The sequence below is a fragment of the Longimicrobium sp. genome, assembly GCA_036389795.1.
Classification (GTDB): Bacteria; Gemmatimonadota; Gemmatimonadetes; order Longimicrobiales; family Longimicrobiaceae; genus Longimicrobium.
On record DASVWD010000274.1, the window covers coordinates 1 to 53,768 of the forward strand.

Genomic DNA, 53,768 nt, shown 5'->3' on the forward strand with positions numbered 1-53,768 from the left:
AGCGGCCGACCGGTATGGCGGCAACGGGGGGCCACAGGGCAGAATTGGGCAGTCTGCCCCCGGGGATGATTTGCCCGGATCGCCCGGAGCTTGACAACGGTGGCCTCATAGAAGGGATGCGCGCCCGACAGGGCCGGGACGGCGCCGCCACACGGAGTTCGTGGCGGCGGCGGCCCGGCGCGGTCGGGCACGGTCGTAGCGTGCCCTACCGCGCGCGCAGCCCGGCCCCCGGCACGGGGGACACGCCCGGAGACGGGGTGAAGTTCCGCCGTTGCGTGCCTGCCGGGCGGCTCGCGGTGGGAAAGGACCGCGGCGGCGGCGCAATTTGTCCGCTCCGTACCAATTTTCTTGACGCGAGCCGGCGGAAACAGAAGATTCCCCGAGATCCCTGCGACCGTTCCTCCGTCGCCCCGCTTTCCCCGCCCGTTCCCCTCACCACCCAGAGGACCATGAGACAACGGACCATTCCGCGGCCGGTGCGCGCGGTGCTGCTGGCGTCGGCGCTGGCGCTCCCCGCGGCGCTCCCGGCGCAGCAGCAGCGCGGCGGCGCCCAGAGCACGGCCGGCATCGACATCCCCTTCCAGAAGTTCGTGCTCCCCAACGGGCTCACGCTCATCGTGCACGAGGACCACAAGGCCCCGATCGCGGCGGTGAACGTGTGGTACCACGTGGGCTCGAAGAACGAGCGCCCGGGACGCACCGGGTTCGCGCACCTGTTCGAGCACCTGATGTTCAACGGGAGCGAGAACTTCAACAACGACTACTTCCAGGCGGTGGAGCCGATCGGGGCCACCGACCTGAACGGCACCACCAACAGCGACCGCACCAACTACTTCCAGAACGTGCCGGTGTCGGCGCTGGACCGCATCCTGTGGCTGGAGTCGGACCGCATGGGGCACCTGCTGGGCGCCATCGACCAGCCCAAGCTGGACGAGCAGCGCGGCGTGGTGCAGAACGAGAAGCGGCAGGGCGAGAACGAGCCGTACGGGCGGGTGGGCGAGCTGATCGCGCGCAGCACCTTCCCGGCGAACCACCCGTACTCGTGGACCGTGATCGGGTCGATGGAGGACCTGAACGCGGCCAAGCTGGAGGACGTGCACGAGTGGTTCCGCAACTACTACGGGGCCGCCAACGCGGTGATCGTGGTGGCGGGCGACGTGAACCCGGCCGAGGTCAAGCGCAAGGTGGAGCAGTACTTCGGCGACATCCCGGCGGGGCCGCCGGTGACGGTGCCGGGGCGCTGGGTGGCCAAGCGCACGGGGGTGCAGCGGGCCCGCATGCAGGACCGGGTGCCGCAGGCGCGCGTCTACCAGGTGTGGAACGTCCCCGAGTGGGGCTCGCTGGAGGGGACGCAGCTGCAGCTGGTGGGGAGCATCCTGGGCGGCGGCAAGACCAGCCGGCTGTACAAGCGGCTGGTGTACGACGAGCAGATCGCCACCAACGTTTCGGCGGGGGCGGGACTGCGCGAGATCGCGGGGCAGTTCACCGTGACCGCCACCGTGAAGCCGGGGGTGGACCCGGCGCGGGTGGAGCGCGCCATCACCGAGGAGGTGCAGAAGTTCCTGGCCGAGGGGCCCACCGCCGCTGAAGTTGCGCGGGTGAAGACGGAGTTCCGCGCCGGCTTCATCCGCGGCATCGAGCGCATCGGCGGCTTCGGCGGCAAGAGCGACGTGCTGGCCAACAACATGGTGTACGGCGGCCGGCCGGACTTCTACCGCACCACGCTGGACCGCGTGGCCGCGGCCGCGCCGGGCGACCTGCAGCGGGCGGCGCGCGACTGGCTCTCCGACGGGGTGTACATCCTGACGGTGGAGCCGTTCCCGCAGTACACGGCGGCGCAGCAGGGGGCGGACCGCTCCCGCCTCCCCGAGGTGGCGGCGCCGCCGGCGCCGCGCTTCCCGGCGGCCCGGACGGCCACGCTCTCCAACGGGCTCAGGGTGATGGTGGTCGAGCGCGACGCGGTGCCCGTCGTCAACTTCAACCTGCTGGTGAACGCGGGCTACGCGGCCGACCAGGGCGGCCAGCCGGGGACGGCGCGGCTCACCAGCGACATGATGGACGAGGGGACGCGCACCCGGGGGTCGCTCGAGCTCAGCGAGGAGCTGGCGCGGCTGGGGGCGGCGCTCTTCACGGGGGCCAACCTGGACCAGTCGACCGTCAGCCTCTCGGCGCTCAGGGAGAACCTGGACGCGTCGCTGGAGCTGTTCGCCGACGTGGTGCTGAACCCGTCGTTCCCGGAGGCCGACTTCCAGCGGCTGAAGGCGCTGCAGCTGGCGGCGATCCAGCAGGAGCGGGTGTCGCCGTTCGCGATGGCGCAGCGGGTGATGCCCGCGATCCTCTACGGGCAGGGCCACGCCTACGGCAACCCCTTCTCGGGGTCGGGGAACGAGCGCTCGCTGGCGGCGATCACGCGCAACGACCTGGCGCGCTTCCACCAGACCTGGTTCCGGCCCAACAACGCCACGCTGGTGGTGGTGGGCGCCACCACGCTGGAGGAGATCACGCCCAAGCTGGAGCGGCTCTTCCGCGGCTGGGCGCGCGGCGACGTGCCGCGCAAGAACATCCCCGACGTCACCCCGCCCGAGCGGCCCACGGTGTACCTGATCGACCGGCCGGGCTCGCAGCAGTCGCTGATCATGGCCGCGCACGTGGCGCCGCCGAAGAACAACCCGCAGGAGGTGGCGTACGGGGTGGTGGCCGACGTGCTGGGCGGCAGCTTCATCTCGCGCATCAACATGAACCTGCGCGAGGACAAGCACTGGTCGTACGGCTCGGGCGCCTTCTTCATGGACGCGGCGGGGCAGCGCCCGTTCGTGGCGTACGCGCCGGTGCAGACGGACAAGACCAAGGAGTCGCTCCAGGAGGTGATGAAGGAGCTGCGCGAGATCACCAGCCGGCGCCCGATCACGGCCGAGGAGCTGGCCAAGTCGCAGAACACGCTGATCCTGAGCCTGCCGGGGCAGTGGGAGACGAGCGGGGCGGTGGCGGGCTCGCTGGGGCAGATTGTGCGCTTCGGGCTGCCGGAGGACTACTTCCTCAAGTATCCCGACGCGGTGCGCGCGCTGAACCTGGACATGGTGCACACGGCCACCGGGGTGGTCCGCCCCGGTAACCTGGTGTGGATCGTGGTGGGCGACCGCTCCAAGATCGAGGCCGGGATCCGCCAGCTGAACGTGGGCGAGGTCCGCGTGATCGACGCGGACGGCAACCCGGTGAGCTGATCCGGGAACGGCGGTCTCACGCAGAGTCAGCAGAGTCAGCAGAGTCAGTAGAGAACGACTTCGCCGGCTCTGCGTGAGAGAAGTTTGATCGGAAGGACCGCCCGTCCGGAGGATCGTGACGGGCGGTCCGCTTTCCTCGTCAGGCTGCCGATGCTGGAATGATCACACGGAGTCAACGGAGTCAACGGAGAAACCCCTCGTCGCTGTTCTCCGTTGACTCCGTTAACTCCGTGTGAGACAAGCCGGTTCGGAGCCTGGCTCCGAACGACGGGGTGTCCCACGGCGCGCACTACGGACGTTCTCTGGCGGCTTCCATGCCGATGGACCTTCGAAAACCGCCTTTCATCCTCACCCGAAGTCTTCCCTTGAACGCGAGATTCGCTCTTCCGGCCCTGCTGGCGCTCTGCGCCTGCGCGCCGGTGGTCACCCACGGGCCGCGCGTGCACCCGGGACCCGACCTGCACCTCACCGCGGGGACGCTGCGGCTGCTGTGCGACACGCCGTGCGGCGACGGGGGCATCCTCCCGCGCACGGGCGTCGGGATGCGCTACGGCTGGACCTCGCGCGACTCGGCGAGCGTGGGGATCCTGGCGGGGCTCTCGATGCCGGTGTTCGACGTGCTGAACCCGGAGCTGGACCTGTACGTGCAGGCGCCCGCCGGGCCCACCGCGCCGGTAATGGGGATCGGGGTGGCGAGCGCCGTGAAGTACACCATGCCGTACGTGCAGCTCGGGTGGGACCCGCCCGCCGGGGTGGGCGCGTACGCGACCGTGGGGTACACGTGGTACTGGAGCAACCCGGAGTGGAACATCGACGGCGTGCCCGATGACTCGCTCTACCGCGCGCCGCGCTACTTCTCGCCCATGCTCTCGCTGCGCCTCCCCGGCGAGGCGGCGGCGATGACGATCTACCTCTCCGGCGCCTTCGGCTCGTTCAGCGAGCAGCGGATGGAGTTCGTCGAAGGCCAGCCGGAGCCTTTGATCACGCAGGAGCGCCGCCCCTTGCGCCTGCTGATGACGGGCGTGGTGCTCAACACGCCGCTGGAGGGGATGTTCTTCCCCGCGCGGCGCCCCCGGCCGATCCCGCCGCCGGTCGGCGCGCGCGTGCCGGCTCCGGTGCAGTGAGTGCGTTAGTGCGTTAGTGCGTTAGTGCGTTAGTGCGTTGGTGGGCGCCGCTCCGCTCGGCGCGGTCCGTGGGCCCGGCGCCGGAGGGAGATTGCGCGATCCGTCCGCGCAGGCCAGACTCCTCCCGGCCCGCGGTCACGCACTTCCGCACTCACGCACTCACGCACTTCGGTTTTCATGCAGCTCGTCATCGAAAACCTCTCCAAGACCTACCCCAACGGCACCGTCGCCCTGCGCGACGTCTCGCTCACGATCCCGCCGGGGATGTTCGGGCTCCTGGGGCCCAACGGGGCGGGGAAGAGCACGCTCATGCGCATCCTGGCCACGCTCCAGGACCCCGACGCGGGAGGGAGCGCGCGGCTCGGCGGCACCGACGTGCTGCGCGACCACGAGGCGGTGCGCCGCACGCTGGGCTACCTGCCGCAGGAGTTCGGGCTCTATCCCAAGGCCGGCGCGCAGGAGATGCTCGACCACTTCGCGCTGCTCAAGGGGATCGTGGACCGGCGCGAGCGGAAGGCGGTGGTGGAGGCGCTGCTCCGGCAGACCAACCTGTGGGAGGCGCGCTACCTCAGGCTGGGGAGCTTCTCGGGGGGGATGCGGCAGCGCTTCGGGATCGCCGTGGCGCTGATCGGCAACCCGCGGCTCATCATCGTCGACGAGCCCACGGCGGGGCTGGACCCGGCCGAGCGCGCCCGCTTCCTGAACCTGCTGGCCGAGCTGGGCGAGAACGCGGTGGTCATCCTCTCCACCCACATCGTGGAGGACGTGAGCGACCTCTGCCGGCGCATGGCGGTGATCGTGGGCGGGCGCATCCTGCTGGAGGCCGAGCCGGCGCACGCGGTGGAGTCGATCCGCGGCAGGGTCTGGCAGCGGCAGGTGGAGCGCGAGGAGCTGCCGGCGCTGGAAGAGCGGCACGCGGTGATCTCCACCATGCTCTCCGGCGGCCGCACCCTGGTGCACGTCTACGCGGACGAGCGGCCGGACCCCTCGTTCGAGCCGGTGGAGCCGGACCTCAAGGACGTCTACTTCACCGTCATCCGCGGCATCCCGATCCCCCTCGCGGCGGGAGCGTCCGGCCCCGCGGCGCCGGAGGCCGGCGACGCGCTGGTGATCGAGTCGCGCGTGGTGCTGGGCGGAGGGCGGCCGGCGGAGGCGCCCCGGGCGTCCGGCGAAGCGGGGGCGCCGTGAGGGCGGTGCCGCGGCTGGCCGCGTTCGAGGCGCGCTACCAGCTCCGGCGCGTCTCGCCCTGGGTGTTCCTGCTGGTGCTGGCCGGGATCTCGTTCCTGACCACCAGCATGGCGGGCGGCGCGTGGTCGGCGTTCGACTTCAACCGCGTGCTGTGGATCAACTCGCCGGCGTTCGTGGCGGCCGCGCTGCTGCGGGCGTCGATCCTGGCCGTGCCGATCGTGGCGGGGATCGCGGGGACCGCCGTGCAGCGCGACTTCCAGACGGTCGCGCACCCGCTCTTCTTCACCACCCCGGTCCGCCCGCGCGACTACCTGCTGGGGCGCTGGCTGGGCGCGGTGGGGGCGACCCTGGTGGTTCTCACCGGCATCCCGCTGGGGGTGCTGGCCGCCTGCGCCTGGCCGTCCGTGAACCCGGACCTCGTCGGCCCCTTCCGCCCGGGCGCGTTCCTGGCGCCCTTCGCCTTCCTGGTCGTCCCCAACGTCCTCTTCACGGCGGCGCTCTTCGTGGCGCTGGCGCTCTCCACGCGGCGGATGCTGCCGGTGTACGTGGGCGGCCTGGCGCTCCTGGTGGCGTGGTCGATCGCCCGGCTCAGCCTGATGGCGGTGGACGCCGGGCCGGCGGGGGCGCTGCTGGACCCGTTCGGGAACACGGCGCTGGCCCGAGCCACGCGCTACTGGACGGTGGCGGAGCGGAACACCCGCGACGTCCCCTGGCTGGGGCTGCTCGCGGCGAACCGGCTTCTCTGGCTGGGGGTGGGCGCGGCGGTGCTGGGCGCGTGCGCGCTGCACTTCCGCTTCCGCCACGCGGCGGAGGGGCGCGCCAGGGCCGCCTGGGACCCGGCCGCCGGGGCGCCGCCGCCGCCCGTGCTGCGCGTCCCCGCGGCGCGGCGCCGCTTCGACGCCGGCGCCCGGCTCCTGCAGCTCGCGGGCGAGACGCGGCGGGCGCTCTCGCAGGTGGTGGCGAACGTGTGGTTCCCGGTGCTGGTGGCGCTGGGGGTGCTGCTGGCGCTCACCATCGGCCGCTCGACCGACGCCGTCTACGGCACCCCCACCTACCCGGTGACCTACCGGGTGCTGGAGGCGGTGCAGGGGAGCCTCACCCTCTTCGTGATCGTCATCATCGCCGTCTACGCGGGCGAGCTGGTGTGGAACGAGCGCGAGCTGCGCGCGGCGGGGATCCACGACGCGCTCCCGGTGCCCACCTGGCTCTCGCTGGCGGCGCGCTTCCTGGCGCTCCTGGCCGTGGTCGCCGCGCTGCAGGGCGTGGCGATGCTCTGCGGCGTCCTGCTGCAGGTGTCGCGGGGGTGGTACCGCTTCGAGCCGGGGCTGTACCTGTCCGAGCTGTTCGTGTACGGGCTGGCGGGGTGGGTGCCGGTCGTGGGGCTGGCGCTCTTCATCCAGGCGCTGGTCAACCACAAGTACGTGGGGCACTTCCTCTTCCTGCTGTGGGTGGTGGGCTCGCTGGTGCTGTACGGGCTGCTGGGGGTGGAGCACAACCTGGCCCTCTTCGGCTCGGCACCCAGCCTCACCTACTCGGACTTGAACGGCTACGGGCACGCGCTGGTGTCGTGGCGCTGGTTCACGCTCTACTGGGGGCTGTGGACGCTGCTGCTGGCCGCGGCCACGCACCTGCTCTGGGTGCGCGGGCAGGACGCGGGCGGGCGCTGGCGCCTGCGCGAGGCCCGGCGGCGGATGACGCGGCCCCTGCTGGCGGGGACGGCGCTGGCCGCCCTGCTGGTGCTGGCCACCGGCGGGTTCATCTACTACAACACCGCCGTCCTCAACCACTTCGAGACCGACGACGAGGGCGAGCGGGTCCAGGCCGGGTACGAGAAGGACTACAAGCGCTGGGAGTGGGTCCCCCAGCCGCGGATCGCGGGGGCGCGGCTCGAGGTGGACATCTTCGCCGGGCGGCGCGACCTGCGGCTCCGCGGGACGTACCGGCTGGTGAACCGCTCGGGCGCGCGGATCGACTCGGTGCACGTCGACCTGCTCAACTCGCTGCAGGTGCGCGAGCTGCGGCTGGACCGGCCGGCCGCGCGCGTGGTCTCCGACAGCGCCAGGGGCTACTACGTCTTCCGGCTGGCGCGCCCGCTCCTCCCGGGCGACTCGGCGCAGCTCGTCTTCCACCTGGAGCACGACAGCCGCGGCTTCGAGAACGAGCCGTCGTATCAGCCGGTGGTGGGCAACGGCACCTTCTTCGACAGCCGGTGGCTGCCGGGGATCGGCTACAACCCCGACGGCGAGCTGGACGACCCCGGGGCGCGCGAGGAGCACCACCTCCCGCCCCGCCCCCGCGCGGCCCGGATCGACGACCCGCGGGCGCGGACGCGCAACTTCGTGGCGCGCGACGCCGATTGGATGGACTTCGAGGTGACGCTGAGCACCGACGCCGGGCAGACGGCCGTTGCGCCCGGCTACCTGCAGCGCGCGTGGACGGCGGGCGGGCGGCGCTTCTTCCACTACCGGATGGACGCGCCGATCCTGAACTTCTACGCCTTCCTCTCCGCCCGCTACCGGGTGCGGCGCGACCGCTGGGACGGGGTCTCCATCGAGGTCTACCACCACCCGGGGCACGAATGGAACGTGGAGCGGATGGTCCGCTCGGTGCAGGCGTCGCTCGGCTACTACACGCGCGAGTTCGGGCCCTACCAGCACCGGCAGGTGCGCATCCTGGAGTTCCCGCGCTACGGCGAGTTCGCGCAGAGCTTCGACAACACCATCCCCTACTCCGAGGCCATCGGCTTCATCGCCGACGTGCGCGAGGGCGACATCGACTACCCGTTCTTCGTGACGGCGCACGAGGTGGCGCACCAGTGGTGGGGGCACCAGGTGGCGCCGGCCGACGTGCAGGGCGCGGCGATGCTCTCGGAGACGCTGGCCGAGTACGGCGCGCTGATGGTGATGGAGCGGGAGTACGGCCGGGAGCAGATCGGGCGCTTCCTGCGCTACGAGATGGACCAGTACCTGGAGGGGCGCGGCGCCGAGAGCCGCGGCGAGCTGCCGCTGATGCTGGTGGAGAACCAGCAGTACATCCACTACAACAAGGGCGCGCTGGCGATGTACGCGCTGCGCGACTGGATCGGGGAGGAGCGGGTGAACGGCGCGCTGCGGGCGTTCCTGCGCGAGTGGCGCTTCCGCGGCCCGCCGTACCCCACCGCGCGCGACCTGGTGGCGCACCTGCGGGCGGCCACGCCGGACTCGCTGAAGCACGTCGTATCCGACCTCTTCGAGCACGTGACGCTCTACGAGAACCGGGCGGTGTCGGCGACGGCGCGGGAGCTGGGCGGGGGACGGTGGGAGGTGTCGCTCACCGTGCAGGCGGCCAAGCTGCGCGCCGACAGCCTGGGAGAAGAGACGCCGCAGCCGCTGGGCGACTGGATCGACGTGGGCGTCTACGCGGCGGGCGACCCCGAGCCTCTCTACCTGCGCAAGCACCGCGTCACGCGGGCCACGCAGACGATCCGCGTCGTCGTCGAGGGGCGCCCCGCGCGCGCCGGCATCGACCCGCTGCACAAGCTGATCGACCGGCGGATCGACGACAACGTGGTGGGGGTGACGGTGGGAAGATAGCCCGCGAGGGTGGGAGAGAGGGGTTATCCGAGCACGCGTACCTGATTGTAGGTAAAAAGCAGAGAGCGCATGAACCGGGTAGCTTCTGTCCGTAGCAGGGCCGTTTCAGAGTGCGTCTTTGCAACCAGGACCTGCTCACGCATGTCGCGGGCGCGCTCAAGGTTGTCGCGGACATTGCGCGAGAGACCGTCTTCCCCGTCGAAGAAGGCCGAGAGCTGGTGACCCTGCGTCTCCCACTCGGCTTCGTCGAACCGCGAGTGCGACGGCTGATCCCAGAGTTCGCAGACAATGTCTTCCATGAGCAGTAGCGCACGAAGGTACATGTCCCGCGCTCGCTCGTCGTCGAGCAGTCGCCTGAGATCCTGCGGCTCCAGGAGAGCGAAGCCGCCCAATCGCTCCTTCCTGGGAGCCCTAGACAGGACTTCGGTAGGCATGTGACCTCAGTATCTCCATGGCTGTGACCGGGTCGCCTGGCTCCAGCTCGTAGACCAGGTTCAAATCCAGGCGATCCTCATCTACGTGCTCGTCGTAAAATAGCAGGTCGAACTCGTCTCCACCAAGATCCCTGATCAGGTACTCATCCGATTCGAGCAGTCCTGATCCAGCCTTGTGGAGCCTCCAATCCCCGACCGCCTCGATATCCACCCGATAAATGATCGGGTACAGGAATTTAACACTTACATGATCGCAGATGTTCAGCAACCGCTGAGCTGTGTCTCCATCGACGACCCCTTCGCTCTCCTTTGCAACGATACCCTTCTTCAACTTGATGCGATGGATGGTGATGAAATTGTCGAACTCATCGCGGTCCGCCCAAGGCTGGTACAGGTCTTTGTAGATTTCCAGCGGGTTCGACGACTTGGGATTTGGAAGACGGTACGGGTAAAAGGGCGCCACGTAGACGTAATGGACATCGTCGTAAAAGTGGCGGTTGAGACACCACGCTAGGAACGACTGGGTCGAATAGTAGAAGCGCATTCGCGTGCAGAACCGACGGACAGGGCAGGGGACCAAAATGCCATAACGTAACAACTAATGCTGCTCGCTGATGAATGCAAGCGGGTCTATGCTCGGGAGACGCTTGGAGCCACCTTACAAGTTCACACAAGGTCCCGAACAAACTGCGTAAGTGCCCCCGCGCCATACGTTTGGTTGACGCGCCGCGGCGAACAGCCTACCATACGTGCCCAGGCGGGCGATCCCACGGACAACGCGCGGTGGCAGTCCGGCTGAAGCCGTAAAAGCGTGCGGGCCCACCGCACAACCGCGTCCGGATACCCAAGCGCCCCGCGCGCCGCGGGCGCCCGCCCTCAGACGGTTCGACGGCCGGGTCTGCTGACCCGGCCGTCTTCCATTCCCCCCAAAGTTCGACGCGGCGTCCCGTCACCGCCCCGGCGCACTCCCGTCCGCCGCGCCCACCTCCAGTCCCATCGCCTCCGCCAGCAGCTCGTAGGAGCGCAGGCGGGCGGCGAAGTCGTGCGTCACGGTCACCACCAGCACCTCGTCGGCGCCGTAGCGGGCCGCGACGCGCAGCAGCTCGGCGCGCACCTCGCCCGGGTCGCCAGCGATCATCCGCGCGCCGTCGGTGCCCACGGGCGGCGGACGCCAGTCGGGGCCCAGCTCGGCCAGCGCCTCGTCGGGCGAGGGGATGCCGCGGTCGTAGCCGCGCACGATGCGGCGCCGCCACAGCTCGACGCCTGACGCCAGCCGCCGCGCTTCTTCGCTCGTTTCGGCGCAGATCACCCCCAGCGCCACGCTGATGCGCGGCTTCGCGAGGCGCCCGCCCGGGCGGAAGCGCTCGCGGTAGGCCTCGGCCAGCGCCGCGCCGTCCTCGCCGGAGATGAACTGCGCGAACGAGTAGCCGGTGCCCAGCTCGGCCGCCACCAGCGCGCTGCCGCCGCCCGAGCCCAGCAGCCACAGCTCGGGGACGGTGTCGCCGCGCGGCATGGCGCGCACGCGGCCCCAGGGGTGGCTTTTGGGATACGTGTTGCCGAGCCAGCCGGCCAGGTCTTCCACCTGCTGCGGGAAGTACTCGATCGGCAGCGCGGCGCGCCCGTACTGGAGCGCCTGCACGGTGCGCGCGTCGCCCCCCGGCGCGCGGCCGACGCCCAGGTCGATGCGCCCGGGGAAGAGCGTCTCCAGCATGCGGAACTGCTCAGCCACCTTGAACGGCGAGTAGTGCGTGAGCAGCACCCCGCCCGCGCCGACGCGGATGGTGCGCGTGGCGGCGGCGACCGCCGGGATCAGCACCTCGGGGGCCGAGCCGGCGAAGGAGTTGGTGCTGTGGTGCTCGGCCAGCCAGTAGCGCGCGTACCCCAGCCGCTCGCACGCGCGCGCCAGCTCCACCGTCTCGCGCACCGCGTCCGCGCCCGTGCCGCCCGTGCGCACCGGCGACTGGTCCACCACACCGAGCTTCAACGACAAGGAGCTTCAGGGAACAGGGAACAGGGGACAGCCTGCGAGCGGGAAGGTGCGCGGCGGGGGCGGCGGGCGCAACGGGGGATCGCCCGACGAGGGGTGTGGGGCGGGAGCCGAAGGCGCCGCGACGATGCCCCGGGTCGGGGAGCTCCGGGGCATCGTCGGTTCACGTCGTCTCGCCTGCTCTCCTCACCGCGCGTCCGCGGATGGAGGCGGCGGAGGCGGTCCCGGCGCCGGCGGAGGAGGGGGCGGCGGCCCCTGGTACGGGCCGGTGTACGGGGGCGGCGGGCGCCGGCCGCGGTCGAAGAGCTTCAGCTTGCGGACCGCCCACACGATGGCGGCGATGATCAGGGCCAGCGGCACCAGGAACCCCAGCGAGGCGATCAGCGCGGCGATGAACCCGACGAAGATCCGCCACGCCTTTCCGAACGCCTCCAGGATCGGGTTCTGCCCCGGGTAGTCGCCCACCACCGCTTGCGGCTCGTGGAGCGTGACCGTGAGCGTGCTGACCGCCACGCGGGTGCGCAGGTAGCGCAGGCGGCCCTCGTAGCGCTCGATCTCCTCGCGCACGCGCGCCAGCTCGCGCTCCACCGTGAGCACGTCTTCCAGGCGCCCCGTGCGCGTGGCCAGCAGGCTCACCAGGCGCTCCTCCAGGCGGCGCGCGTTCGCCATCCGCGCGCTCACGTCCACGAACTCCTCGCCCACGTCCTGCGCGGTGACCTGCACGCTCTCCACCTCGCCCACGGGGCGGATCCCGGCGAGCGCCTGGTCGAAGCGCGCCGAAGGGATCTTCAGCTCCAGGTCGGCCCTGCGCGACTCCCGGTCGCCCGCGGTGATGGTGGTGTTGCCCACGTAGCCGCCCAGCTGCTGCGCCAGCCGCCGCACCTGCTCGATGGCCGGCTCCAGCGAGTCGACCTCCACCACCGCCGTGCCGGTGCGGATGATCATCGACGGCGCGGCCTGCTGCGCGTTCGGCTGCGCCGCGCCCGAGGCGGTGTCGGCGGTGGCGGCTGTTCCCTGGTCCGTACCCTGGGCATACCCCTCGGCCGACCTCGCCGCGGGGGACTCCCTCGAGGCCGCTGCGGGAGCCTGCACCGGGGCCGTCTCCAGGGCGACGGACGGAGCGGCGGAGCCCGCATCCTCCTCCGTCATGCGGGCCGAATCGCCGCCGCTGCAGGCGAGGGCGAGGAGCGGCAGGAGCGCGGGCGCGAATCGCTTGAGGTTCATGGGTCGTGTCGGTCGTGGGAACAGGTGGGGTCCGGGGATGGAACGGCGGGCGCGTGGCGGATCTGACGTGCGGGTGAGAAGGCCGCTCAATGATGCGGGGCGGCGCGCGTTCGGGAAAGGTCCGCGCTCACGCTCGCCCCGCCAGCTCCCGGCCGATGCGCTCCAGGCGGCGCACCGTCTCGCGCACGTCGTCGTCCGTGGTGCGCGGGTTGATGGTGCACAGGCGCAGCGCCGCGCGGCCGCCCAGCTCCGTGGTGCTCAGCATCGCCCACCCGTCCCGCACCATCGCGGTAGCGATGCGGCGCTGCAGCTCGTCGAGCGCCGCGCCCTCCTTCGTCCCCGCGCCCACGTGGCGGAAGGTGACGATGGCGAGCTGCGCCGGGGTCACCACCTCCCACGCCGGCGAGGCGCGCAGCTCCTCCTCGGCGACCTCGGCGAGGCGCATCCCCCGGGCGACCGCCGCGCGGAAGGCGGCGAGGCCGTGCACCTGGACCGACAGCCACAGCTTGAGCGCGCGGAAGCTCCGGGTGAGCTGCACGCCCCAGTCGCGGAAGTTGACCTCCTCTTCCGCGCGGTCGCTGTCCTTGAGGTACTCGGGGACCATGCGGAACGCGTCGCGCAGCGCCCCGCCGTCGCGCACCAGGATGCAGGCGCACTCGAACGGCTGGAAGAGCCACTTGTGCGGGTCGAGCGAGACCGAGTCGGCCCGCTCGATCCCCCGCAGCAGCTCGCGCCCCCGCTCGGTGAGAACGGCCGGAGCGCCGTACGCCCCGTCGACGTGCATCCACGTCCCCAGCCGCCGGCAGGCCTCCGCCAGCGCCGGGAGCGGGTCGACCGCGCCCGTGTTCGTCGTCCCCGCGCTGCCGACGGCGAGGAAGGGGACGAGGCCCGCCGCGCGGTCCGCCTCCGCCGCACGCTCCAGCTCTTCGACCGGGAGACGGTAGGCGCCGTCCGCCGGCAGCACGCGCACCTGCTCCGGGCGGAAGCCGAGCACGCGCGCCGCCCGGTGGATGGAGGAGTGCGCCTGGTCCGAGCAGTAGACCACCGCGCGCGAGAAGTCCTCCGCGCCGAAGCGCCGCCAGCGGGCCACGGCGAGCGCGGTGAGGTTCGCCATCGACCCCCCGCTCACGAACGCCCCGCCCGCGCCCTCCGGCAGCCCGCAGAGGCCGCGCAGCCAGTCCGCCGCCACCAGCTCCACCTCCGCCGCGCCCGCCGCGGTCGCCCACGCCCCGGCGAAGGGGTTCAGCCCGCTCACCAGCGCGTCCGCCATCGCCCCCACGAAGCTCCCCGGCGAGGGGACGTAGGCGAAGAAGCGCGGGTGGTCCACGTGCGACATCGGCCCGAAGACGTCGGCCATGGTGCGCTCCAGCGCCGCCTCCCAGCCGCGCCCCTCCTCCGGCGGCGGCTCGCGCAGGCGCCGCTCCATCTCCGCGCGCGGCGCGCCGCCCGACACCGCCTGGTCGCGCACCCCGGCCACGTGCGCGACGATCCGGTCCACCACGCGGTATCCGAGCGCACGCATCTCCTCCGGCGAGAGCTGGAGCGCCGACGGCGGCGGCGATTGCAAGTCTTCCACTTTCGACGATCCTTCAAGGTGAGCAGTGTGCACTTCGCACTTCGCACTGCGGTTCGGGCGTGTCCCTCCGCTGCGCTCCGGGCCGGGCCACGGTCGCGCCAAACCCCACGGCGCGCCCGCGTCCCGGCCCTCCGGGCGCGCATCCCTCACGCAGGGTTCCGTCGCGCGACGCGTGCGGAGCTCGCAGGGGCGAGCCTGCGAGTCCGCGCGAAGGTGGGTCCGGCACATTGCCCGCCCATCGTGCAGAGGGCCGGCCCCGCCGGTCGAGGCAGGCCTCGCCCCTACGAACCGCCGCCCACGCAGGGTTCCGTCGCGCGACGCGTGTGGAGCTCGTAGGGGCGAGCCTGCGAGTCCGCGCGAAGGTGGCCCTGGCACATTGCCCGCCCATCGTGCAGAGGGCCGGCCCCGCCGGTCGAGGCAGGCCTCGCCCCTGCGAACCGCCCGCCTTCCGCGCCGGGCCTCGTCGAGTACCCTCTCCCGAAGTTGGGAGAGGGTGGCGACGCGGTAGCGGCGCCGGGTGAGGGCCCCGCGCGGATGCCGCGCCCCCGCTCGGGGCCCACCCGTTGCATCCCCCGCAGCCATCCCCAGTCCACGACCTTCGGGAGCGGTGCAGACTTGCGGTTTGACTCAGTGTCCGTCGCGGCCTACGTTGCCGCAAGATCCCCCTTCGACCGACCGAGGTCCGTGCCCCTGTCCCTCGCCCTGGCCGCCGTGCTGCTGGGCGCCTGCTCGTCCCCGCGCGAGTCGGCCGCCGAAGACCGCGGCGCCGAGCGGCGCGCCGAGGCCCGCGCGCCGCGCAGCAACGTCCCCGACCTCCCCCCCGCGCTCGATCCCGTCGACGAGCGCTGGGTGGACAGCGTGCTCGCCTCGCTCAGCCTGCGCGAGAAGGTGGGGCAGATGGTGCTCGCCTGGAGCTCGGGGCAGGGCCCGGCCGCCAACCCCGACGAGATGGCGCGCCTCCTCCGCAGCGTCGAGACCGACGACGTGGGCGGGATCATCATCTCCATCGGCTCGCCGCAGGCGTACGCGGCCAAGCTGAACGCGCTGCAGCGGCGCGCCAAGGTGCCGCTGCTGGTGATCACCGACATGGAGAGCGGGCCGGGGATGCGCCTCTCCCCCGGCGGCACCCACTTCCCCCCGGTGATGGCGGTGACGGCGACCGGCTCCGACTCGCTCGCCTTCGAGGTGGGCCGGGCGATCGGGCGCACGGGGCGCGCGGTGGGGCTGCACCTGACGCTCTCGCCGGTGCTGGACGTCAACTCCAACCCGTCCAACCCGATCATCAACACCCGCTCCTTCGGCGAGGACCCGCACGCGGTGGCGCGCTTCGCGGCCGCCTACACCCGCGGCGTGCGCGCGGGCGGGCTCCTGGCGGCCGGCAAGCACTTCCCCGGCCACGGCGACACCCACACCGACAGCCACATCGACCTCCCCAGCATCGACGCCGACCGCGCGCGGCTGGACGCGGTGGAGCTGGTGCCCTTCGCGGCCGCCGTGCGCGCGGGGATCGACGGGATGCTGGTGGGCCACATCGCCGTGCCGCGCGTCACCAGCAGCGACCGGCTCGCCTCGCTCTCGCCGCAGATGACGGACGGGCTGCTCCGGCGCGAGCTGGGCTTCCAGGGGCTGGTGTTCACCGACGCCATGAACATGGGCGCGCTCACCCGGCGCTACGGCCAGGGCCAGGCCGCGCTGCTGGCCATCGAGGCCGGCGCCGACATGCTGCTGCAGCCCACCGACATCCCCGGCACCATCGACGCCGTGGTCCGCGCGGTCGAGGCGGGCCGCATCCCCATGGCCCGCATCGACCAGTCGGTCCGCCGCGTCCTGGCCGCCAAGTCGAAGGCGGGCATTCCCCGCCGCGGTCCGGTCGACCCCGCCGCCGCCGCGCAGGCCGCCGACAGCCCCGAGAACCGCGCGCTGGCGGCCGAGGTGGCGCGGCGCTCCATCACCCTGGTGCGCGACCGGCGCGGGCTGGTGCCGCTCGCCGCCGGGGCGCGGCGCATCCTCTCCGTGGTCTACGCCGACCGCGGCTCGCCCGGCGGCGCCTTCGCGCGCGGCCTGGGCGCGGGCGGACGGCGGGTGGAGACGGCGCGCGCCTCCGCCTCCACCACGGCCGCGCGCTACGCCGAGCTCCGCCGCCTGGCCGACTCGGCCGACGTGGTGGTGGTCTCGGCGTATGTGACCCCGCGCGAGTACCAGGGCACCGTCGAGGTCCCCGCCGCCTTCGCGCAGTGGGTGCAGGCGGTCGAGGCCGCCGGGCGCCCGGTGGTCGTGGTCTCCTTCGGCAGCCCGTACCTGCTGCGCTCCTTCCCCGCGGTCGGCGCCTACCTGGTGGCCTGGGGGAGCGCGGGCGTCTCGCAGGAGGCGGCGGCGGACGCGATCCTGGGCCGCGCGGCGATCGGCGGGCGGCTCCCGGTCTCGCTCCCCGGCCACCCGCGCGGGAGCGGCGTCTCGCGCCCCGCCAGTACGGGGAGGTGAGGGTGACGCGCATCCTGCTGGCGGCGGCGCTCGCGCTCGCCGCCTGCACCCCCGCCCGGCCCACGGCGCCCGTCCCCGCGCCGGCACCCGCGCCCGCGCCCGCACCGGAGCCCGCGCCCGTGCCGTGGGTCGAGTACGCGAGCACGCTGGCGCCCGCCCCGCCCGAGGCCGTGGGGATGGACGGGAGCCTCCCGGCGCGGCTGGACTCGCTCGCCCGCGCGGCCGTGGCGGACTCGGCGGCGTCGGCGGTGGCCATCGCGGTCGGCCGGTGGGGGCGGCTGGTGCACCTGCGCGGCTACGGCACGGTGGACTGGGCGCCCGGCTCGCCCGGGGTGACGGACAGCACGATCTTCGACCTGGCGTCGCTCACCAAGGTCGTCGCCACCACGACGGCGGCGATGATGCTGGAGGAGTGGGGGATGCTGGGCCTGGACCAGCGCGTCGCCTACTACCTGCCGGGGCTCGCGGACAGCGCCAAGCAGGCGATCACCGTGCGGCAGATCTTCACCCACAGCGGGGGATTCGAGGCGTTCGCCCCCCTGCACCAGCGGTTCCGCGGGCGCGAGCAGTACCTGCAGCAGATCAGCGCGCGCCCGCTCCGCTACGCGCCGGGGACGCAGACGGTCTACAGCGACTGGGACCTGGTGCTGGCGGGGCTGGTGATCGAGCGGATCACCGGCCAGCCGCTGGACGAGTGGACCCAGGCCCGCGTCTTCCGCCCGCTGGGGATGCGCGACACCGGCTACCGGCCGCCGCCGTCGCTCCGCCCGCGCATCGCCGCCACGGAGGTCGACTCGGCGCGCGGGGGGAAGATCTGGGGCGAGGTGCACGACCCCAACGCCTGGGCGCTGGGCGGGGTGGCGGGGCACGCGGGGCTCTTCAGCAGCGCGCGCGACCTGGCCGTCTTCGCGCAGATGCTGCTGAACGGGGGCGAGTACGGCGGCGTGCGCATCGTCCGCCCGCAGACGCTGGCGCGGTGGACGGCGCCGCAGGGCCCGCGCTCCAGCCGCGCGCTGGGGTGGGACACGCCCTCGGGGCAGTCGAGCGCGGGGCACTACTTCGGCCCGCGCAGCTTCGGGCACACGGGGTACACGGGCACCTCGCTCTGGGTGGACCCCGAGCGCGGCCTCTTCGTGGTGCTGCTGACGAACCGCGTGAACCCCACGTCGCAGAACCAGAAGCACGTCGCGCTGCGCCGCGCCGTCGCCGACGCCGTGCAGCAGTCGATCTTCGACGCGCCGCTGATCGACTGGGAGGCACGGCGGCAGTAGTTGGCTGGCGGCTGAAGCCGCGGCAACCACGGCAGGAAGCCTCCTGCGGAGGCTGCGGGGGCCGCCATCCACGCGTGGAGGCCGAGGTCCGGCGCGAATTCGTCGCGCGCAGCGCCGGGGTGTTTCCCCTCTCCCGCAGTCTGGGAGAGGGGAGCGCGCCCTCCGTCCGCGAGGAACGAGCGGACCAGGGCGCGCGGGGGAGAGGGCCCCACGTGAGGGCACCGCTGGCCCGATGCGTGCAGCCCGGGCCTCGGTTCCACCACACGCAAAACGAGCGAACCAGCCGACCGAGACCAGCATGGCGCAGACCCGCGAGCGCGTCCCCGTCGTCATCGTCGAGTACGACCAGATCGCCCGCACCATCGCCGGGCGCATCGCCGAGATCATCCGGCAGAGGAACGCCGAGGGCCGCCCCGCCGTGCTGGGGCTGGCCACCGGGAGCACGCCGATCGGCATCTACCGCGAGCTGATCCGCATGCACCGCGAGGAAGGGCTCGACTTCTCCCGCGTCGTGACCTTCAACCTCGACGAGTACTACCCCATGGCGCCCGACAGCATCCACAGCTACGTGCGCTACATGTGGGAGAACCTCTTCGACCACATCGACATCCCCAGGGAGAACGTCCACGTCCCCGCCGGCGACGTCCCCCGCGAGCAGGTGGAGGAGTTCTGCGCCCACTACGAGCGGCAGATCCGGGAGGCCGGCGGGATCGACTTCCAGATCCTGGGGATCGGCAAGACGGGGCACATCGGCTTCAACGAGCCCGGCTCGGGGGTCGAGTCGCGGACGCGGCTCATCCCCCTCGACACCGTCACCCGGCGCGACGCCGCGGGCGACTTCTTCGGCGAGGACAACGTTCCCACCGAGGCCATCACCATGGGCGTGGCCAGCATCCTGGAGGCGAAGGAGATCGCCCTGGTGGCCACCGGCGAGCACAAGGCGGCCATCGTGCGCCGCTCGGTGGAGGGCGAGCCCGACCCCGACGTGGCGGCCACGTACCTGCAGAACCACCCGAACGCCACCTTCTACCTGGACCCCGCGGCCGCCGCCGAGCTCACCCGCATCAAGACGCCGTGGGTGGTGGGCGAGGTGAAGTGGACGCGCCGGCTGGAGATCGAGGCGGTGATCTGGCTCAGCCAGACCACGGGGAAGTCGATCCTCAAGCTCGACCCCGAGGACTACCGCGAGCACCACCTGTCCTCCCTGCTGGCGAGGTACGGCTCGGCCGGGCCCCTGAACGGCGAGGTGTTCAACGCGCTGATCGCCAAGATCCAGGGCCGGAGCAAGCTGCCGCACGGCAAGCGCATCATCGTCTTCAGCCCGCACCCCGACGACGACGTGATCTCGATGGGCGGCATCCTCAACAAGCTGCACCAGAACGCCAACGAGATCACGGTCGCCTACCAGACCTCGGGGAACATCGCCGTCTTCGACCACGAGGTGCGGCGCTACCTGGACTGGCTGCGCCGCTTCAGCCGCGACTTCGCGCTGGGCGACGGGCAGGTGGAGGACCTGGCGACCCGCATCGAGACCTTCCTGGAGAGCAAGCACCCCGGGCAGGTCGACATCCCCGAGGTGCTGCAGATCAAGCGGCGCATCCGCGAGGCCGAGGCGGTGTCGGGGATCGAGACCTTCGGGATGACGCGCGAGCAGGCGTGCTTCCTGAACCTCCCCTTCTACCAGACGGGGAAGGTGCGCAAGGACCCGATCGGCCCCGAGGACGTGGCGATCACGCTGCGCCTGCTGGAGGAGCGGCGCCCCGAGCTGGTGTTCGTGGCCGGCGACCTGTCGGACCCGCACGGCACCCACCGCATGTGCCTGCAGGCGGTGGAGCTGGCGCTCGAGCAGTACTCCGGCGAGCCGCCCGAGGTGTGGTACTACCGCGGCGCCTGGCAGGAGTGGAGCGTGGCCCAGGCCGACGTGCTGGTGCCGCTCTCGGAAGAGGAGCTCGACACCAAGATCCTGGCGATCTTCAAGCACCAGAGCCAGAAGGACAAGGCGCCGTTCCCGGGGCAGGACGAGCGCGAGTTCTGGCAGCGCGTCGAGGAGCGCAACACCGCCACCGCGCACATCGTGGACGCGCTGGGGCTCCCCGAGTACTTCGCCATGGAGGCGTACGTGGTGCGCCAGAACGGGCGGCCGCTGGAGCGCGAGCCGGTGCCCACCAGCGCGCTGGCCGCCCCGCCGCGCTTCCGCCGCGCCACCGACCACCCGGGCGCCTACCGGGTGCGCGCCGCGGACGCGGTGGGCGAGGCCGGCGGCCGGGTCGGCTAGAGCGGCCGCGGGACGAATGTCTACGTTCGCCGGGATCGACGGCGGCGGCACGCGCACCACGCTGGTGCTGGCCGGCGAGGGCGGGCGCGAGCTGGCGCGGCGGGTGGGCCCCGCCGGCCTCGTCGACCCGCGCCACCCCGCCGCCACCGCCGACATGCTGGCCGCCCTGGTGCGCGACGCCCTGGCCGAGGCGGGCCTCTCCGAGCCCCCGGCGGCGCTCTGCGCGGGCCTGGCCGGGGTGGGCAACGAGGACGAGCGCGCCGAGGTGGAGGCGGCGCTCGCGGCCGCGGGCGTGGCCGGGCGGGTGCGGGTGACCACCGACGGCGCGGTGGCGCTGGAGGGCGCGCTGGGCGGCGGCGCCGGCGTGCTGCTGATCGCCGGCACCGGCTCGGTGGCCTACGCCCGCGCCGAAGACGGGCGGGTGGAGCGCTGCGGCGGCTGGGGGATGGTCGTCGGCGACGAGGGGAGCGGCTGGTCGCTCGGGCGCGCGGGGCTGGCGGCGGCGCTCCGGGCGGCGGACGGGCGGGGCCCGCGCACGCGGCTCCTCGACCTCTTCCTCCAAGCGCTGGAGCTGGACGGCCCCAGCGCCATCCCGCCCTGGGCCGGGCGCGTGGACAAGTCGGCCGTGGCGAAGCTGGCCAGGCACGTGATCTCCGCCGCCGAGCAGGGCGACCCGGTGGCGCTGGGCGTGGCGGAGCGCGAGGCGCGCGAGCTGGCCTGCCACGCCCTGGCGCTCGCCCGCCGGCTGGAGCCCTGGAGCGGCGCCGTCCCCGTCGTCTTCCACGGCGGCGTGCTCTCGAACCCCTTCTACGCCGGGGTGGTGGAGGGCGCGCTGGAGGAGTTCGAGTACGCGTTCAGCGTCCGCCCCGCGGTGAGCGACGCCGTGCACGGTGCCCTCTCCTTCGCGCGGCGGCTGGTGGAGGAGCCGGAGCCGGCGGCGTGACCGCAGGTGCGAAGTGCGAGGTGCGAAGTGCGAAGGCCGCGGCGAGTCCGCGGCCTTCCTGGTTGATGATCCCTGGCGCGCACAACCCGCCTTCACAGGGTCATGCCATTTTGCGGAGGATCGCCCGGGAGACCATAACTGAATGTCTCACACGGAGGAAACGGAGTTAACGGAGAACTGCGGGGGTTCTCCGTTGACTCCGTTAACTCCGTGTGAGGCTTTTTGCCGTTCGCCGAAAGATCGGGAATCCATCCAGAACCGTCCCTGGGACTGGTATCATCCACCCAGAGCCGTCTTCCTCGCCTCGTTCAGCCTGGGTGTCGATTGATATGGGACTGCGACGATCCCGTCGCACTCGGCGCACACGGCCACGAGCACGTCCGGCACGTTGATCCGGGGACTGACGAGCGGGTAAGTGCGGAACTCGAAACGGGTCTCGACCACCCTCCCACAGTTCTCGCAGATCGCCCGGGACCGGTCACCAACCTTCCAGAGCTTCTCCATGACTCCTCACGTTGATCCTCGTGGGTGCCGAGGAAGATCTCGTCCAGAATGTATCTTTTCCTCGACTGCTTCGCGAGGGGCAACGCTCGCCTCTTTCGCGCGAAGGCCTCGCCCACCCAATTTCCTCCCGAAACTCCCGGCCACATCCGACGAGATACTCCGATGCCCCTCCGCCCCGCCCGGCCCCTCGCGCTCGCGCTCCTGGCCGCCTGCGCGCCGTCCGCCCAGCGGCAGCAACCGCCGACCGCGCCGACCGCGCCGACGGCGACCCGGTCGGCCACGCCCGGCGAGCCGTACGACCTGCTGATCCGCGGCGGGAGGATCGTGGACGGCACCGGGAGCCCGTGGTACCGCGGCGACGTGGCGATCCGGGGCGACCGCATCGCCGCCGTGGGGCTCCTTCCGGGGGCCGTGGCGCGCGACACCATCGACGCCACGGGGCTCGTGGTGGCGCCGGGGTTCATCGACATGCTGGGGCACTCCGAGTACCCGCTGCTGCGCGACGGGCGGGCCGTCTCCAAGATCACGCAGGGGATCACCAGCGAGGTCACCGGCGAGGTCACCAGCGTGGTCCCCGTCAACCAGAACACCCTGCGCGAGCTGGGCGACAGCACCCGCGCGCGCGTCACCTGGACCGACCTGGACGGCTACTTCCAGGCGCTGGAGCGCGCCCGCCCCGCCATCAACCTGGCCACCTTCGTCACCGTCGGCTCCGTGCGCCGCTACGTGATGGGCGACGTGGACCGCCCCGCCACCCCGGCGGAGCTGGAGCGGATGAAGGCGCTGGTCGACGAGGCGATGCGGCAGGGGGCGCTGGGGCTCTCCTCCGGGCTCATCTACGCCCCCGCCTCGTACGCCCCCGAGGCGGAGATCGCCGAGCTGGCGAAGGTGGCCGGGCGCTGGGGCGGCGGCTACGCCTCGCACATCCGCTCCGAGGGCGACCGGCTGGTGGAGGCCATCGAAGAGGCGATCCGCATCGGCCAGGCGGGCGGCACCTGGGTGCAGATCCACCACCTGAAGGCGTCGGGGAAGCGCAACTGGGGGAAGATGCGCCAGGCCGTGGCGGCGATCGAGGCCGCCCGCGCCCGCGGCCTCGACGTCACCGCCGACCAGTACCCGTACCCCGCCTCCGGGACCGACCTCGCGGCCATCATCCCCAACTGGGCGCACGCCGGCGGCACCGACTCGCTGGTGGCGCGCCTCGCCGACCCGGCGGTGCGCCGGCGCCTGCGCGAAGAGCTCACCACCGGCGGCACCGACTGGCGCATCGGCGAGAGCGCCGGCGGGCCCAGCGGCGTGCTGATCAGCGACTTCGGCACGGACAGCCTGGAGAAGTACGAGGGGATGCGCCTGGATGCCGTCGCCGCCGCGCGTGGGCAGGAGGTGGTGGACGCGCTCTTCGACCTGCTGGTGGCCGACCGCGCCAACACGGCGGCCATCTACTTCTCGATGTCGGAGGAAGACATCGAGTACGCCATGCGCCAGCCGTGGGTGAGCGTGGGGATCGACGCCGGCGCCCGCGCCGCCGACTCCACCGTGGCCGGCAAGCCGCACCCGCGCGCGTACGGCTCGTTCCCGCGCATCCTCTGCCGCTACGTGCGCGAGCGCCGCGTGCTCACGCTGGAAGACGCCGTGCGCAAGTTCACCGCGCTCCCCGCCGCGCGCGTGGGGCTCGACGACCGCGGCGTGGTGAAGGAAGGGATGTACGCCGACCTCACGCTCTTCGACCCGGCCACCGTCTGCGACCGCGCCACCTTCGAGAACCCGGTGCAGACCTCGGTGGGCATCGTGCACGTGCTGGTCAACGGCGTCCCCGTGGTGCGCGACACGCGCGTGACCGGCGCCCGCCCGGGGAGGCCGCTGCGCCGTGTCGGCACGGCTCCGTGAACCGCATTTCGCACTGCGTTTGGGCGTGTCCCTTCGCTGCGCTCCGGGCCGGGCTGCGCGCGCCGTAGGCCTGCAAACAACGCAGGCCAACGGCGCCCGGCCCCGGTCGCGCCAAACCCCCGGCGCGCCCGTGTCCCGGCCCTCCGGGCGCGCATCCCTCACGCGGGGTTTCGTCGCGGCGGTGTAGACGGATGCCCGACGCCCCCGACCTGCACCTGGCCGAGACCCTCGCCGCCCAGGTCCGCCGCGACCCCGCCGCCTTCCCCGACGCCGCGCGCCTGGCCGCCGCCGCGGGCGTCGGCGCGGCGGAGCTCGACGCGCTCTTCCGCCGGCACTTCCACGCCACGCCCGCCGACTTCCTGGCCCGCGAGCGCGTCGCCGCCGCCCGCCGCCACCTCGCCGGCGGCCGCGCCCCGGCCGAAGCGGCGTCCGCCGTCGGCTGGGAGAGCCTCTCCGCCTTCGACGAGGACTTCCGCCGGCTGACGGGGATGGCCCCCGGCGACTACCGCCGCCTGGGCGCCTCGCCCGGGTTCACCCTCGCGCTCCCGCCGGACTTCCGCGCCGCCGACGCGCTCCGCCACTTCGGCCGCGACACGGAGAGCCCCGCCGAGCGCGCCGCCGGCAGCGACTTCGTCAAGGCGCTGCGGCTCGCCGGGACGCCCGCGCGGCTGCACGTGCGGCTGGAAGACGGCGCCGCCCGCTGCCGCGTCGAGTCCGCCCGCCCCGTCCCGCCGGAGGGGATGCGCGCCGCTCACGCGGCCGTCGTCCGCATCCTGGGCCTGGGCTCCGACCCCGCCGCCTTCGAGCGCCACGTCGTGCGCGAGCCGGTCCTCGGCGGCCTGGTCGCCCGCCGTCCCGGGCTGCGCGTCCCGCTCACGGCCGACTTCTTCGAGGCGCTGGTGTGGGTGATCGTCGGCCAGCAGGTGAACCTCCCCTTCGCCTTCGCCCTGCGGCGCGAGGTGTTCGACCTGGCGGGCGAGGACGCGGGCGACGGCTTCCGCGCGCACCCCACGCCCGAGGCGGTCGCCGCGCTCGACTACGCCGACCTCACCGCCCGCCGCTTCTCGCGCCGCAAGGCCGAGTACGTGATCGACACCGCGCGGCTGATCGCGACCGGCGGGCTGGACCTGGACGCCCTGGCGGACGCCCCCGCTCCCGCGGCGGAGGAGCGGCTCCTCGCCGTGCGCGGGCTGGGCCCCTGGTCCGTGCAGTACCTGCTGATGCGCGGCCTGGGCTTCGCCGACTGCGTGCCGCTGGGCGACGCCGGCCTCACCGCCGCCCTGGCGCGCGCCTTCGCGCTCGGCCACCGCCCCGGCGCCGCGGAGACGGCGGCGCTGATGGAGCCGTTCGCCCCCCACCGCAGTCTGGCGACCTTCCACCTGTGGACCAGCCTGGGAGACCCCGCATGACCGCCTACGCCGCCCGCGTCGCGTCGCCCATCGGCACCCTCACCGCGGTGGTGGACGAAGCCGGGGCCCTGACGCGCCTCCTCTTCGCCGGCGACGCGCCCCCGCCGGACGCCGTGTGGGACGAGGAGCGCTGCGCCCCCGTCGCCGCGGAGCTCGGCGAGTACTTCCGCGGCGAGCGCCGCGACTTCGGCGTCCCCCTCGCCCCGCGCGGCACCGACTTCCAGCGGCGCGTGTGGGACGAGCTGCGCCGCATCCCCTACGGCCAGACGATCAGCTACCGCGAGCTGGCCGCGCGCGTCGGCCGCCCCGCCGCCGTCCGCGCCGTGGGCCGCGCCAACGGCACGAACCCCATCCCCATCATCGTGCCCTGTCACCGCGTCATCGGCACGGACGGCAGTCTGACCGGCTACGGCGGCGGCCTGGAGACCAAGCGCCGTCTGCTGGAGCTGGAAGGTGCTGCCGTCTGAGCGCGCGCGGCGGGCGCCCCTGGACGCCCGCCTGCGGCCGGTTCGACAGTCCTCAAACGTGACGGGTCCGCCTCAGTAGCACAGGCACTTCGTTCCACCCATGCCGTTGCTGACGCAGGAGCCGCCGTAGTAGCCGGCCCCGATACAGTAGTTGTTGCAGAAGTTGTGGTCGCAGGCGCGGGCGGCGCCGGCCGAGGGGTCCTGCGGTGTTTCCGCGAACGCCTGCGTAGCGCCGAAGCCGAGGGCGGCGACCAGCGCCGCGCCGAACAGCGTACGTCCGAGAGCCGGTCCGTAACGTCTCATGGCGTCCTCCTGGGAGTGAGTGCTCAGGAACCCTAGTGTGCCGCGTCCGTTTGCAAGAAACATGCTGAGCTTGTCCTAGTAAGGCTGAAAAAGAGCGGTGTGCAGGCCGAAGAGACATCGCTTCGATCGAAGTACACGAAAGCCGGGCCGATGCGCGGCCCGCCCGTGTTCCACCGGCGCGGGTCCTTCAGCCCACCGCGCGCAGGAAGTCGATCTTCACCACCCGCGTGCCGTGCCCGGCGAAGTCGACCTCCACCCGGTCGCCGTTGACCCCCAGCACCATCCCCTCGCCGAAGGTGCCGTGCACCACCTCCTCGCCCACCGCGAAGGCGGGCGCCTCCTCCTCGTCCGCGTCCGCCGTCGAGGGAGAGAGCGCCGGCTCGGCGGCGCCCTCGCGGCGGGCCTCCGCCTCCAGCCTGGCGGCCGGCGGGTTGACGTCGTTGTCGCAGTGGCCGCAGGCGAAGCCCTCGGGGCGGCTCTCGCCGAAGTACTCCAGGATCATCTTCGTGCGGCAGCGCGCCGTGCGGCAGTAGCGGATCATCTCCTCCAGCTTGCGGCGGTCGCGCTGGCGGCGCTCCTCGTAGTCGGTCAGCTCGCGGGAGAGGTCGGCCGCCGTCACGTCGGGCGCCAGGCGCTCCCACACGCCGCCGCGGTGCTCGCGCACCATCCCGTGCCGCTTGAGCAGGGTGAGGACGATGCGCGCCTTGCGCCGCGGCACGTCGGCCATCTCGGCGATCTGGTCCAGCGCGCGCTTCTCCTCCAGCGCCGTGTTGTTGACGATGCGCGCCACCGCGATCGCCTCCTGCAGGTCCGGGTACTTGCCGCCCAGGAAGTACCCCTGCACCTGGCTGTCCTCCACCCGGTAGAACACCGTGCAGCGCGACGGCAGCCCGTCGCGCCCCGCGCGCCCCGCCTCCTGATAGTACGCCTCCAGCGAGCCGGGGAAGTGGTAGTGCACCACGAAGCGGATGTCGGGCTTGTCGATCCCCAGCCCGAAGGCGTTGGTGGCCACCACCGCCTTCACCTGCCCCGCCATGAAGCGGTCCTGCGCCTCGTGCCGCTCGGCGGGCCCCAGCTTCCCGTGGTAGAGCGCCAGCTCGTGCCGCTCGCCGAACTCGCGGTGGATGCGCTCCGCCTCCTTCACCGTGGCCACGTAGACGATCCCCGTCCCCTCCGCCCGGCGGAGCCAGCGCTCCAGCGCCGCGTCCTTCTCGCTCTCGTTGACGGTGGGCACCACCTCCAGGAAGAGGTTGGGCCGCACCAGCTCGGCCACGTGCACGAACACGTCCTGCATGCGGAGCTGGTGGACGATGTCCTCGCGCACCTCGGGGCTGGCCGTGGCGGTGAGCGCCATCACCGGCGGCCCTCCCAGCCGCTGGGCGATCCCGCCCAGCATCATGTAGTCGGGGCGGAAGTCGTGCCCCCACTGGCTCACGCAGTGCGCCTCGTCCACCACGAAGAGCGAGACCTGCCGCTCCAGCAACAGCTCGAAGAAGTCGCGGTCGCGGAAGCGCTCCGGCGTCACGTACAGGATCTTCCCCTCGCCCTCGACCACGGCGGCCTCCGCCTCGCGCTTCTCGCGCGCCGAGAGCGACGAGTTGATGGTCCAGGCGTCCACCCCCAGCTCGTCCAGCTTGTCCGTCTGGTCCTTCATCAGCGCGATGAGCGGCGAGACCACCACGGTGAGGCCGGGCAGGAGCAGGGCGGGGAGCTGGTAGAGGAGGCTCTTCCCCGCGCCCGTGGGCATGATGACGAGCGCGTCGCGCCCCTCCAGCACGGCGCGGATCACCTCCTCCTGCCCGGGGCGGAACTCCTCCAGTCCGAAGGAGGAGCGCAGCACTTCGTGGATGTCGGCGGTGGGCGCGCCGGCGTCGGCAACGGTGGTCAAGCGGCTCAGCTGGCGAAGGTTCGGGCGTTTCGGGGACTTCCGCCGGGGAAGCAAGGGGCGGACCAGAGGCGGGGTGTCTCGGTGGCGAGACGGACACGGCGCCCGCATATTGGGCCCGCGCAGGCGTCCCGACTTCCGCTTCCCGACTCCCGTCTTCCCGATGAGCGACAGCCACGGCTCCGCCCCGCAGCAGCGCGGCAGGTTCATCGTCCTGGAGGGGATCGACGGGTCGGGGACCACCACGCAGCTCGGCGCGCTCAGGGCGCACTTCGAGCGCACGGGGCGGCGCGCCGTCTTCACCCACCAGCCGAGCGATGGGCCCGTGGGGATGCTGATCCGCCTGGCGCTCCAGCGGCGGCTGGTCGGCGCGAATTATGACTCGCACGACCCGGAGCATCCCTCGCGGAGAGAGGCCGAGCAGTTCGACGCGCAGGCGCTCGCGCTGCTCTTCGCCGCCGACCGCGCGGACCACGTGGCCACGCAGGTGCGCCCGAACCTGCAGGCCGGGCGCCACGTGGTCTGCGACCGCTACCTCCTCTCCACGCTCGCCTACCAGGGGCTCCACGCCGACCTCGACTGGCTGGTCGCGATCAACCGCCCCGCGCTCGTCCCCGACCTCACGCTCTTCCTGGACCTCCCCGCCGCGGCCGCCGCCGAGCGGATGCGGCGCGCACGGTGGCGGCGGGAGATGTACGAGACCGAGCGCGAGCAGCAGGCAATCCGCGACCGCTACCTGGAGGTGATCGGGCGGGGCCTCCCCGCCCTCGGCCGCGTCGAGGTGGTCGACGCCTCGCGGCCGGCCGAGGAGGTGTCCGCCGAGCTGGCCGCGCGGGTGGAGGCGTTCCTGGGGGCGGCCGCGCGCCCCTGATCCCGCGTTTCGGAGCATCGTCCTGGTTCCGAACAGATCGGGATCACGCAGAGACGCAGAGACACAGAGCACCCCCTTTTCCTCTGTGTCTCTGTGTCTCTGCGTGAGATTTTCAGGACCTGTGCCCGAACGATCATCTGCAAAGCGGTATGATCTCCAGGGTTCGGGCACGACGCGAAGCGGCACGGGAGCCGGTACTCAGGCTCCCGTGCCGCTTCGTGTCCATCCCCGGCCCCGGCCCCGGCCCCGGCGTGGCTCGGGGCCGCCGCACGGCTTCAGACCGTGGCGAGCGGCTCCGCCAGCTCCGCCTCGGCGGCCCCCAGGTGCGACGCCGCGTCGAGCGTGTAGTTCTCCAGCTCCTGGCGGAAGACCTCCACCTCCCAGTCGCCGTGCGCGGCCTGCCACGACTGGTCGCTCGCGCGGTTGGCGGCCTCCAGCAGCTTGGCCCGCAGCTCGGTCCGGCGCTCGGTGACGGCGCGGCGGAAGTAGTACCGCGCCAGGGTGTCGTCGTAGCGGTACTGCCAGTACTCGGGCACCTGCTTCTCCTCGATGAGCGCCGCCGCGGCGGCGCGCAGCGGCTCGAGGCTCTCCTCGCCCTCCACCAGGTAGTAGAGGACCTGGTGCTGCGCGTACACGCGCAGCCGCGCCAGCGACACCTCTACGGCCGGCGGGACCACGTCCTCCCCCCGGCCGTGGCAGAGCCGGTCCAGGGTGTCGAAGGCCTCGCGGGCGTACTGGATCGCGTAGCGCAGGGGGATGTACTTGGCCTTCTCGAACCCTTCGCGGACGTGCGGGGGCAGCCGCCAGACCGGCTTCATCCGGTAGCTCTTCCACAGGTGGAACTGGAGGTAGGCCAGCCCCACGCCCAGCCGGGCGCACTCCTCGGGATCGGAGGCCTCGGCGTACCGCCGCTCCAGGGAGCCGATCTCGTCCCGGGCCAGCGGCAGGGTGTCGTTCTGCTCCAGCGCCGCCGCGGCGAAGATCAGCCGCAGGCAGAGCGCCTGCCGCCGCTCCGGGTCCTTCAGCAGCTCCACCAGGTTCTTGTGCATCCCGGCCACCCACAGCGCCGTGGCGGCCACCACCAGGTCGCGCAGCACGCCGGGCTCGCGGTCGGCGGCGTAGTAGAGCGAGATCAGCCGGTTGCGGATCTGGCGGCGGGCCTCCTCGCCGCGGGCCAGGAGCGAGTCCAGGCAGTGGCGGATCTCCTCGTGCAGGTCCTCGGGGAACGAGAAGCGCAGCAGGCCGAAGTGGAGGAAGGTGTCCAGCCCGTGCAGGGCCGAGTCCGGCACCCGCGCGTGCAGGTGGTCCAGGCGCCGGTCGAGCCCGTTGCGCAGCGCCACCGCCAGCTCGTACTCGCGCTGCGAGTAGTCGTCGAACTGCTTGCGGATGGCCCGCGCCTCGTTCTCCACCGCCTGGCGGAACTCCGGCTTCTGCATCTCGCGCATGGAGCTGTCCAGATCCTCCAGGCGCCGCTTCAGGTCGTGCTCGCCCAGGGTGGGGAGCCACACCTTCTCCAGGAAGGGGAAGCGCTTCATGTTCTCGATGATCTCCAGCTCCTTCATGTCGACGGGGAGCTCCCCCTCTTCGCGGGAGCCGTCGGAAGTGTCCAGCAGCTGGAGCAGGTTGCGCATCTTCGCGGCCAGCTCGGCCAGCTCGGCGCGCGCCTCCCCGGGGTCGCGGCGGACCGCCGGGTGCTGCGGGGCGTAGGTGGCCTTGAAGATGAAGTAGTCGTCGTCGCGCAGCACCGTGACCGGCGTGCCGCCCACCTCGGCCTGCAGCCGCGGCGCGATCCCCGACTTCTCGATCGCGGAGCGGAACACCTCCGACGACACGTAGAAGCGCGGGATCGTGGCGGCGGGGCGGGTCTTCGCCTGGTCCAGGAGCGCGATCAGCGAGGTGATGGCCGCGGCGTCGGCGAAGTTGTTCAGCGTGCGGTCGGGGCGCAGCTCGTCGAGGGCCGCCTTCACCCGGTCGAACTCCTCGCTGGTGATGATCTTCGCGTAGTCCACCTCGCTGGGGGCGATCCGCAGCCGGCCCTTCTCGCGCCACGACTTCAGCCGGCGGTGCCAGCCCCCCGAGATGCACTGGACGGCCTTGAAGAAGCGGGCGGCCTCGCCGGCCTGCCGGTGCGTGAACTCGCGGAGCTGCTCCTCCGTCATCCGCTCCACGCTCAGGGTCCCGTCGGGGTCCGGCGTGCCGATCCCCACCTTCACCAGGAACTCGGTGGTGAGCCGGTCCAGGTCGGTCCGCACGCCCACGTCGAAGCCGTACTTCAGCAGCCCCACGAACTCCGCCTGGTGCGGGGGGAGCAGGCCGAAGTCGCCCACCCAGCCCCCGGCCGCCAGCGAGCGCACCAGGGCCTGCGGGGTGTGGAAGTGGTGGATCAGCCGGCCGAAGCCCTCGCCGGGGGTGAAGAACGCCAGCATCCCCAGGGCGGCGTCGCGCACGTCGGCGGTGTCGAAGTACGTCCTCACCTGGTACCCGGCGGCCTCCAGCGCGAAGTCCTGGAGCTGTTCCTCCAGCCGGGCCAGGAACCCCGATGCGGCCTCTCTCAGCGTGCTGCTCATCGGCGGCTTGCCTCTATGGTATGTAGACGTTCAGCACGGGCTCCGCGGCCGCGGGCCTCTCCTCGACCTCGATCGCGATGATCGCGTTGAGCAGCTGTTCGAACTCGCGCTCCGTGCTGGCCTCCTGGGGCAGTCCCAGGAAGTAGGCCTGCTGGAGCTCCCGCGGGATGTCGAGCTCCAGCACCACGTCGTGCTCCCAGCGGACGAACACCTGGCTGGGGAGCTCCTCGAACGTGCAGCCGTTCTCCTCCACGCCGCGCGCGAACTCCCCGCGCGCCTCCGCTCCCAGGCGCACGCACTCCGAGAAGATGTGGGAGAGGCGCTTCTGCACGGTCACCTGGTCGGTATCCCCCCGGGTGCGAACCAGGGGCGACAGCACGAACGCAAGGATCGGGTGGAGCACCGAGAGGTTCCGCATCAGGAGCGGGTGCACGTCCTCGCCATCCACGTGCAGCTCGTTGAGCTCCAGCAGGCGCGCCACCACGTACTGCGCGTACTCCTGCTGGAACAGGTGCGAGCGGAGCACCTCCACGTACAGCCAGAACGAGGAGTGCTCGTCGGGCCACTGCGGCGGGGCGGGGAAGTACCTGGCCAGCGCCACCAGCGCGTCCATGTGGAGCGCGGCGGGGTCGCGGGCCCCCGGGACGGTGAAGTGCCCCTTGCGCCGGATCTGCCCCAGGACGCGGGTGAAGCCGGAAGGCGGCAGGTACGCCGCGATCAGCTCCAGCATCCTGGGCACGTAGTGCTCGGGGCAGGGGGCGTCGGGGTCCCAGCCCCGCACCAGCCGGTTCAGCGCCTTGCGGAAGATCCGCTGCGCGGTGACCACGTCCTCGGAGCGCTGCAGGAGCGACTCGACGTACTCCTCGCTGCTCCCCAGCTCCACCAGGGCGTGCTCGCGCTGGCCGTAGAGCACGCGCTGGATCTCGTCCTCCCACCGGGCCGCGGTGGGCTTCCTGCGCAGCTCCAGGGTGTCGCGGTAGTAGTCAGACCGGCTCGGCATCGCTTCCTCCGCACGTGGCGTAGTACTCCTCGAGGGCGTGGAACAGCCCGGGGCAGGGGCACACCTCGCAGTAGCCGAGGGGGTCGTTCGCCGCCCCGGCGCGCCGGTGCGCCCGCGCGTAGCGGGCCCACGCGCTGTGGTCCAGGAGCACGGGGCGGAACTCCACCCGCGTGGTGTCCAGGGGGCCCAGGACGTACTCGTCCACCCCGTCGGCCACCCGGTAGTGCCCCTCCACGTTGATCGTCAGCCCCGCGCCCCGCTCGTCGCGCTCGCGGGTGGGGTGGAAGATCAGGCTGGTGAGCGCGTTCGCCACGGTGGGCACGTGCGCCGCCGCGTCGACGGCCACGGTGGGCACCCGCAGCAGGAGGGCGAAGGTGGGGATCTGGTTGGAGGTGACCCCCACGCGGTAGGCGCCGCCGATCGGGTCGTCCACGATCCCCTCGAAGCTCGTCCACCAGGTGTAGCCGAAGCGCCCGCGCAGCGGCCCGGCGGCGTAGCTCCGCAACGGGCTCCAGTCGAGCCCCGATGCCTGGTGGCGCTCCCGCAGGCTGGCGTGGATGGTCTTCAGCGGCTCGCGCACGCTTCCGAACGTCCACCCGGCGTACTCGACGATGGGCTTCAGCGCGGTGAGGCGGTAGAGGTAGCGGTCGGGCGGACACTGCGCGGGCCGCCCGGCAGGGGCGGAGCGGAACCAGTCGGCCTCCTCCAGGTCGGCGAGGAGCGCGTCGTCGAACGTGTACGGATGCGGGAACCCGTGCTTCTCCAGCAGCGCGTCCAGCATGTTCAGCGCCCCCTGGAAGCTCGGCTGGCGGGCGGCCGCCAGGCGGCGCAGGCTCCCGTAGACGGCGGCGAGCTGTTCGTCGGTGGACGCGGCGGGGTCGTGCGGATCGGGCATCGAGCGCTCCTGCGAACGGGCGGGACGGCGAAGGTGAAGGCTCCCGCGCGAACGGGCCGGGCCCCGGCGTCGGAGAACCGGACGCCCGGGCGGCGGGTGCGCGGGTGTACAGGGGCAAGCCTCTACGGGGCGGCGCTAAACTGGCGAGCCGCGGGGGAGGCTCCGCGCGCAAGTCCCGTGCCGATTCCGCCTTAAGTTGTTTCATGCGCAAATGCCTCCAGGGCAAAGACTTACGTATGTGGCGAAGGCGATTCTGATGCGCCGGGTGCCACGTTGTGTGGCGGCGCGTCCACACTCCTGGGACACCTGTTCCCGGCCGGGGCGGCGGGACCGGGGCGGGCCGGGTGGGCGGCGCGGCGGGGTGTCCTCCGGACCGCTCCCCCGGGTGGACGCGTTTCTGGACACCGGCCGCGGCGGCGCCTAAGCGCACGAGGCGGCGGAATTCCGCAAAACCCGGCCGGGCGGCGGGCGCGCGGGGGTGCGATCTGCCAGGCGCCGTAAGTCTTTGCGCGGGTGTGACTTCTCGAAACGGCGGCTCGTCTTCGTAGCACTTCCGGGTGCGGCACCGGCCTTGCAACGGCCCCGGCGAACACTCGCCCAGCAGTCTCACGCAGTCGTGAAGGCCCTCTGACGGAGGTAGGGGATGATGAACGTGCATGCGAAGAAGCTCACCGTGGCGCTGGCCGCGGCCACCCTGGCGGTGCCCGGGCTGGCCGGGTGCGCCTCGATGAACAACACCGAGCGCGGCGCCGTGGTGGGCGCCGGCGCGGGCGGCGCCATCGGCGCCGTGATCGGCAAGCAGACGGGGAGCACCGCCCGCGGCGCCATCATCGGCGCGGTGCTGGGCGGGGCGGCGGGCGCCGTGATCGGGCGGCGGATGGACCGGCAGGCCGAGGAGCTCGAGGGCGAACTGGGCAACAACGCCGACGTCACGCGCGTCGGCGAGGGGATCGCGGTCACCTTCGCGTCGGGGATCCTCTTCCCCTTCGACTCCGACCAGATCCTCCCCGCGGGCCAGTCGAACCTGCGCGAGCTCGCGCAGAGCCTGCAGCGCTACCCCGAGACCGAGGTGCTGATCGTCGGCCACACCGACGCCACCGGGTCCGACGAGTACAACATGCGGCTGTCGCAGCGCCGCGCCGACTCGGCCAAGAACTACCTGGTGGGGCAGGGGATCCGGCCCGACCGCATCCGCACCGCCGGCCGCGGCGAGGCCGAGCCGATCGCCTCCAACGCCGACGAGGCCGGCCGCCAGCAGAACCGCCGCGTCGAGGTGGCGATCTTCGCCAGCGAAGAGTACCGCGAGCAGATCCTGCGCGAGCACGGCCGCAACCCGTAAGCCTCTCGCGCTGGTCGGCTGACATCGTGAGAACGCCCCCGGCACCTGAGCGTGCCGGGGGCGTTCTCTTGCGTCCGAATTCGTGAACTACGAACTGCGGTTTGGGCGTGTCCCTCCGCTGCGCTCCGGGCCGGGCTGCGCGCGCGGTAGGGCACGATACCACTGTGCCCAACCGCGCCGGGCCCGCGTCGGCCGAAACTGCCCGGCCGCCACGGTCCCGGCCCCTCCGGGCGCGCATCCCTCACGCGGGGCGCGGCTGCGCCGCGCTTAAACCGCGGCGGGAACGCCTCTTGCGCCCTGGTCGCCCCGGCCGATCCCAGGAGGAAGAGCGATGCAGGACGACCGTGACAGCAACGTGGCCGGGCAGGACCCCGCGGGAGCCGGCGCCCCCGAGCGCGCCGAGCGGACCGAGCGCGAGCGCGACCTCGCCGCGAAGAGCCTGCGCGGCCGCGAAGAGGGCGGCGCGCCGGCCGGCGGCGAAGAGCGCGGCGGCGGGGACCGCGGCCCGGAGGAGGGGTAGATGGCCGCCCCTCCCGACCCCAACCGCTGGCCCCCGGGCGCCGAGCTGGAGCGCGACGACCTGGGCGACATCAAGGCCAGCCGCTTCAGCCTGCCGACCGGGGCGATCGTGGCGATCGTGCTGGTGATCACCGTGCTCTTCCTCGCCGTCGCCATCTTCTGACCACGACGCGCCGCATCCGGGACCTCGACCCCGCGCCGTGTCGCCCTTGCGGTTGAAGCCTCACGCAGTCTGTGAGGCTTCCTGCCGTTGTTGCCGCGGCTTCAGCCGCCCTTCACCCGCCTTTGCCCCCGACCTTCTCCCCCCGCGCGAGCGCCGGCTCGCGGGGCACCCGCCGGCGCAGGCGCCGGGCCTCCAGCTCCGCGCGCAGGTCCGCGTAGACGCCCGGGTCCAGCGGCATCAGGTACTCCTTGAGCCGGTTGCGCGTGCGCCAGGTCCGCGCCCCCAGGTCCTCCAGCAGCTCGTCCAGGTAGTGGAGGGTGAAGGGGACCACGCACGTCCCGCGCGCCAGCCCCAGCGGCCGCTCGGCCTTGAGCCACTCCCACCGCGCGTCGATCTCGCGCTCCATCTCCGCGCGCGGTGGCAGCGCCAGGTCGCCGCGCACGTGCTCGGCCAGCCAGCGCGCGCCCACCTCGCTGGTGAGCTGCGAGAAGAGGCTCGAGTTGTAGCCCACGAACCCCAGCCGCGGCACGTCCGGCGGCAGGATGTTGCGGTGCAGGCGGAAGTTCCCCTCCGGGCCCAGCAGGCGGCCGCGCACCTCCTCGTCCAGGAACGGCACCCCCTGCCGGAAGCCGGTGCCGAACACCACCACGTCGGCCTCCACGCGGCCGCCGTCCTCCAGCTCCGCGGCGCCGGGAGCCAGGCGGCGGATCGCCCCCTTCCTCGCCTGCAGGCGCCCCGCGTTCACGTGGTCGTAGATGCCGCCCGACGCCAGGCTCAGCATGCAGCTCACCATGTCCTCGATCGGCGCGTCGGGGGCCAGGCCGTTCCGGTCCAGGCGGAAGGTGGCGCGCAGCACCCGCTCGATCCCGCGCCAGAAGAGCCAGACGAAGGGGCGCCCCGGGCCGTGCAGGACGCGCTCGAACCCCTTGAGCCGCCGGTAGCGGAAGAGGTCCTCGCTGAAGCGCGTGGCCAGCACGTACTTCAGGTGCAGGAAGCCGAAGAAGAACTTCGGCACCTTCCAGTGCGCGCGGCGGAAGAGCAGGGTGGTCCGGGCCGCGTGTCCCACGGCCGCGCACGCCGCGTCCGAGGCCGACTTGGCCTGGCCCACCACGACGACGCGCTTTCCCGTCACCTCCGCCGCGTCGTGGAACTGCGTCGAGTGCAGCACCCGCCCGCCCGCGGCCTCGAACTCCTCCCGCCCCGGCGTGTCGGGGACGAACGGGTCGCTGAAGGTGCCGTTGCAGACCACCAGCCAGTCGACGTCGTGCGTCTCCTCGCGCCCGTCCGCCAGCCGCGTCGCGCGCAGCGTCCAGCCGCGGCCGCCGGCGCGGGGGCGCGCCTCGTCCACGCGGGTGCCCAGGCGCAGGCGGGGCGTCACCCCGAAGCGGTCCGCGTACGCCGCCAGGTACGCCTGCACCTGCTCGCCGGCGGGCCAGTCGGGGTAGCCGGCCGGCATGGGGAAGTCGGAGAAGGCGTAGGTGTCGCGCGGGTTCTGCGTGGTGACGCCCGGGTAGCGCCGCGAGCGAGTCCACACCCCGCCCACCTCGTCGTCCTTCTCGAAGACGGTGACGTCGTGCCCGTCTTCCAGGAACGTCTTGGCCGTGACGAGGCCGCTGATGCCTGCGCCGATGATGCCGATATGGGACATGAGAGTGTCGAAGTGCGAGGTGCGAAGTGCGGGACTCCTCGACGGGGAAGGATCACACAAAATGCGCTCGTCCCCGGCGCTGTATCAATGATCTCCTCGCGTGAGGAGAGCCACGCCGGAGGGATGAGCCGCGGGAGCGGCGGGCGAGCGGGAGCGCGGCGGGTGCGGGCCGTCGCGTCCTGCCGTGGGGATGCGGCCGCCCCGCTCGTGGCGGGGCGGCCGCATCCCTGGACCTTCGTACTTCCGTACTCTCGTACTTACTGAAGCCTGCGCGGCTGCACCCGCTCGATGTCCATCGTCGTCACGTTCCCTCCCGAGGCTCCCGCCGTGTAGGCCGCGACCACGTCCAGCTCCACCCGGCTCTGGATCACGACGAAGCCTTCCACGAATCCCGCGTTGGTCATCGACTGCACCATGCGGCAGTCGATCTCGACCGCCTGGTCGGGGCGCAGCCGGACGCTCCGGAAGGGGGTGACGAGACCCGGGTCCAGCCGCCGCGTCGTGGCGACCTTGAAGCGGAACTCCGTGCTGTCGGGGCTGTGGACGTTGACCGTGGTGAAGTAGCGCCCGGGCGCGAGCTGAACGAAGTCGGGAGAGCCGCAGACCACCTTCACCGCGTACTCGAACGCCTGGGCCGAAGCCCGTGCCGGCGCCACGGCCGCGCCCGCGAGGAGCGCCGCCGTGGCGAACATCATCCGGGTTCTCATGATTTCCTCCGCTGAATGAAAGGATCCCCGCATCACACCGCGACAGGTCTCCCAGCATCAGCCGTGCACCGGGGGCGAATTCACGCAAGTCTCGTCGAAACGGGGAGTTGAGGCGCACGGGCACGGGTCGTGTCCTCGCGGCCGGGGCGGGGAGTCCCCACTCGCTGCGGCATCCGCGCCCCGCAACGCCACCGTTGAGCCGCCCGGCGCCCGCCGCTATGGTAGATCCCGTCCACCCGCTCCACGTCTTCGCCTCTCCACCGCCGACGGCCATGCACCGCCTGATCCTCCTGGTCCTCTTCCTCCTCGCCGCCTGCAACTCGGTGCCGTCGGGGGCGAAGCGGAAGAGCCAGCCCGCGATGGTGGTGCAGCGCATCGGCGCGGCGAAGGTGACGGTGACGTACAACCGGCCCTCGGCGCGCGGGCGGGCGCTCTTCGGCGGGATCGTGCCGTGGGACTCGGTGTGGGACCCCGGCGCCGACGAGGCCACGAAGATCACGACCACGCGCGACCTGCTCGTCGAGGGCCACGTGCTGCGCCGGGGCGAGTACAGCCTGTGGGCCGTCCCCGGCCCCGCCGAGTGGACGGTGATCTTCAGCCGCGCGGCGGACGTCTACCACACGCCCTACCCCGGCGCGTACCGCGACGCCCTGCGCCTGCGCGTCCGCCCCCAGCGCGGACCGCACGTGGAGACGCTCGCCTTCTGGTTCCCCGTCGCCACCGGCGACAGCGCGGTGCTGGCGCTGCACTGGGGCGAGACCATCGTCCCGCTGCGCCTCCACCGGCGCTGACCGCCTCCCGCCGCCGCACGGCTCGTCACCGCCTCCGCGCGCTTCGTCACACGCGGCCGGCGACTCGTCCCTCGCCACCCACGGATCGTCACCGCGGCGGCTAGCGTGCCCCATTCGGCAGGGATCCCCGCACCGACGCCGCCATGGACGCCGCCACGCTCGCCACCGACCCGACGCTTCCCGCCGCAGGCGGCCCCGCGGAGGTGCGCGCGGAGCCCGGCCGCGGCGGGCCGCTGGGCCTGTCGTGGCGCGAGTGGCTGCTGGTGCTGGCGTTCTGGACGGCGGTGGGGGTGCTGGAATCGGTCAAGACGTACTTCTCGCCCTCCATCGTCGACGAGGGGCGCAACTGGCTGCGGCTACTCGCCGCGAACGTGCCGTGGTGGCACGTGTGGGCGCTCTTCACCCCGCTGGTGTTCCTGCACGCGCGCCTCTTCCCGCTCACCTCCGGGCGCCTGGTGAGGAGCGCCCTGCTGCACTTCGCCTGCGCCGTCCCCATCGCGCTGGTGCACATCGTGGCGGGCACCGGCGCGTGGTGGCTCGTGGTCGGCCGCCACGCCTCCGAGGGCACCTTCCGCGGCACCCTGGAGCAGATCGCGTCCGGGTACCTGATCTCCGACGTGATGGTCTACTGGGCCATCGTGGGCGCGTACACCGCCCTCGACTACCGCCGCCGCTACCGCGAGCGCGAGCTGGAGGCGGCGCGGCTGGCCGTGCGCGCCGCGCGGCTCGAGGCCTCGGTCACCGAGGCGCGGCTCAGCGCACTCCGGATGGAGCTCAACCCGCACTTCCTCTTCAACACGCTGAACTCGGTGGCCGGGCTGGTGCGGCGGCGCGAGAACGACCAGGCCGTGGGCGTGCTGGCCACGCTCGGCGAGCTGCTGCGCATTACCCTGGGGCAGCGCGAGCAGGAGGTGCCGCTGGAGCTGGAGCTCGACTTCCTGCGGCGCTACCTGGAGATCGAGCGCGTGCGCTTCCACGACCGGCTGACGGTGGAGGTGGACGTGCCCGCGCCGCTCCTGCACCACCCCGTTCCCTCGCTGGTGCTGCAGCCGCTGGTGGAGAACGCCGTCCGCCACGGCATCGCCCTCCAGCCCGGCCCGGGGCGGCTGGCGATCCGCGCCGCGCGGCGGGGCGGCGAGCTGGTGCTGGAGGTGAGCGACACCGGCCCCGGCCCCGGCGCCGTGGTGCGCGGCGGCGGCGTGGGGCTCAAGAACACCCGCGAGCGCCTGACGCGCCTCTACGGCGAGCGTGCCGCGCTCAGGCTGGAGGCCGCGCCGGGCGGCGGCACCCGCGCCGTGGTCACGCTCCCGCTTTCCGCCCAGGAGAATTCCGATGCCTGCGTCGCCTGAGCCCGCCCCCGAGCCCGTGGTGCGGGCGCTGATCGTGGACGACGAGCCGCTGGCGCGCGACTGCGTGCGGCTGGCGCTGGAGCGGCAGCCCGGCATCGAGGTGGCGGGCGAGTGCGCCGACGGCGAGCAGGCCGTGGAGGCGATCCTGGCCGAGCGCCCCGACCTGGTGTTCCTGGACGTGCAGATGCCGGGGCTGGACGGCTTCGGGGTGGTGGAGCGGGTGGGGGTGGAGCGCATGCCGGCCGTGGTCTTCGTCACCGCCTTCGACGAGCACGCCCTGCGCGCCTTCGAGGTGCACGCCGCCGACTACGTGCTGAAGCCTTTCGACGACGCGCGCTTCGCCGACGCGGTGCGCCACGCCCGCCGCCAGTTGCGCCCCGGCGGCGAGGACGAGCTCCGGCGCCGGCTGGACGCGCTCTTGGGCGAGGTGCGCGGCGGCGCGGCGCGCCCGGTCACGCGGCTGATGGTGCAGGTGAAGGACCGCATCCGCTTCGTGCGCGCCGACGAGGTGGACTGGTTCGAGGCGGCGGGGAACTACGTGCGCATCCACACCGGCGGCCAGGCGCACCTGATCCGCGCCACGTTGGCGGGCCTGGCCGGGCAGCTGGACCCGGCGCGCTTCGTCCGCATCCACCGCTCGACGGTGGTGAACGTCGACCGCATCCGCGAGGTGCAGCCGTGGTTCGGCGGCGACTACATCGCCATCCTCGAAGACGGCCGCCAGCTCCGCGTCAGCCGCAGCTTCCGCGACTCGCTGCTGCGGCCGCTGGCGTAGCCGCCCTTCGCGCGAGTGCCCGGTTGCGAGTGCCTGAAGACACTCGCTGGAACCACGGAAAGCCTCGCCCGGGCATCAGCGCGGAAGAAGGTTCAGGCCGAGCGAGGCTTCAACTACATAACCGCTCTCCCGCACCGGGCCCGTAAAGTCCACCCTCTCCCGAAGTTGGGAGAGGGTTGCCGCTCTAAGGCGGCGGGTGAGGGCCCCCCCGGCGGCGCCGAAGCCCTCCGGAACGCGGAAGACCTTTCCCACGTGGCCCTCAGTCGCGCGAAGCGCCGAGGTGTTCCCGTCTCCCCCGCACGCCCTGCCCCGCCGCCGCTCGCCCCGTCCCGCCGCAGGTCCCTCTCCCGATCATCTCCATACTTTCGCTCCCACGAACCCCGATTGTCCTGCATTCCCTCCCTCCGAGAGGAAGCCATGCGACGGACCACCGCCATCGTGCTCGGCAGCGCCGCGCTCCTCCTCCCCGCCGCGCTCGGCGCGCAGGCCGCCCCTCCGGCGTGCGCGGCCGCGGAGCACCGCCAGTTCGACTTCTGGGTGGGCCGCTGGACCGTCACCGACACCGCCGGGCGGACGGTCGGCGAGAACGAGATCACCCGCATCGCGAACGGGTGCGGCGTGCAGGAGAGCTGGCGCGGCGGCGACGGCACCGTGGGCACCAGCCTGAACGCGTACGACGCGGTTCTCCGCCGCTGGATGCAGGTGTGGGTGGGGAGCCGCGGCCTGGTGCTCCACATCTCCGGCGGGCTGGAGGACGGCAGCATGGTGATGACCGGCGAGCGCGACAGCCCCCGGGGCCGCATCCACGACCGCGTCGCTTGGACGCCGCTCCCCGACGGCACCGTCCGCCAGCGCTGGGAGACCTCCACCGACGGCGGCCGCACCTGGACCGTCGCCTTCCTCGGTACCTATCGGCGGGTGCGGTAGGAGCATCCTCGCGTCCCCGGACCGGCGAAGTGAAGGGCCGGCTCCCGCGCGGGGGCCGGCCCTTCGGTCGTTCGGCTCGCGGAAGGCCTCATGCCAGATCCGGATGAACAGCCTGTGCCATCGGGGGATGAAGCGAGCGGACATCCGTGCCGCTGCCGCGCCCGACCTGCCTGGCAGGGTGAGAAGATTCTTCGGCCCTGCGGTCATTCGTGCGGATGCTGGTCCCGTGTGATGGGCCTCGGAATGACGGCGAACCCCGGCCGATTCTACTGATTTCGTATCAGCCGATCGCCCGGTTCAGCAGGTCGGCCAGGCGGTAGCCGGCGAGGGCGACCTGCGCGTCCGCGGTGGCGGCGGCCCGGCGCTCGTACGAGGCGGGCACGAACCGGTTCCGGCGCAGCGGGGCGCGGTAGACGGTGCGTTGCGCCAGGCGGAGCCCCTCGTCGGCCCAGGCGCGGAAGTCGACCGAGGCGAGCTGCGCGGCGAACCCGTCCCTGGGGTGGTCGCCCGCGATCTCCTGCGCCACGCGCGCCAGGCACGGCTGCGGCGCCTCGCCGGGGCGGCAGCGGCGGCTGCGCGTGACGACGCCGTCCCAGAACGAGTGCAGGTTGTCCGTGCTCCCCCGCACCCCGAAGTCGTTGCCTCCGCGGTCGCCGTCGCGGTCCAGGGGCGTGATGCGCGAGCTGCTGTGGAGCGGCTGGTGGACGTCGCCCACCAGGTGGAGGATCCAGGCGAGCGCCATCGCCGCCTCGCCGCGGTCGGAGCCGGTGAGCGCGGTGCGCAGCCGCGGCAGGTCGTTCAGCAGCTCGCCGAACGGCGCGCGGCTGCTGGCGCGGATCGGGCCGAAGTCGAACCGCTGCTCCCAGAAGAGGTTGACGAAGTGGCGGTTGCGGTTGTCGAAGCGGTGCCCCGGGTGTCCGCCGCTCTTGATGTCGTCGGGCCACGTGGCCGCCGACACGAAGAGCCGCACCTGCTGCTCGGGCGAGAGGGTGCCGGGCGGGAAGCCGCGCCCCAGCCCCGAGCCCGACGGCGCGCCGCGCAGGATCTCTACCGCCCGCGCGCGGGCCTGCGGCGTCATGTTCTCCCAGGCGATCCGCGCGACCAGGCTGTGCCCGAAGTCGTCCCACGCGAGCGCGGGACGGGCGTTCAGCACGGCCAGGGCGGCCGCGCCCAGCAGCAGCTTGCGTTTCATGGCGACCTCCGGGGGATGAAGGGAGAGATCGGAACACGTATCGAAGAAGGGACCGGCCCATGCAATCCGCTTCCCGCAAGATCGGGTGGAATCCATCGTCACGGCAAGGAATTTCGCGGACGCGGCGAGGGGCGCCCCCGAGCCGGGGCGCCCCTCGCCGCTGCCGACCTGGCTCCCGGGCGGGCCGGGGTCAGGTGCGGGCGACCACCTCGTACCAGTCGGAGCTCTCCATGGTGGCGCCCTCGTCCTGGACGGCCCTCGCGCGCTTCTTGGCGAAGTCGGTGGGCGCCTTGCCGGGGTCGCGCACGCCGCCGGGGTCGTGGCGGGTGGTCTTCCCCTCGTGCTTCTCCAGCTTCCCCCGGTCGTCCCAGAGGGCCACGCCGATCGCTTCTCCGGCCTCGCGGTTCACCAGGAAGAAGGCGTCCTTGAGGCCCTCGTTCTTCAGCTTCCTGTGCTCGTCCAGGATCTGCCCCCGCAGATCGGCGATCACCTTGTCGGCGTTCTCCGGCGAGAACCGGACTCTCGTGACTCCCGCGTGCATGTCGGCCTCCTCTCAAGTCGTCGTCGGTCGGTGCCCCGTAGCGCCGTGTGCGCTACCACGGTACCCACGCCCGCGCGTGCCCGCTTCTCCCGCCTTGCGCTCCTCGTTCACCCCTCCAGCCCGTGCGACTCGTCCAGGTCCTCGAAGATCGCCACGCACTCGGTGTCGTAGCGCACCACGCCGTCCTTCACGAACTCCCAGCGGATGCTGTTCAGCTGCCCCTTGGCGATCTGCGGGATGAACTCCGGCGGCACGCGGATGGACGCCTGCCCGTTCCCCTGCGCGTTGGTGGTGAGCTGCACCGGCGCCGGCTGGGTGATCGCCTGCCCGGAGCAGTCGGAAACGAAGAGCGAGATGATCAGGTTCACCGTGTAGCTGGCGTTGGGATCGGCGCCGTTGAGCTGGTAGCGCTCGATGGCGAAGTTGTTGGGCCCCTCCATGAAGGTGTCCACCACGCTCCCGCTCTGCAGCGGCGCGCCCCCCACCGGCCGCACCGGGATGCGCGCGCCGGACGGGCCGCCGCCGGGCATGTTCAGCGTCGTCTGTCCGGAGCGCGGGTGACCATGCTCCTTCCACTCCTTCTCGGCCTCCCCCTTACTCAGCCGGAAGCGCTTGTCGGCGCGGCCGGAGCCGAGCCGGTAGACGGCCCGGGCGATGTGCTCGTTGGTTACATCCGCCATGCTGAAGTTCCTTTTCGCTCAGGGTGAGGAAGGGCGCGCCGCCGGCCCGGCGCCGCGCCCGGCGCGTCTCTCTACTCGGCCGGCCCCGCGGCCCACGCTTCGGCGCCGCACGCCTCCACCTCGTCGGCCAGCGCGTCGACGTCGGCCAGCGTGGTGCGCGGGCCCACGAAGCACGGGCGGATCACGAACGCGCCGCGCACCGACGTCCCCGAGGGCGCCAGCCGCCCGCGCGAGCGCACCCGCCCCAGCACCTCGCGGTTGAGCGCGTCGAGCGCCGCGGCGGCTTCGGCGCCGGGGCGCCCCCGCAGCGCCTCGGGGACGTAGCGGAAGCAGACGGTGGAGAGGGTGACCGGCGCCATCAGCTCCAGCACCGGCGAGCGGCGGACGCGCTCGGCCAGGTAGCGCGCGTACTGGTTGTGCCGGCGCACCCGGGCGCGCACCCCCTCGGCGCCGATCTCCTTGAGCAGCGCCCACACCTCCACCCCGCGCGAGGGGAGCGTGTGCTCCACCCCGAAGTGGTGGAACGCGTAGCCCAGCCCGTCGAACTGCGAGGCCACGGGCATGTCGGGCGGGGGCAGGCGCATCGGCTGCGAGCCCTCCACGTAGACGGCGGGCCCCAGGGTGAAGGCGCGCTCCAGCAGCCCCGCGTCGCGCACGAACGCGCAGCCGATCCCCATCGACGTGGCCAGCCACTTGTGGGGGTCGGCCACCAGCGAGTCGCACTCCCCCAGGTCGCCGTAGAGGGGGGCCACCTCGGGGTCCAGCACGCCCAGGAGCCCGTAGGCGCCGTCCACGTGCAGCCAGGTGTCGTACTCGCGGGCCAGCGCGGCCAGCGCCGGGAGCGGGTCCACCGTCCCCGCGCTGATCGTCCCCGCGCTCGCCACCAGGGCCACCGGCGTGCACCCCGCCGCCAGGTCGGCGTCGAGCCGCCGCCGGAGCGCGTCCAGGTCGATCCGCAGGCCGTCGTCGACCGGAATGGTGACGACGGCGCGCCGTCCCAGCCCCAGCACGCCGGCCGCGCGGTGGATGCAGTGGTGCACCTCGCCGGAGGCGTAGATGCGGGGGCCGGGGATGCCGGCCGCCCCGTCGCGCGAGGGGTCGGTGCCCAGCCGCTCGCCCGCGCGCTGCCGGGCCGCGCCCAGGCCGACCAGGTTGGCCACCGACCCGCCGCTGGTGAAGAGCCCCTGGTGCGTCTCCGGCAGCCCCAGCAGGTCGCGCAGCCAGCGTAGCCCCACCGCCTCCAGGAGGTTGAACGCCTGGACGCCGACCGCCAGCGGCCCCGCCACCGCCGCCGCCAGGTGCGCGGCCGCGGGGATGGTGGTGGGCGCCGTCGCCACCCAGCCGGAGAAGCCGGGGGCGCCGGCGCGCAGGCCGTGGGGGATCACCACGTCGCGCAGGGCGGCGAGCACCGCGTCGGGCCCCGCGCCGGCCTCGGGGAGCGGCTCGTCGAGGCGGGCGGCCCACTCGGCGCGGCTGGCCCCCGTCCGCTCCGGGGTGTCGAAGCGGTTGAACGCCTCCAGCGCGGGGAGGAGCGCCTCCACCGCCGCGCCGAGGCCCCCGGTGAGCGCGGGGTCCTCGGAGCGCGGCGGGGTCCGCTCCAGGCTGAGCGATGCCTGTGGCATGGAGTCCTCGGCCGTCCGCAGCATGTCGGGAGCCGCCCGGGTGCACGGTTGCTCGTCCCTCGCGGCCGCGTGCCGGAGGGGTGGCCTGCGCCGCGGCCCGCGCCCTCCGCGCGATCCGCCGGCGGCGGGTCGGACGGGCGCGGGCCGGCGGTCTCAGCCGCTACTCCAGCCAGGCGCCGATGTGCGTCTTCACCTGCCGCAGGATCGCCACGGGCTCGCCGTCGGGGTCGTCCATGCGGTAGAGCGGCACCTCCACGCGCCCGCGCGTGCCGCCGCCCTGCCCGATCGGGGGGATGTGGGTGATCAGGTGCTCCAGGACGATCGGCTCCTTGTTGAAGACGGTGATCCCGGCGTCGAACAGCTCGAACTTCATGTGCCCCAGCATCATGCACAGCTTGGGGCCGTCGGCGAAGGCGTGGATGGTGCCGGCCTTCACCTGCCCGCCCGAGGGGCGGTACGCGTCGTTGGTGCTGGCGCGGATGCGGCCGAACTTCGGGCTCACGCCGTTCACGTTCAGCTCGCGCATGTGGATGTTCACCGACGCCTCGCCCCAGTCGGCCGAGGTGGGGTCCTCGCGGTCGATCACGTAGTAGCCGCGGAACTCGATGGTGTCCTCGCCGTGGCCCAGCACCTCGATGGTGTCCCAGGTGACGAAGCTCAGCCGGTCGAGCCCGCCCTGCGGCATGCGCAGCACGCGCAACTCCGACAGGCTCTTGGGGTTGGGGATGAGCCCCGCCGGCGTGGGCCCGTGCTCGCGGCGCGGGGGGATCTCGATGATTCTCGACAGGTCTTCCGCTGTGGTGGCCATGGTTTGCTCCTTTTCCGGTGGTCTTGCGCCCCGTGCGGACGGCGGACGCCCCGGGTCCGCCGCCGGCGTGGCCCATGCTAGCCGCCCGGCCGGGGCGCGGCTTCTCCGCGCTTGCCGGCTTTCGCCCGCGCGCCTTACCCCGCCGGCGCCGGCTCGCCCTCCAGCACGCCCTTGAGCCCGGCGAGCGCCTGCCGCCACGAGCCGTCCAGCATCTCGGCCATCTCCGGGTCGGCGCCGCGGTGCGTGAGGGTGAGGCGGCTCCCCTCTCCCGCCGGCTCGACCTCCCACGCCACGGTGGAGGGGGGCGCGCCCTCGACCGCGGGGGCCCAGGCGGGCTTGAAGGTGGTCACCAGCCGCCGCGGCGGGTCGAACTCGATCACCTCGCCCTCCAGGTCCACCCCGCCCTCGGCGTTGCGGTACGCCACCCCCGAGCCCGGCGTCCAGTCGCTCTCCACGCGCGTGTCGAAGTAGTACTGCCGCGTGAGCTCCGGGTCGGTGAGCGACCGCCACACCTGGTCCGGCGGGGCGGCGACGTCCACCTGGTAGACCAGCGGCTCGCTCTGGCTCATCCTCACCTCCGGGTTGGCTGGGGCCGGAAAACGCGGGAGTCGAAACTTCCATGTCGGCGCCGAGGCTGTCTTCTCCCGGATTGCGAAGGTGGGGGGAGTGCGAAGTGCGAAGTGCGAAGTGCGGGGGGATCGCGGCGCCGGGTCGCGAGTGCCTGAAGACACTCGCTGGAACTACGGAAAGCCTCGCCGACTGCGCGAGGCTTCAACGGCATCCGGCGCGCGGTTTCTTTGCGCGGTTACGGGGGGATCGTCCGCTCAGGCGTCCGTCTTCATTGCCCCCGCGACGCATGGTGTGCATCCTATGTCCATCTGCGGCGGCGAAGCTCTTCCCCACCCCTTGCGGAGGTGCCTGCATGCTCAGCGATTTCCGGAAGTTCGTCGCCCGCGGCAACGTGGTCGACCTGGCGGTGGGCGTCATCATCGGCGCCGCGTTCGCCACGGTGGTCAAGTCGTTCGTCGACGACGTGCTGATGCCGCCGATCGGCAAGCTGACCGGGGGCGTGGACTTCAAGAGCCTCTACATCAACCTCTCCGGCCAGAGCTACGCCACGTACGAGGAGGCGGTGCGCGAGGGCGCGCCGATGATCCGCTACGGCCAGTTCATCAACAACGTGCTGGTGTTCCTGCTCACCGCCTTCGCCGTGTACCTGCTGGTGAAGGCGTACGAGCGCACGCGCGCCAGGGACGCAGCCGCGCCGCCGGAGCCCACCGAGAAGGACTGCCCCTTCTGCCGCTCGCGCGTGAACGTGCAGGCGGTGCGCTGCCCCTTCTGCACGTCGGAGCTGGCTCCGGCCGCCGCCGCCGTGGTCTGAGCGGCTCCGCGCCCGGGCCGTCAGCCGGGAGCCGGCGGGGACGTTCTCCGAGGGTCATGGCTCAGAGGAGGTGCGACGTGCCGATGCGACTCCCGCGTTCCGCCCCGGTCCTGCTGCTGGCTGTAGCCTTTTTCGCCGGGTGCGGCGTGCCGCCCGGCCTGGGAGAGGAGCCGGACGCCCCGCCGGGCGCGACGCTGGTGCGGATCCGCAACGCGAGCGCGTTCGACCTCGACTCGGTGGTGGTGGACTTCTTCAGGCAGAGGGTGGTCTACGGCGACGTGCCCGCGGGCGGCACCACCGCCTACCGGCAGGCCGACCGCGCCTACCGCTACGCCTACATCGAGGCGACCGTGCAGGGCCAGCGTCTGGTGCTGCAGCCGATCGACTACGTGGGCGAGACGCCGCTGGGGAGCGGGCGCTTCACCTACCACCTCACCGTCAACCTGGCCGACAGCACCCTCGACGTCCGCGCGCGGCGCGACCCGTAGCGCTCCGGCAACGCCCCGCATCGACGGAGGAAGGAGAAAGGCCCCGCGGCGAACTGCCGCGGGGCCTTTCCTGGATCGGCTCACGGGTGCGAGCGGGGGAGGCCGGCGCTATCCTCCCCTGCCGCCGCGGGCGGGCAGGGCACGGCAGCTCACCCGGTTCGGCTTGGTCGCGTACTCGCGGGGCGAGCGGGCGCTGCCCTGGAAAAAGACGCACTCCTCGGTGGGGGAGCTAGACACGGCGGCGTACCCGTGGCCGTCCGCCGAGGTAAGCCGCAGCTCGATTCCCTGGAGCCGCGGAAAGCCCAGCTCCTGGAGCGTGGCGGCGTAGCGGCCGTGGCCGGCGCGATAGTGGGCCTGGTAGGCGGCGAGCAGGCGCAGCGCGGCGCGGATGTCGCCCGTATCGCCGTGGCCTCCCTGGCCCTCCGCGCCGTGCGAGTGTCCGCCGTGCCCCTGCGCCAAGGCGGGGACGGCCGCGTACAGAGGCCCCGCCAGCGCCACGACCATCCAGAGCCTCATTCTTTCTTCCTTTTACGGGTCACTGCTTCGGCGTCCGGACGCGGCGCCTGGCCAGCACCAGCGCTCCAGACCGTAGAAGTAGTTCTCGCCTCGCACCTCCGCCGGGACCTCCTGCTCCACCACGTAGGCGCAGCCGGGAGAGAACGCGAGAGGCAGCCGCTCCCACGGCGGGTCCAGCGAGCCCAGGTAGCCGCGCGCGAGGTGGTAGACGTCCACCACGGACTTCCGCCCGGGGCGGGGCCGCTCCAGCCAGGCCACGCTGTCGCCGGCCAGCGCCAGGTCGGCGTAGGGCGGCACGGTGGCGGGCCAGGCACGGTAGTGGTCTTCCCAGCGCTTGTTGATCATGGGCATCCGCTCGCCCCCCACGCGGCGGAACCCGGCGAGCACGCGGCTGCGCTCGGCGCGGTCGACTTCGAACACCTTCGCGTCCACCCGCTCTACCCGCAGCAGCCTTCCGCCCGCGTCGAAGAAGCAGACGCCAGGGAGGAACTGCGAAGCCACGGCGAGCACCCCCGGGATGGCGTCCCAGGTCCGGCGGTAGTACTCGATGTAAGGGTCGGGGGGTGGAAAGCCGTCGAACGGCGGAAGCCGGTTCAGGTTGTTGCGCAGCCGGCCGAACTCGGCGGTGTCGATGCTCGTGCCTTCGAGGGAAGCCTGGAGGAGGCGCAGCGCCGTACGCTCGTCGCGCTCACGGGTGCCCAGCTCCATGGCGCCCGTCTTCGCGAACAGGACGGCGCGGTCCGAGATCCCCGCGAGCTGCAGCACGGCGAAAGGGCCGGCCTGCTCCCCCATCGTCCTCACGCGCTGGACGAACCGGCCGTCCACCTCGAAGACGTGGAGCAGCCCGGACTCCAGCACGGCGAGGTGGCGGGTGCCCAGCAGCGTGATCTGGTTGTAGGCCGCCCGCGCGCCGTGGGCGCCTCCGAGCTCTTCGAACTCTCCCGGTCCCCCGCCCGTCCTGCCGAAGCCGCCCACGCGCTCGCCCGCGGAGTCGTAGACGCTTACGCCGCCGTTGAGCCCGTCCAGCACGTAGAGCCTGCGCTGCCCCGGGTGCCACACCGCCCCGACGATCCGGCCCAGAGGGTGCTCCTGCTCGTCCGCGAACTTCCCCGTGCGGACGGGCTGCCACGCCAGCGCCTTCACCGGAGTGGGACGGGCGGCGCGCACGGCCTCCTCGCACCTCCCGGCGAAGTCGCCCCCGGCCAGGGCCCTCGTCTTCCCCCCCGCATCCGAGCAGGCGGCCCCCACGGCCAGCGCACAGAGGGCGCCGACGGCGCGCGCCGGCCTCCCCGGCCGACGGGCGCCTCCCGCCGGCCGGCCGAGCCATGGTCCTGCGGCGCGCCCCGGGACTTTCATCGTAAAGCACCGCAGGAGGACTGGTCGAGAACGTCGTTCCGGAAGTAGCAGCAGTAGTATCCCCCGCCCTGCATCTCGACGCAGCACCAGCCGGTGGCCAGGTGGCACGCATGAGCCGGCGTCGCGGCGAGCAGTCCGGCGGCCGCCACGAACGCGAGCGCGAGTCCCCGCAGTCTCCTGTGCGACATGGGTCCCTCCTACGGTGAGCGGTAGAGCAGTCAGCTCGACCTTCATCTCCCCGTGGCGCTCGCCTGCCACGGATAGCCGAGCACGTCCAGGGCGTCGGCGCCGGGGATCCCGACGTACGCCCTGACGATGCGGCCCCGGGCGTCGGTCCGGACGATCAGCGGGAGCTCGCGGACGATTCGCAGCTCTGGCGTACTGCGGCGCAGCCGCAGTGTCCGCACCGCCCGGGAGAACGCGAGTGCGCTGTCGCGCGAGAAGGCGAGGCTGTTGGTGATCGCGAAGAGCGGGAGGGCGCCCTCGCGACGGCGGGCGGAGAACCGGTTGAGCTCCCGGGTGGCCGGGCCGCAGGGAATGCAGCTGGTCTCGAAGAAATAGATCGTGGCCGGATGCGTGACCTCGGCATCGCCTCCGCCCATCTCCGTCACCGGCAGCTCCCCGACGGGCAGGCCGACGAGGTCTCCTCTCCATCCCGTGCCGGTGCCCGCAATGCGTGCCCAGACCACGGCCGCGAGCACCCCCGCGCCGAGCAGGAAAACGAGCCAGGACAGGAGCCTGGAGTCTCTTGTGGCCATCGTGGCCAGCCCTGGGGAACGCGAGTGAGCAGGAGGAAAGTCTCCAGGCAAAAGATAGAGCCGCCGCGGAGGCGGGTAAATAGTTTCGTGAAAGACTCGCTCCGCCAGGGCTGATTTGCCGAGGACCGGCAGGAGCGGCGCGGCACGATGTCGCCGCCCGAATGCAGCAGGTAGCCGGCGACGATGGCAATCAGCTCAGCCGCGGATCTACAGGAAGGCGGGGGAGCGAGCCGGAACGCGAAAGGCGCCCGCGCGGGCGCCTTTGCTGTGGAAGTGGGACGCGGACCGCCCCCCGTTACGGCAGCGGAACCGTGTCGTCTTCGCAGAAGCAGTACGTGGGGCCGACGCTGACGAGACACGCGCAGGCGTAGGTCTGGCAGGTGTCGCCGCAGGTACGGTCGCAGGTCGGATGCGGGGCGGTGGGAGCCTCGTGCCCCTTCACGGTGCCGTTCTCCGCCGCCTCGGCCACGATCGCAAACGACTCCACGTGCAGCTCGTCCACGTTCAGCTTCATCTTTATCATGAGACACTTCCTCGTTGGGGATCGAAGGGGGTGGGAGCGGCACCACGGAGGGTTGGGTGAGCGACGCCGCGCGACGAAGCTAAACACTTGTCGCCAAACGCGTAACCCCTTCCCGCAGCGCGTGACGCGGAGTGCTGGAAAGGGGCCGCTGTCCATCCCATAAAAAACCGGAGCCCGTGAGGATGCCACGGACTCCGCGAGTGGGCGCTGAGGGATTCGAACCCCCGACCCCCTGTGTGTAAGACAGGTGCTCTGGACCAGCTGAGCTAAGCGCCCGGACGGGCCGGCTGCTAGAGGATGATCCCCAGCGGGATCAGCACGGCGTAGCCGAGGACCAGCAGGAGCGGCGCGGCCACGGTGTCGCCGCCCGAGAGCAGCATGTAGCCGGCGACGATGGCCACCAGCCCGGCCGCGAGCAGCGCCAGGTTGAGCGGCGAGAACCGCAGCGAGCCTTCGGTGTCGGCCGGCGTGGAGGCCGGGGCGCGCGTCTGCGCGGGAGTAGGTCTGGGCATGGTGCGCGAAAGCTACCGCGAGCCCCGGAGAGCGTCAACCCCGCGCGCCGGCGCAAGATGCGGCGCGCGCCGGCCGTCTGCCGCGGGGCGGATCGGTGGTGGGATCAGCTCCCCGCCTGCATGAAGCGGTGCCGCGCCGACATCAGCCCCCGGGGCGGGGCCGTCTCTCCCAGGACCGCCAGGCGGATGGCGGCCCCGTGCGCGGCGAGGAAGTCCGTCCACGCCGCGCGCCCCTCGGGCGGGAGGCCCTCGCCCAGCATCTGCTCCAGCGTCCAGAGCAGCGCCTGGTCCACCCGCGCCTGCCGCGCCTCTTCGGCAAGGTGAGCGGGGGAAGATCCGTCGGCGGGGGCCCACTCCTCTCCCAGCCCCCGCACCGTGGCGGTGAGTGTGCGCACCAGGCGCCGGCCCGCCTCGCTCCGGTCGGGCTCGGCGAGAAGGGAGCGGAGCGGCGGGTCCAGCGCCAGCAGCCGGTCCATGAACGTGTCGGCGAAGCGGCCGCCGTCCGGCAGCACGCGCTCCCAGGTCTCCTGCACGAGGTGCTTGCTCTCAGGCGTCATCTGGGCGAGGAGCTCGAGTGGCGTATTTTTCCCGAGGGACGCCCCTCCCCAAGCAAGCACCGGGCCGCATCGCGCCATAACGCGTATCATTCGGCAGCCGCAAGGGTTACACGATCAATTCTTACGACGTTGACGGGAAAAATGGGGCGCCGCTGGGACAAACTGCGGTCCCTGCCGGGGCTCTCGTGTCCCACCCGTATCCTGGACCCAGGGAGGCTACAACGACAGAAAGCCTCACAAACCGCGTGAGGCTTCAACAGCGAAACGGACACGAGGCGATTCTCGAGGTACCCTCGCTTTCGCACTTTCGCACTTTCGGGTCGTGTGCCTGAACGGAGTTGACAGACTGGACGGAAAGGTGCAGACTGGACACGGTGTCCCCACACCGGCAAATCCTTTTGCCGTGGTGACTCATGTCCGAGCCCTTGGAGGTGGCGGAGTCCGGCAGCTTCTGCTGGAACGAGGCGTGTGCGCTGTACGGGGTGGTGGGGAAGGGCAACCTCCGGAAGTACGGCAAGACGAGACAGGGAGTTCAGCGCTTCCAGTGCAAGGCGTGCGGAAAGGTGTTCGTGGCCACACGGGGGACGCCATTCCACGGAGTTCACCATCCGGAGAAGATGCTCCAGGCGCTGGCAATGCTGTGTGAGCGGCCGAGCGTGCGGGGCGTTGCCCGGGTGCTGGAGGTGAAGCCGTCCACCGTGCTGGCGTGGCTGCTGAAGGCGGCCGCGTACGTGCAGCTGATCGAGCAACTGCTCCAAAGACACCACCGGATTACGCGGGCCCAACTGGATGCGCTCTGGGCCTTCGTCAGGCACAAGGGCGAAAAAGGGGGCGCGCGGAGGAGGAAGACAGCGGCAGCTTCTGGATCAATCGGGTGATCGACATGGATACGCGCCTGCGGGTGGGGCGTGCGATCACGAAGACAGAGGGCGAGTCGGCATGGCTGCTGATGCAGATGCTCAAGCAGATGCACCCGGCGGCACCGCCCGCGCTGGCGACCGATGCCAGGGGCCGCTACGCAGAGGCGATGGTCGAGACCTGGGGAGAGGTGCCCGCCTACCGCGGGTGGGGTCGTCCTGCCTCGCGCAAGCAGGCCCGGCCCGACTGGCAGTACCTGCAGGTGAAGAAGATCCGCTCCGGTAGTCGGCTGCTTGAGGTGCGGGTGGAGGTGATCTTTGGAGATTCAAAGCAGGTCGTGGGCACGCTGGGCGGGCACACGGCCTACATCGAGCGCTCGCAGCTGACCTCGCGGCAGATGAATGGCCGGCTTGTGCGCAAGACGCTCTCCTTCTCGAAGGAGGCGAATTACCTGGAGGCCTCCTGCGCGTGGGAAGACGCGGTCTATAACTGGGCCCGGCCGCATCGCAGTCTGCGCGTGGCGAGCAGCACGCCAGGCCGGCGGTGGGATCAGCGCTCGCCTGCGATGGCGGCCGGACTAACTGACCACATCTGGAGCATGCGCGAACTGCTCACCACTGTGGTGATTCCCAGGGCCGTCAACTCTGTTTAGGCACACGGCCCACTTTCGCACT

Annotated in this window: 48 protein-coding genes, 1 tRNA gene and 1 pseudogene; 23 read left to right on the forward strand and 27 right to left on the reverse strand. The window is 72.4% G+C overall.

Annotation, left to right across the window (positions count from 1 at the left end; all coding sequences use genetic code 11):
• Nucleotides 1-449 precede the first annotated feature (449 nt).
• The 4 genes from VF746_31100 (at nucleotide 450) to VF746_31115 (ending at nucleotide 9,105) form a co-directional block, all read left to right on the forward strand.
• Nucleotides 450-3,221, forward strand: coding sequence for a pitrilysin family protein (locus tag VF746_31100; protein ID HEX8696908.1), 2,772 nt, complete (start codon nucleotides 450-452; stop codon nucleotides 3,219-3,221).
• Nucleotides 3,222-3,586: 365 nt separating this feature from the next.
• Nucleotides 3,587-4,345 carry a hypothetical protein gene (locus VF746_31105; protein HEX8696909.1) on the forward strand — a complete coding sequence of 253 codons (759 nt, stop codon included), beginning with the start codon at nucleotides 3,587-3,589 and terminating at the stop codon, nucleotides 4,343-4,345.
• A gap of 177 nt (nucleotides 4,346-4,522) precedes the next feature.
• Nucleotides 4,523-5,533, forward strand: coding sequence for an ABC transporter ATP-binding protein (locus VF746_31110; GenBank protein ID HEX8696910.1), 1,011 nt, complete (start codon nucleotides 4,523-4,525; stop codon nucleotides 5,531-5,533).
• A gap of 5 nt (nucleotides 5,534-5,538) precedes the next feature.
• A complete protein-coding gene (locus tag VF746_31115) occupies nucleotides 5,539-9,105 on the forward strand; it encodes a M1 family aminopeptidase (protein ID HEX8696911.1) in 3,567 nt (1,188 codons plus the stop codon).
• Nucleotides 9,106-9,128: 23 nt separating this feature from the next.
• Here the strand turns inward: VF746_31115 and VF746_31120 are convergent, their stop codons facing one another.
• From VF746_31120 to VF746_31140, 5 genes are all read right to left on the reverse strand, one after another.
• Nucleotides 9,129-9,497 carry a hypothetical protein gene (locus VF746_31120; protein ID HEX8696912.1) on the reverse strand — a complete coding sequence of 123 codons (369 nt, stop codon included), beginning with the start codon at nucleotides 9,495-9,497 and terminating at the stop codon, nucleotides 9,129-9,131.
• 19 nt (nucleotides 9,498-9,516) lie between these two features.
• Complete coding sequence (locus VF746_31125; GenBank protein ID HEX8696913.1) at nucleotides 9,517-10,083, reverse strand: hypothetical protein; 567 nt, start codon at nucleotides 10,081-10,083, stop codon at nucleotides 9,517-9,519.
• Between the two features lie 405 nt (nucleotides 10,084-10,488).
• Nucleotides 10,489-11,529 carry an LLM class flavin-dependent oxidoreductase gene (locus tag VF746_31130; GenBank protein HEX8696914.1) on the reverse strand — a complete coding sequence of 347 codons (1,041 nt, stop codon included), beginning with the start codon at nucleotides 11,527-11,529 and terminating at the stop codon, nucleotides 10,489-10,491.
• Between the two features lie 183 nt (nucleotides 11,530-11,712).
• Nucleotides 11,713-12,750 (reverse strand): DUF4349 domain-containing protein, encoded by a 1,038-nt coding sequence (locus tag VF746_31135; protein HEX8696915.1) that lies wholly within the window; start codon nucleotides 12,748-12,750, stop codon nucleotides 11,713-11,715.
• A 127-nt stretch (nucleotides 12,751-12,877) separates the two neighbouring features.
• The gene (locus VF746_31140; protein HEX8696916.1) at nucleotides 12,878-14,272 is read right to left on the reverse strand and encodes a pyridoxal-dependent decarboxylase; all 1,395 of its coding nucleotides are present in this window, start codon (nucleotides 14,270-14,272) and stop codon (nucleotides 12,878-12,880) included.
• A gap of 738 nt (nucleotides 14,273-15,010) precedes the next feature.
• Here VF746_31140 and VF746_31145 point away from each other — a divergent pair.
• The 4 genes from VF746_31145 to VF746_31160 all read left to right on the forward strand — a co-directional run bounded on the left by VF746_31145 (nucleotide 15,011) and on the right by VF746_31160 (nucleotide 21,296).
• Nucleotides 15,011-16,807, forward strand: coding sequence for a glycoside hydrolase family 3 N-terminal domain-containing protein (locus tag VF746_31145; protein ID HEX8696917.1), 1,797 nt, complete (start codon nucleotides 15,011-15,013; stop codon nucleotides 16,805-16,807).
• Between the two features lie 2 nt (nucleotides 16,808-16,809).
• The gene (locus VF746_31150) at nucleotides 16,810-18,078 is read left to right on the forward strand and encodes a serine hydrolase (protein ID HEX8696918.1); all 1,269 of its coding nucleotides are present in this window, start codon (nucleotides 16,810-16,812) and stop codon (nucleotides 18,076-18,078) included.
• A 232-nt stretch (nucleotides 18,079-18,310) separates the two neighbouring features.
• Nucleotides 18,311-20,353: a glucosamine-6-phosphate deaminase gene (gene nagB, locus VF746_31155; GenBank protein HEX8696919.1), complete on the forward strand. Its 2,043-nt coding sequence runs from the start codon at nucleotides 18,311-18,313 to the stop codon at nucleotides 20,351-20,353.
• A gap of 16 nt (nucleotides 20,354-20,369) precedes the next feature.
• Nucleotides 20,370-21,296 carry a BadF/BadG/BcrA/BcrD ATPase family protein gene (locus tag VF746_31160; GenBank protein HEX8696920.1) on the forward strand — a complete coding sequence of 309 codons (927 nt, stop codon included), beginning with the start codon at nucleotides 20,370-20,372 and terminating at the stop codon, nucleotides 21,294-21,296.
• A 276-nt stretch (nucleotides 21,297-21,572) separates the two neighbouring features.
• Here the strand turns inward: VF746_31160 and VF746_31165 are convergent, their stop codons facing one another.
• On the reverse strand, nucleotides 21,573-21,800 hold the full coding sequence (locus VF746_31165; protein ID HEX8696921.1) for a hypothetical protein: 228 nt from the start codon (nucleotides 21,798-21,800) through the stop codon (nucleotides 21,573-21,575).
• A 162-nt stretch (nucleotides 21,801-21,962) separates the two neighbouring features.
• Here VF746_31165 and VF746_31170 point away from each other — a divergent pair, with 162 nt between their 5' ends.
• The 3 genes from VF746_31170 (at nucleotide 21,963) to VF746_31180 (ending at nucleotide 25,563) form a co-directional block, all read left to right on the forward strand.
• Nucleotides 21,963-23,687, forward strand: a complete 1,725-nt coding sequence (locus VF746_31170; protein ID HEX8696922.1) for a D-aminoacylase — start codon at nucleotides 21,963-21,965, stop codon at nucleotides 23,685-23,687.
• Between the two features lie 191 nt (nucleotides 23,688-23,878).
• Nucleotides 23,879-25,096: a helix-turn-helix domain-containing protein gene (locus VF746_31175; protein HEX8696923.1), complete on the forward strand. Its 1,218-nt coding sequence runs from the start codon at nucleotides 23,879-23,881 to the stop codon at nucleotides 25,094-25,096.
• On the forward strand, nucleotides 25,093-25,563 hold the full coding sequence (locus VF746_31180) for a methylated-DNA--[protein]-cysteine S-methyltransferase (protein HEX8696924.1): 471 nt from the start codon (nucleotides 25,093-25,095) through the stop codon (nucleotides 25,561-25,563). The genes VF746_31175 and VF746_31180 overlap by 4 nt, the downstream gene beginning before the upstream one ends.
• 72 nt (nucleotides 25,564-25,635) lie before the next feature.
• Here the strand turns inward: VF746_31180 and VF746_31185 are convergent, their stop codons facing one another.
• Together VF746_31185 and VF746_31190 are read right to left on the reverse strand one after the other, a co-directional pair.
• Nucleotides 25,636-25,866 carry a hypothetical protein gene (locus tag VF746_31185; GenBank protein HEX8696925.1) on the reverse strand — a complete coding sequence of 77 codons (231 nt, stop codon included), beginning with the start codon at nucleotides 25,864-25,866 and terminating at the stop codon, nucleotides 25,636-25,638.
• Between the two features lie 187 nt (nucleotides 25,867-26,053).
• Nucleotides 26,054-27,754, reverse strand: a complete 1,701-nt coding sequence (locus VF746_31190) for an ATP-dependent DNA helicase RecQ (protein ID HEX8696926.1) — start codon at nucleotides 27,752-27,754, stop codon at nucleotides 26,054-26,056.
• Between the two features lie 160 nt (nucleotides 27,755-27,914).
• Between VF746_31190 and tmk the strand changes: the two genes are divergently transcribed.
• Nucleotides 27,915-28,622 carry a dTMP kinase gene (gene tmk, locus VF746_31195; protein HEX8696927.1) on the forward strand — a complete coding sequence of 236 codons (708 nt, stop codon included), beginning with the start codon at nucleotides 27,915-27,917 and terminating at the stop codon, nucleotides 28,620-28,622.
• A gap of 275 nt (nucleotides 28,623-28,897) precedes the next feature.
• Here the strand turns inward: tmk and VF746_31200 are convergent, their stop codons facing one another.
• Genes VF746_31200 through VF746_31210 form a run of 3 tightly spaced genes read right to left on the reverse strand, consistent with a single transcriptional unit; the run spans nucleotide 28,898 to nucleotide 33,084 of the window.
• A complete protein-coding gene (locus VF746_31200; GenBank protein HEX8696928.1) occupies nucleotides 28,898-31,189 on the reverse strand; it encodes a hypothetical protein in 2,292 nt (763 codons plus the stop codon).
• 13 nt (nucleotides 31,190-31,202) lie between these two features.
• Nucleotides 31,203-32,189 carry a hypothetical protein gene (locus tag VF746_31205; protein HEX8696929.1) on the reverse strand — a complete coding sequence of 329 codons (987 nt, stop codon included), beginning with the start codon at nucleotides 32,187-32,189 and terminating at the stop codon, nucleotides 31,203-31,205.
• Complete coding sequence (locus VF746_31210) at nucleotides 32,173-33,084, reverse strand: hypothetical protein (GenBank protein HEX8696930.1); 912 nt, start codon at nucleotides 33,082-33,084, stop codon at nucleotides 32,173-32,175. The genes VF746_31205 and VF746_31210 overlap by 17 nt, the downstream gene beginning before the upstream one ends.
• A gap of 643 nt (nucleotides 33,085-33,727) precedes the next feature.
• Between VF746_31210 and VF746_31215 the strand changes: the two genes are divergently transcribed.
• The 3 genes from VF746_31215 (at nucleotide 33,728) to VF746_31225 (ending at nucleotide 35,105) form a co-directional block, all read left to right on the forward strand.
• Nucleotides 33,728-34,423, forward strand: a complete 696-nt coding sequence (locus VF746_31215) for an OmpA family protein (GenBank protein ID HEX8696931.1) — start codon at nucleotides 33,728-33,730, stop codon at nucleotides 34,421-34,423.
• A 331-nt stretch (nucleotides 34,424-34,754) separates the two neighbouring features.
• A complete protein-coding gene (locus VF746_31220; protein ID HEX8696932.1) occupies nucleotides 34,755-34,943 on the forward strand; it encodes a hypothetical protein in 189 nt (62 codons plus the stop codon).
• Nucleotides 34,944-35,105, forward strand: a complete 162-nt coding sequence (locus VF746_31225; GenBank protein ID HEX8696933.1) for a hypothetical protein — start codon at nucleotides 34,944-34,946, stop codon at nucleotides 35,103-35,105. It abuts the gene before it with no gap.
• A 112-nt stretch (nucleotides 35,106-35,217) separates the two neighbouring features.
• On the opposite strand, the gene VF746_31230 is transcribed toward VF746_31225, so the two are convergent.
• Together VF746_31230 and VF746_31235 are read right to left on the reverse strand one after the other, a co-directional pair.
• A complete protein-coding gene (locus VF746_31230) occupies nucleotides 35,218-36,753 on the reverse strand; it encodes an NAD(P)/FAD-dependent oxidoreductase (protein HEX8696934.1) in 1,536 nt (511 codons plus the stop codon).
• Between the two features lie 257 nt (nucleotides 36,754-37,010).
• On the reverse strand, nucleotides 37,011-37,460 hold the full coding sequence (locus VF746_31235) for a hypothetical protein (protein ID HEX8696935.1): 450 nt from the start codon (nucleotides 37,458-37,460) through the stop codon (nucleotides 37,011-37,013).
• 272 nt (nucleotides 37,461-37,732) lie between these two features.
• On the opposite strand from VF746_31235, the gene VF746_31240 reads away from it, so the two are divergent.
• The 4 genes from VF746_31240 to VF746_31255 all read left to right on the forward strand — a co-directional run bounded on the left by VF746_31240 (nucleotide 37,733) and on the right by VF746_31255 (nucleotide 41,302).
• Nucleotides 37,733-38,251, forward strand: coding sequence for a DUF2911 domain-containing protein (locus VF746_31240; GenBank protein HEX8696936.1), 519 nt, complete (start codon nucleotides 37,733-37,735; stop codon nucleotides 38,249-38,251).
• A gap of 143 nt (nucleotides 38,252-38,394) precedes the next feature.
• Entirely contained in the window at nucleotides 38,395-39,600 is a 1,206-nt protein-coding gene (locus tag VF746_31245) for a histidine kinase (protein HEX8696937.1), read from the forward strand.
• Nucleotides 39,584-40,375 carry a LytTR family DNA-binding domain-containing protein gene (locus VF746_31250; GenBank protein ID HEX8696938.1) on the forward strand — a complete coding sequence of 264 codons (792 nt, stop codon included), beginning with the start codon at nucleotides 39,584-39,586 and terminating at the stop codon, nucleotides 40,373-40,375. Before VF746_31245 ends, VF746_31250 begins: the two co-directional genes overlap by 17 nt.
• 417 nt (nucleotides 40,376-40,792) lie before the next feature.
• Nucleotides 40,793-41,302, forward strand: a complete 510-nt coding sequence (locus tag VF746_31255; GenBank protein HEX8696939.1) for a hypothetical protein — start codon at nucleotides 40,793-40,795, stop codon at nucleotides 41,300-41,302.
• Nucleotides 41,303-41,582: 280 nt separating this feature from the next.
• Here the strand turns inward: VF746_31255 and VF746_31260 are convergent, their stop codons facing one another.
• The 6 genes from VF746_31260 to VF746_31285 form a co-directional block, all read right to left on the reverse strand.
• On the reverse strand, nucleotides 41,583-42,494 hold the full coding sequence (locus VF746_31260) for a S1/P1 nuclease (protein HEX8696940.1): 912 nt from the start codon (nucleotides 42,492-42,494) through the stop codon (nucleotides 41,583-41,585).
• Between the two features lie 190 nt (nucleotides 42,495-42,684).
• Nucleotides 42,685-43,035 (reverse strand): hypothetical protein, encoded by a 351-nt coding sequence (locus VF746_31265; GenBank protein HEX8696941.1) that lies wholly within the window; start codon nucleotides 43,033-43,035, stop codon nucleotides 42,685-42,687.
• A 107-nt stretch (nucleotides 43,036-43,142) separates the two neighbouring features.
• Nucleotides 43,143-43,715 carry a hypothetical protein gene (locus tag VF746_31270; protein ID HEX8696942.1) on the reverse strand — a complete coding sequence of 191 codons (573 nt, stop codon included), beginning with the start codon at nucleotides 43,713-43,715 and terminating at the stop codon, nucleotides 43,143-43,145.
• A gap of 71 nt (nucleotides 43,716-43,786) precedes the next feature.
• Nucleotides 43,787-45,337, reverse strand: a complete 1,551-nt coding sequence (locus VF746_31275) for an aminotransferase class V-fold PLP-dependent enzyme (GenBank protein HEX8696943.1) — start codon at nucleotides 45,335-45,337, stop codon at nucleotides 43,787-43,789.
• Between the two features lie 160 nt (nucleotides 45,338-45,497).
• Entirely contained in the window at nucleotides 45,498-46,145 is a 648-nt protein-coding gene (locus tag VF746_31280) for a DUF6073 family protein (protein HEX8696944.1), read from the reverse strand.
• A 134-nt stretch (nucleotides 46,146-46,279) separates the two neighbouring features.
• Complete coding sequence (locus VF746_31285) at nucleotides 46,280-46,714, reverse strand: SRPBCC family protein (protein ID HEX8696945.1); 435 nt, start codon at nucleotides 46,712-46,714, stop codon at nucleotides 46,280-46,282.
• Nucleotides 46,715-47,067: 353 nt separating this feature from the next.
• On the opposite strand from VF746_31285, the gene mscL reads away from it, so the two are divergent.
• Both mscL and VF746_31295 read left to right on the forward strand, forming a co-directional pair.
• A complete protein-coding gene (gene mscL / locus VF746_31290; protein HEX8696946.1) occupies nucleotides 47,068-47,526 on the forward strand; it encodes a large conductance mechanosensitive channel protein MscL in 459 nt (152 codons plus the stop codon).
• An 83-nt stretch (nucleotides 47,527-47,609) separates the two neighbouring features.
• Nucleotides 47,610-48,014, forward strand: a complete 405-nt coding sequence (locus tag VF746_31295) for a hypothetical protein (protein ID HEX8696947.1) — start codon at nucleotides 47,610-47,612, stop codon at nucleotides 48,012-48,014.
• Nucleotides 48,015-48,122: 108 nt separating this feature from the next.
• On the opposite strand, the gene VF746_31300 is transcribed toward VF746_31295, so the two are convergent.
• The 8 genes from VF746_31300 to VF746_31335 all read right to left on the reverse strand — a co-directional run bounded on the left by VF746_31300 (nucleotide 48,123) and on the right by VF746_31335 (nucleotide 52,236).
• Nucleotides 48,123-48,530 carry a hypothetical protein gene (locus VF746_31300; protein HEX8696948.1) on the reverse strand — a complete coding sequence of 136 codons (408 nt, stop codon included), beginning with the start codon at nucleotides 48,528-48,530 and terminating at the stop codon, nucleotides 48,123-48,125.
• Between the two features lie 12 nt (nucleotides 48,531-48,542).
• The gene (locus VF746_31305; GenBank protein HEX8696949.1) at nucleotides 48,543-49,886 is read right to left on the reverse strand and encodes a hypothetical protein; all 1,344 of its coding nucleotides are present in this window, start codon (nucleotides 49,884-49,886) and stop codon (nucleotides 48,543-48,545) included.
• Complete coding sequence (locus tag VF746_31310) at nucleotides 49,883-50,074, reverse strand: hypothetical protein (protein HEX8696950.1); 192 nt, start codon at nucleotides 50,072-50,074, stop codon at nucleotides 49,883-49,885. Before VF746_31310 ends, VF746_31305 begins: the two co-directional genes overlap by 4 nt.
• Before the next feature lie 42 nt (nucleotides 50,075-50,116).
• Nucleotides 50,117-50,644 (reverse strand): hypothetical protein, encoded by a 528-nt coding sequence (locus VF746_31315; protein ID HEX8696951.1) that lies wholly within the window; start codon nucleotides 50,642-50,644, stop codon nucleotides 50,117-50,119.
• A 295-nt stretch (nucleotides 50,645-50,939) separates the two neighbouring features.
• A complete protein-coding gene (locus tag VF746_31320; GenBank protein HEX8696952.1) occupies nucleotides 50,940-51,167 on the reverse strand; it encodes a hypothetical protein in 228 nt (75 codons plus the stop codon).
• Nucleotides 51,168-51,368: 201 nt separating this feature from the next.
• Nucleotides 51,369-51,443: transfer RNA gene (locus tag VF746_31325), tRNA-Val, on the reverse strand.
• Between the two features lie 14 nt (nucleotides 51,444-51,457).
• The gene (locus VF746_31330; protein ID HEX8696953.1) at nucleotides 51,458-51,679 is read right to left on the reverse strand and encodes a hypothetical protein; all 222 of its coding nucleotides are present in this window, start codon (nucleotides 51,677-51,679) and stop codon (nucleotides 51,458-51,460) included.
• A gap of 104 nt (nucleotides 51,680-51,783) precedes the next feature.
• Nucleotides 51,784-52,236, reverse strand: a complete 453-nt coding sequence (locus VF746_31335) for a hypothetical protein (protein ID HEX8696954.1) — start codon at nucleotides 52,234-52,236, stop codon at nucleotides 51,784-51,786.
• A gap of 413 nt (nucleotides 52,237-52,649) precedes the next feature.
• Here VF746_31335 and VF746_31340 point away from each other — a divergent pair, with 413 nt between their 5' ends.
• On the forward strand, nucleotides 52,650-53,114 hold the full coding sequence (locus VF746_31340) for a hypothetical protein (protein ID HEX8696955.1): 465 nt from the start codon (nucleotides 52,650-52,652) through the stop codon (nucleotides 53,112-53,114).
• Between the two features lie 332 nt (nucleotides 53,115-53,446).
• Nucleotides 53,447-53,536 (forward strand): annotated as a pseudogene (locus tag VF746_31345) (IS1 family transposase).
• Nucleotides 53,537-53,768 lie beyond the last annotated feature (232 nt).

Coding starts and splice junctions, on each gene's coding strand:
- VF746_31100 (HEX8696908.1), top strand. CDS start 450: ATGAGACAACGGACCATTCCGCGGCCGGTGCGCGCGGTGCTGCTGGCG.
- VF746_31110 (HEX8696910.1), top strand. CDS start 4,523: ATGCAGCTCGTCATCGAAAACCTCTCCAAGACCTACCCCAACGGCACC.
- VF746_31125 (HEX8696913.1), bottom strand. CDS start 10,083: ATGCGCTTCTACTATTCGACCCAGTCGTTCCTAGCGTGGTGTCTCAAC.
- VF746_31135 (HEX8696915.1), bottom strand. CDS start 12,750: ATGAACCTCAAGCGATTCGCGCCCGCGCTCCTGCCGCTCCTCGCCCTC.
- VF746_31140 (HEX8696916.1), bottom strand. CDS start 14,272: ATGCGTGCGCTCGGATACCGCGTGGTGGACCGGATCGTCGCGCACGTG.
- nagB (HEX8696919.1), top strand. CDS start 18,311: ATGCGTGCAGCCCGGGCCTCGGTTCCACCACACGCAAAACGAGCGAAC.
- VF746_31160 (HEX8696920.1), top strand. CDS start 20,370: ATGTCTACGTTCGCCGGGATCGACGGCGGCGGCACGCGCACCACGCTG.
- VF746_31165 (HEX8696921.1), bottom strand. CDS start 21,800: ATGGAGAAGCTCTGGAAGGTTGGTGACCGGTCCCGGGCGATCTGCGAG.
- VF746_31170 (HEX8696922.1), top strand. CDS start 21,963: ATGCCCCTCCGCCCCGCCCGGCCCCTCGCGCTCGCGCTCCTGGCCGCC.
- VF746_31175 (HEX8696923.1), top strand. CDS start 23,879: ATGCCCGACGCCCCCGACCTGCACCTGGCCGAGACCCTCGCCGCCCAG.
- VF746_31180 (HEX8696924.1), top strand. CDS start 25,093: ATGACCGCCTACGCCGCCCGCGTCGCGTCGCCCATCGGCACCCTCACC.
- VF746_31185 (HEX8696925.1), bottom strand. CDS start 25,866: ATGAGACGTTACGGACCGGCTCTCGGACGTACGCTGTTCGGCGCGGCG.
- tmk (HEX8696927.1), top strand. CDS start 27,915: ATGAGCGACAGCCACGGCTCCGCCCCGCAGCAGCGCGGCAGGTTCATC.
- VF746_31200 (HEX8696928.1), bottom strand. CDS start 31,189: ATGAGCAGCACGCTGAGAGAGGCCGCATCGGGGTTCCTGGCCCGGCTG.
- VF746_31205 (HEX8696929.1), bottom strand. CDS start 32,189: ATGCCGAGCCGGTCTGACTACTACCGCGACACCCTGGAGCTGCGCAGG.
- VF746_31210 (HEX8696930.1), bottom strand. CDS start 33,084: ATGCCCGATCCGCACGACCCCGCCGCGTCCACCGACGAACAGCTCGCC.
- VF746_31215 (HEX8696931.1), top strand. CDS start 33,728: ATGATGAACGTGCATGCGAAGAAGCTCACCGTGGCGCTGGCCGCGGCC.
- VF746_31220 (HEX8696932.1), top strand. CDS start 34,755: ATGCAGGACGACCGTGACAGCAACGTGGCCGGGCAGGACCCCGCGGGA.
- VF746_31225 (HEX8696933.1), top strand. CDS start 34,944: ATGGCCGCCCCTCCCGACCCCAACCGCTGGCCCCCGGGCGCCGAGCTG.
- VF746_31230 (HEX8696934.1), bottom strand. CDS start 36,753: ATGTCCCATATCGGCATCATCGGCGCAGGCATCAGCGGCCTCGTCACG.
- VF746_31235 (HEX8696935.1), bottom strand. CDS start 37,460: ATGAGAACCCGGATGATGTTCGCCACGGCGGCGCTCCTCGCGGGCGCG.
- VF746_31240 (HEX8696936.1), top strand. CDS start 37,733: ATGCACCGCCTGATCCTCCTGGTCCTCTTCCTCCTCGCCGCCTGCAAC.
- VF746_31245 (HEX8696937.1), top strand. CDS start 38,395: ATGGACGCCGCCACGCTCGCCACCGACCCGACGCTTCCCGCCGCAGGC.
- VF746_31250 (HEX8696938.1), top strand. CDS start 39,584: ATGCCTGCGTCGCCTGAGCCCGCCCCCGAGCCCGTGGTGCGGGCGCTG.
- VF746_31255 (HEX8696939.1), top strand. CDS start 40,793: ATGCGACGGACCACCGCCATCGTGCTCGGCAGCGCCGCGCTCCTCCTC.
- VF746_31260 (HEX8696940.1), bottom strand. CDS start 42,494: ATGAAACGCAAGCTGCTGCTGGGCGCGGCCGCCCTGGCCGTGCTGAAC.
- VF746_31265 (HEX8696941.1), bottom strand. CDS start 43,035: ATGCACGCGGGAGTCACGAGAGTCCGGTTCTCGCCGGAGAACGCCGAC.
- VF746_31270 (HEX8696942.1), bottom strand. CDS start 43,715: ATGGCGGATGTAACCAACGAGCACATCGCCCGGGCCGTCTACCGGCTC.
- VF746_31275 (HEX8696943.1), bottom strand. CDS start 45,337: ATGCCACAGGCATCGCTCAGCCTGGAGCGGACCCCGCCGCGCTCCGAG.
- VF746_31280 (HEX8696944.1), bottom strand. CDS start 46,145: ATGGCCACCACAGCGGAAGACCTGTCGAGAATCATCGAGATCCCCCCG.
- VF746_31285 (HEX8696945.1), bottom strand. CDS start 46,714: ATGAGCCAGAGCGAGCCGCTGGTCTACCAGGTGGACGTCGCCGCCCCG.
- mscL (HEX8696946.1), top strand. CDS start 47,068: ATGCTCAGCGATTTCCGGAAGTTCGTCGCCCGCGGCAACGTGGTCGAC.
- VF746_31295 (HEX8696947.1), top strand. CDS start 47,610: ATGCGACTCCCGCGTTCCGCCCCGGTCCTGCTGCTGGCTGTAGCCTTT.
- VF746_31300 (HEX8696948.1), bottom strand. CDS start 48,530: ATGAGGCTCTGGATGGTCGTGGCGCTGGCGGGGCCTCTGTACGCGGCC.
- VF746_31305 (HEX8696949.1), bottom strand. CDS start 49,886: ATGAAAGTCCCGGGGCGCGCCGCAGGACCATGGCTCGGCCGGCCGGCG.
- VF746_31310 (HEX8696950.1), bottom strand. CDS start 50,074: ATGTCGCACAGGAGACTGCGGGGACTCGCGCTCGCGTTCGTGGCGGCC.
- VF746_31315 (HEX8696951.1), bottom strand. CDS start 50,644: ATGGCCACAAGAGACTCCAGGCTCCTGTCCTGGCTCGTTTTCCTGCTC.
- VF746_31320 (HEX8696952.1), bottom strand. CDS start 51,167: ATGATAAAGATGAAGCTGAACGTGGACGAGCTGCACGTGGAGTCGTTT.
- VF746_31330 (HEX8696953.1), bottom strand. CDS start 51,679: ATGCCCAGACCTACTCCCGCGCAGACGCGCGCCCCGGCCTCCACGCCG.
- VF746_31335 (HEX8696954.1), bottom strand. CDS start 52,236: ATGACGCCTGAGAGCAAGCACCTCGTGCAGGAGACCTGGGAGCGCGTG.
- VF746_31340 (HEX8696955.1), top strand. CDS start 52,650: ATGTCCGAGCCCTTGGAGGTGGCGGAGTCCGGCAGCTTCTGCTGGAAC.